This window comes from Acinetobacter sp. SK-43 (assembly GCF_015351505.1).
GTDB lineage: Bacteria > Pseudomonadota > Gammaproteobacteria > Pseudomonadales > Moraxellaceae > Acinetobacter > Acinetobacter junii.
On sequence record NZ_JADKPY010000071.1, the window covers coordinates 57,672 to 115,342 of the forward strand.

Genomic DNA, 57,671 nt, shown 5'->3' on the forward strand with positions numbered 1-57,671 from the left:
TGTTTTTGCTATGATTATTTACCCTAACGATCTTGAACATATTTTTATATATTCTTAGTAACGGATATTGAATTGTTTTGGTCGGTCAATTGAATCCAAAAAAGCACAATAAAGTGCATATTTTCAAAAGGTTATAATCATGCTTCTAATGATTGACAATTATGACAGTTTTACTTACAACATCGTTCAATACTTTGGCGAGTTGAATCAAGAAGTAAAAGTTGTTCGTAATGATCAAGTGACATTAGAGGACATCGAACGATGGCAGCCTAAATACCTAGTGATTGGCCCTGGTCCTTGTTCACCGACTGAAGCTGGGATTTCGATACCTGCGATCAATCATTTTGCTGGAAAAATTCCATTACTAGGCGTTTGTTTAGGGCATCAAGCGATTGGACAAGCTTTTGGTGGCAATATTATCCGTGCTAAAACAGTCATGCATGGTCGTTTATCTGATATGCACCATAGTGATAAAGGTATTTTTAGTAATTTACCCTCTCCTTTTGCTGCTACTCGCTACCATTCTCTTGTGATTGAACAAGAAACACTGCCTGATTGCTTAGAAGTTACCTGCTGGACTAATCAACCAGATGGCACGATTGAAGAAATTATGGGTGTGAAGCATAAAACCTTACCTGTTGAAGGCGTCCAATTCCATCCTGAGTCAATTTTAAGCGAACATGGGCATCAGATTTTTAAAAACTTCTTGGATATTTATGCATAATCGCAAGAATTAACAAATTCTCATTCTTTAAACAGCCTATTTTATGAATAGGCTGTTTTTATTTTGAACATATAAAATCAATATATAACTTATACAAACTGGTTAAATTTTCAGCATTAAAATCAAACAAGAAACATTTATTTAGAACAATTCATTCTTTTTCAATAATTAATCAACTTTTCATGCATTTTCAAAAGAAAATTAAAACATAGGTTTCTGACAATTTAGACTCCTTTTTAATTTTTTAGATTAACTATAGTCATAGGAATGATTAAGCTTCAGGGTAACTGGATGATAGAATCTGAATATTATTTTTTATTTATCTCCCCCCTGAAATACCAATCAGGATAGCCTTATTGTGAATACCTTGGTTTTATTGAATATTATTGTATTTTTCTTGCTCATGGCAGGATTGTTTTTTACTTATCGACCAGATTGGAGCCTTGCAAAAAAAGTGCTCATCGGTATGGGTGTCGGTATCGTTTATGGTCTAGGATTAAAAACGATTTATGCTGACAATCAAATTATTGCAGAGTCAGTGACGTGGTTTAATTTAGTTGGTAATGGTTATGTTCAACTGTTACAAATGGTGATCATGCCACTTATTTTCATCTCAATTTTAAGTGCAGTTGTTAAACTTCATCAAACGACTTCGCTCGGTAAAATAAGTAGTTTCGTTATCGGTATTTTATTGTTTACCACGGCGATTGCTGCTTTTGTCGGAATTAGTGTGACCAATTTATTTGGTTTAACCGCCGAGGGCTTAGTTCAAGGCACTCAAGAAACCGCCCGCCTTGCTGCAATTCAAACTGATTATATCGGTCAAGTCACCAACCTTGATATTCCCAAGTTATTACTTTCGCTACTTCCTCAAAATCCTTTTGCTGATCTGACTGGAGTTCGTCCAACCGCAATTATTAGTGTTGTAATTTTCTCTGCTTTTTTAGGGGTTGCAGCACTTAAGCTGATGGATAAAGATTCACTCAATGGTGAGAGAATTCGAAATGGAATTGAAGCTCTACAAGCATTAATCATTAGCTTAGTTCGTTTAGTCATGCAATTTACACCGTATGGTGTATTCGCATTAATGGCAAAAATGGTTGCTACGGCAAATGTTGCTGATATCGTGAAACTAGGTGAATTTCTTGTCGCGTCCTATTTGGGTCTTGCGATTATGTTCATCGTCCATACGTTGATTTTGCTATTTGTCCGTGTAAATCCCATCGAGTTTTTCAAAAAGGTTTTTCCTGTTTTAACGTTTGCTTTTACCAGCAGATCCAGTGCTGCAAGTATTCCTCTGAATATTGAAGCTCAAACAAAACAACTGGGCGTTCCAGAAGGTATTGCTAGTTTTTCAGCTTCTTTCGGCGCGACCATTGGTCAAAATGGATGTGCGGGACTATATCCTGCAATGCTTGCAGTCATGGTGGCACCAACAGTTGGTATCAACCCTTTAGACCCCTTATGGATTGCTCAACTTATCGTAATTGTGACTTTAAGCTCGATTGGAGTTGCAGGTGTCGGTGGTGGTGCAACCTTCGCAGCTTTAATCGTATTGCCAGCTATGGGTTTACCCGTAACATTAGTCGCTTTACTTATCTCAATTGAACCATTAATTGATATGGGACGCACTGCGCTAAACGTAAATGGATCTATGACAGCTGGTATAGCAACAAGTCAACTACTAGGTGTTAGAGATACCGTTACTAAGGATTAAGATTTGTCAGGTCATAAAAGCCAATCATGCTATTTGTGATTGGTTTTTTTATTACAAATTATTTTTTAATTTAATCATTTGTATCAGAGAATTTTAACCTCTTCTCCAACTCGGATATTACCTGCTCCACGATGTAATGCATTTTGCCCCATCATTACCTTATTACCTTGTTTTCGATAAGCCAACATCGCCTGCATGACTTCAGGTTGCTTTTGACTAGTATTAAGATCAATCGTTGGAATGACACAGCGTGAACATGGTTTAACTAGATCAAATACAATTTCACCAATTTGTATTTGCTGCCATGTGTCTTCTGTAAAAGCCTCACAACCAGAGATGACAATATTGGGTCTAAAACGTCGTACATCCAATGGATATCCAACTTTTTCGGAAAGAAATTGGACAGATGCCTCACTTAAAATCAAAAAGGGAAAACCATCTGCAAAACCTACACGATCTCCAAATTGTGCGTATTCAAGATCGACTTGGCGAATCGTTTCCTGTGGCATATAAACCAACTGTACTTTTTTGCCTAATTTATCACTGATCCAATCGTTCACAGGATGATCAATACGATTTCCTTTTACCTGATCTTGCCACACAGTTACAAGGCATTCGTCTTTATACCCCTGAGCCTCAATTAAACTGAGTTCCATATGTTCAGAGTGATAATCAAAGCGGATAACTTCTGATGAAACAGTTACTCCTATTTGCCCCATTTCAGCAATTTTTCGCTGAGTTACAAAACGACCATCGCCATCAACTAGCATCCATCGACGATCCCATTTTGGTCCAAAACTATCAATCTCCATTTCAGATAGTTGATTTCCTTTACAAGATTTCACTGGATAATTTAAAAGTTGACTGACGTACATATCGACATTCTCATCAAAATATTAATTAATTCAATTTTTATTAACCAAGTATAATAGTGGAAAATTATAGCAATATGTCTAAATTTAGAGCATATCAGCTTTTTATTCAAAGCATATAAAATCCACTTTATTTTCTGATAACATAACTCTCTAGCTTTTAGCTCAAGTATTACTCTTTCGTCATACCGAACCAATTGCGACCAAATCAGGTTATTTTCAAATTTTAATCAATCCTAATGCTGTAACTCATGACTATGAATATCCAACAGGCACTGAATCACATTACTAAAAATATTCATCTTACCCAACCTCAAATGGAAGATGTAATGCGCAGTATCATGCAAGGTGAAGCAACTGATGCACAAATTGGCGCATTGATGATGGGCTTGCGTATGAAGGGTGAAAGTATTGATGAAATAACTGCGGCTGCGCGTATCATGCGTGAGTTTGCGATTAAAATTGATGTCAGTGATATTCCACATTTGGTTGATATTGTTGGTACAGGTGGCGATGGTCAAAATTTATTTAACGTCTCTACAGCATCTAGTTTTGTAATTGCTGCCGCTGGTGCAACCATTGCGAAACATGGCAATCGTGGTGTATCGAGTAAATCTGGTTCCTCTGATGTACTTGAACAGATGGGTATCCAACTTGATTTGGATATGCAGCAAACTGAACGTTGCATCCGTGAAATTGGTGTAGGTTTTCTATTTGCGCCGAATCATCACAAAGCAATGCGTTATGCGGTTGCTCCACGTCGTGAGCTAGGTATTCGCAGTATTTTTAATTTACTCGGCCCTCTTACCAATCCAGCTGGTGTCAATCGTTTCGTCATAGGTGTGTTCTCAGATGAACTTTGCCGACCAATCGCAGAAGTTTTAAAACAACTCGGCGCAGTACATGTAATGGTTGTACATTCTAAAGATGGTTTAGATGAAATCAGTCTTGCTGCGCCAACTACTGTGGCTGAACTTAAAGATGGTGAAATCACTGAATGGACACTTACACCTGATGAAGTAGGTATCCCATCGCAAACCCTTACAGGTTTGGTGGTGAATAGCTCAGAAGAAAGTTTAAAGTTGATCAAGGATGCTTTGAGTCGAGATAAATCTGAAATTGGCGAAAAAGCAGCAAATATGATTGCTTTGAACGCTGGTGCTGGTATTTACGTGGCTGGCATGACTAAAACATATAAACAAGCAGTTGAACTCGCTCAAGATATTCTTTATGGCGGTCAAGCCTTGGAAAAAATGAGTATCTTGGCTGAATTTACTAAAACATTGAAACAATATCAGGCTGACTAAGGACTTCTCATGATCGATATTCAAAATACCATTTTAGGTAAAATTGTTGACCGCAAACATGAGGAGCTTACTGAACGTTTAAAACAACGTAGTTTGCATGATGTAGAACAGTGGGCAAAAGAAGCAACACCTGTTCGTGGTTTTGCGAATGCTTTACAACACAAACGTCCCGCTGTTATCGCTGAAATCAAGAAGGCATCACCTTCCAAGGGCGTGATTCGTGCAGACTTTAATCCTGCGGAAATTGCACAGCAATATGAACAAGCAGGTGCAGCATGTCTCTCTGTTTTAACAGATGTAGACTTTTTCCAAGGTGCTGATGAGAATATTACAATTGCGCGTCAGCATTGTTCCCTACCAGCGCTACGTAAAGATTTCTTGATTGATCCTTATAATGTTGTTGAAGCACGTGCCTTACATGCAGATTGTATTTTGTTAATCGTGGCATGTTTATCTGATCAACAACTTGAAGAAATGTCGAAGACCGCATTTGAACATCAGCTTGATGTACTGGTCGAAGTACATGATGAACATGAGTTAGAGCGTGCATTAAAACTCTCTGAACAATGCATTTTAGGTGTGAACAATCGCAACCTTAAAACCTTTGATGTAGATTTGAATACATCTATCCGTTTGAAGAAGTTGTTACCTGCTTCTCGTGTTTTAGTCACTGAAAGTGGTATCGCCACTCCTGCTGATGTCCAAATGATGCAGGAAAATGATATTCATACTTTCCTAGTTGGTGAGAGCTTTATGAAACAGCCTAAACCAGATGTAGCGTTTGGTGAATTGTTTGGGCAACCAAAAATATTTAATTAAACACTTGATTCAACCAAGCAAATAATATGATTTGCTTGGTTATTTTCTTATTATTTATTTTTTCCCGTGACTACATAAAACTCTGTTAAACCTTTTCGATCAAATAAATCGCTTTGTTTTGTAGATGAACTTAATAAACTATCTATTTCTCCTTTCGGCTCATCCCAAAATGGGTGATCAAATAATCTTTTTAGACAGACTTCGATTCGTTCTTTTTGTTCATTGCTCATTAACTCTCGATAAAGCAACTTTTGGCGATCTTCTTCTGTGAGATGATTAAATGCAATATTAAATATACTCTTTAAATAAGTCGACCATGTTGCAACTGAACCTTTATGCCAAATACGGCGAGCTTTTAGCTCTAAATCATTGAGATCTTTTCCACGAACATTTTGTACCCAATCATTTAAATAACCACATTCGACCAATAAAGTTGCAAACATTTTGAAATTTTCAAGTTCATTATCTCGATGATCACCAATAGACTGAAAGTTTGCCGCAGAAGGTTCTAAATATAAACAATTGGGAAAAATATTTTTTTTCAATAAATCAATCGAGAGTGCAAATGCCGCATCTTTTGATGCTTCCGCTGTAAATGGCTTTAATGCTGATAGTTCAATTGCATTTGTAATAATCGCACTTTTTAGCATATTTTTTGCGTCAGCTTTATTTTGCTGTTTATTTACCACCAAGAATTTTATTAAATTCTCTTCAGAATGTTTCGCTATTGGTTCTTTCTCTTTAAACTCATCCACCATTTCTTTATAAATTACCGATAAGCGATCTAATAAAGTCGAAGTATAAAATGGGATTTGTTTATGCTTTGAATGTGCTTCAAGATTAGTGATCATTAAATCATCAAAGAGTTGTTTAGTTTTTTGAGGATCGTCAGGGGAGATATAAACTTTAATATCAACTTCTTTGATATCATTCAAGACTTGTCCAGCAAGTTTATGTTGCCCATCGAATAATTTAAATTTATTATGCACCAACCGTGCTATAGAAGGTGCAAGTTGTGGATGATCTTTTAAATGATCTCTTAATGCAACTAGCCTTTTATAATCAATTACTCTCGGCTGTAATCCTTCTTGATCATCATTTTCTAGCCATTTAATCGGAATACGCCCATAGAAATAATAAACTTTTAAAATATCATCAAACAATAAAAAATAACCTTTTTTATCAACACCATCATCAATCAAAATTTGATTATTTTCAATCACACAATGCATTGTACTATTAACAATATTTTTTAATGCAAAAATATCTTGTAGCTTAATCTGATTCTTCTTTTTTATAAAAAGCTGATTAAGTTTTAAATTATCTCGAACTTCATACAGTGTTTGATCTGATTTTCTACGATTATATTCTTTTTTTACAATCCGAATATTCGATAAATCAGTTTCACCTTGTTTTGCATAAGGTAATATATGATCATATTCAACCTCATCTTGCCCCAATACAATCACTTCACCTGAAATAAAACATCTCAATGAACCATCTTGCTCCTGCTGCTGCTTTTGAACTTCTAATTTTTCAGATTCTGATAATTGTCTTTTCATCATCAACCTATATAAACTTATATTTCACACGTATGTTACTATAGTAACAAGTAAAATCATATTTCATGAAATACAGTCACCTATCTATACTTAAGTTTTAAACCTTATGAGTAAAAACGATTCTTCGCTTTCTAAAGATCAGTTTAATTTACTGAAAGCTTTTAAAAAGCAAATCTCAAATCCTCAATCCAGCAATCTTGTTAAACAAGCAGAGATGAAAAAATCTCAAGCTGTTGAAGAAGAAATGGAAGATACTGAGCTTTTTAAAAAAGCCTTAACAGGCGTAAAGCCAATTGATAATGGTAACATTGCACAAATCAAACCAAAACGCGTAAAAAAAATTGATGCGCAAACCCTTGCAAAACGTGCAGCAGCTGAAGGTAGCGCTGAACAGGAACTCACTGAGATTTCAGATACTCAAGCGATTTTAAATCCTGTGGCAAGCCAAGCTGCATTAAGCTATCGAATTGCAACTTTACAGCACAAAGTATTTGAAGACTTAAAAGCAGGTAAAATTCGCTGGTTTGAAGCTGTAGATTTACATGGTTGTACTGTCGAGCAAGCACGCGCCGCAGTTTTACAAATCATTCAGATGGCTAAAGACGAAAATCAAAATGTCATCAAAATTGTTCATGGTAAAGGTCCTGAAGCGATTTTAAAAACCTATGTAAATGGCTGGCTTAGACAACATCGTGATGTACTTGCCTTTGTCAGTGCACCTGAAAATCAAGGTGGTACGGGTGCTGTTCTCGTGCTACTAAAACGTGCAGAAAAGAATCCAAAGTACAAACAATAATCGGCATTTGACTCAAAATTAAGTTTTTGAATCGTTTTCTGATACAATTCCCGTTTTGTTCAACCTACCTAAGTGAACATTGTTATGTCTATGCAGCAATCGTACGCAAATATCTTAACTGCCGTTGGCGAAGATTTGAATCGTCCTGGCCTCAAAGATACGCCTATGCGTGCGGCTAAAGCTTTTTCTTTTTTAACTTCTGGTTATAGTAAAACACTTGAAGAAGTTACAAATAGTGCGGTTTTTCCATCCGATAACCATGAAATGGTATTGGTTAAAAATATTGAGTTTTATTCACTTTGTGAACATCATCTACTCCCTTTTTACGGTCGTGTCCACATTGCATATTTGCCTGAAGGTCAGGTTTTAGGTTTATCTAAGTTTGCACGTATTACAGAAATGTTTGCGCGCCGTTTGCAAATTCAAGAAAACTTAACACAACAAATTGCTGAAGCTGTTGCCGAGGTGACACAAGCACGTGGTGTGGCTGTAGTGATCGATTCTGCACATATGTGTATGATGATGCGCGGTGTTGGTAAGCAAGAATCTACCACTCGTACTGTTTCTTTTGTGGGTGATTTTAAAACGGACAAAGATGCACGTCGTGAGTTTTTAAGCGCTGTCCCTGAAAGTTATTAATCAGAGCATTGTCATGTCTTCAATCCAATTAGCAGGCTTTGGTGAGTTAATTCAATCTGAAGCCAGCATTGATTATCCTCGGCCTGATCGTTTGGTTAAGGGCAATCCACAACGTCTTACCTATGACTTATATACACACCCACATATGGGATGTGGAATTTGGCAATGTGAAGTGGGTGCTTGGAACATTCAGTTTGCAGACAATAAACAAGAGTTCTTTCAAGTCATTGAAGGTGTTGTTCGTATTCATGATCCCAAAACAGATTCATATATTGAAGTTTCTGCGGGCCATGCAGGTATTATCCCACCTGCATTTGTGGGTACATTTGAAGTAATTGAAGCTGTAAAAAAATACTTTGTTATTGTTGAAGTTTGATAGATTTTTATCTATCAAACTCTTTAAAATTTAATCCTAGAAGAACCAAACATAACCCAAACCGACTTTACTCCAGTCTTTATGATCTTGCTGTTCGAAGTCCCAATTCAACCTTAAAGCATTATTTGAATTTAAACTATATTGGAGTTGAGAACCGACTCTTAGATTCCAGTGACTTTGATCTTCCCAGTAAGGCAATTCAATTTGCACAACACTATTAATATTGTCCGTCCATTTGTTCATACAACCAACCGTTGGCCCTAAACCAACTCGCCAACCTTTATCAAGAGAACGACCACCTTGAAAATGACTTTGCATTTGGGCATAACACAAATGTCGACGATCATAATCAGCTAAGCTGTAGCCGACCTGCATATTTAGGTTCATAACACCATGCTGCTGATCATCACTAAAATTCCCTTGATCTAGAGCTTCTTGTTTCCAACCTAAATTAAATCCCCAAGTAATGGGTGATTTAAAAGGCTGAATAGGGTTATACGAATTTACAGTCAATAAATCTAAATGTTCGAGCTTGAGTTGATCATCACGATATTGAATATTACCGTCTAAAAACAATAATTGAGTACCTAAACGATAACCACCTTGAGGATCAATCAGATCATGGTAAGCCTGACGATGTCCTAACTCGATAAACTTCTGTCCTTGTAGTTCACCGACATTTACAGATAGATTTCGCGCATGGTGTCCTTCAACAGGTTGCTTTTTAGGACGCTCAGGCTCTTGACGTTGCTTTTCAACATCAATTTGGCTTCTCTCGGCAAGAAGTTGTCTTAGCTGCGGCTGTGCAAAGTCTGCATCAACTTGACGACTGATATATTGCAGATACAAATCGTCATATGCCATTTCTAAGATTTTTGCTTGATCGTGTTGGTTATATTTTTCTAATAATGGTTGAGCTTTTTCCACATCTTGAAATGCAACTTGATGGGCAACTTTAGCCAGTGGTGTACCGTGCTGTTTTGCTTGTGATAACAATTGAGTTTCCAAGGCTGGACGATAGACCACCTCTTTGACTAAGTCTTGTTGATCAACTGCTTTTAACGTTTCAATCGGAATTGCAGCATAATTAAATTGTTTTTTTAAGTCTAAGTTCGGACGAACTAAATCAATTAATCCAAGCAAACGATATGCACAATTATCACTTACGAAATAATAAGGAAAACTCACATGTTGCATTTCCCAAATATGTTCGACTAAGAAACGAGTCTCTTCAGGAGTTAAATTTAACTCGTACTCCCACAAATCACGACTTTCAAAGTCACCATACTCTTTTACTTTACGATAGTAAGGCATTAAAGAATATTCACCAGGATACTGCCCTGTTAGACCTTTCCAAGCATATGACCAATTATCTTCACCACTGACTGTCGCTGCATAGTTTACTGCGTATGAAACTAAGTTCAGTTGTTTCTGATCTTTAGGGTCTAAACGCAGTAAGGTATGTCCAAACATCGAACTTGGATTACCCATAAAGTCAGTTGCGTAAATCAACGTAGCTTTATGTGGTTTAATTTGATTAATCCATTGATCAAACTCAGGACACTTCACGATTGGAAGCTTTTCGGTATCAATATTAAGTTGTTGGATCAACCAACGACTACGAGCTGGAAATTTGCAACGAATCGATTGATTCTCAGCAGTATTAATAAATAGAGCTTTTACATCAGCTTGTAATTCATTTTTTAAATTATTTTTTCCATCTTTTGCATAAAAATATCCATCATAAGCAACCTCACTTTTTTGCGATTGGTCAGCATACATTAGGCGTTGCCATGTGATGTCTTGATGCAGTTGTTTCTGCTCAGCAATCTTCAAATAATTTTGTATATCGGTTTCAACTGAAGCATGTGCAAAATGGCACATTAAAGTAGCAATGGTACAAGTTATTAATTTCATTCAGTCGCAAATTTTAAGATTATTAAGAATAAATTATCTATAAGAAAACCCTGCCATTAAGACAGGGTTTTATGTTCAAACGTATTAAACATAAGCTTTGAGTACAGCGTCTTTCGCCATTACACTTTGTAAAGAATCTAAAACTTGAAGCGTATTCTTATTTTTGCTTGAGTAAATTTCAGCAAAATTTGCTTTAGAAACAGCAAAGAAACGCGCTTTATCCGTTGCTTTGATCTGCATAAGTTCAGCAAGTACGTTTAAGCTTTCACCTTGACCTACTGCCATATCACGCGCTAAAGATTCAGCATTTTCATTTGTAAATGTAACGACTTGAGCCGTAACAGTTCCACCTTGACGGCATCCTAAAGTACCGAAAGTAATACCTAATAACTGGTTAGTAAAAATACCATTTGTAGTTGCAGCAAGGATTTTAGGTGCAATACCTTTTTGTCCTGCCCAAATTTGTGTACCAGCACCACAACCAACATCATTGTCTGCCATAGCTACACTTGAACCAGCTGCTAACAAAGCTGCTAATGCAATTTTTTTTAACATAGGAAAGATCTCCAGTATCAATTATTTATTGGTATTTGTTATCACTATCGTGCTTAGCATTAAATCTATACGCACGTAAATTAAAATAACGAGGATAGCTTTTTTTAGCAAATAAAATTTGAAATAAAGTTGAAATATTTATATAGAAGTTAATAATCACTTCATTTTAAACTTAACTCTTGAGCTAGTTTAACTGCCAAGTTCCCTTTTTATCTCGTTGTCCTAAAATTTTTAATACCAAAACCAAACTTAAGAGTAATAATAAATACCAAGACCCCAATTTCCCCCATCCGACCATATGCCAAGCATCAACTTGGCTTGGATACAGCCAAATTTTATAAAATGTACTAATGTTTTCAGCAATCCAAATCAAAAATGCAAGTAAAAGTAAGATTGGAAGCATCGGCACTTTGAACCGTGAATCACTTAACTGAAAATATAATTTTGTTTTCCAGAAAATAATGATACTCCATGCAAATAGAACCAACCGATAATCTGGAATAAAAAACTTAGTCATAAAGTTTAAATAGGATAAAACTGCCAAACACAACATATTTGCAAATCTTGGCAAGTTCTCAAAAGAAACTTTATATAATCTCAATGAACGAGCAAAAAAACTACCAACAGCTGAATACATAAAACCCGCAAATAGAGGCACAGTTAATAGTTTGAATACTGCAGGTTGTGGATATTGCCAAGAAGCAATTGCTGGATGGGTTAGGAAAATTTCCATCCCCATCGCCATGATATGAAACAAAGCAATCACTTTTGCCTCTGCCCAAGATTCTAACTTTAAATAGATTAGGCAGACTTGAATGCTCAATGCATAAAACAATAGATAATCATAACGGAAGAAACCATAATATTCTTGGCTTCCCATCGGTGCTGTTACTGCAAAAGCGATTAAAAGTAACAATCCAAATAAGGCAGCCGAAGCTGCCTTAGTTCCAAAATTTAAAGCTAATCCAATCAAATGCACGAAATGATCCTAATCAATTTAATCATGAAAAATTCGAAGGGATTAACCTAAATATTTCTGGCTGTATGCATGGACAGTATCTACAAAGATCTTCGGCTGAGCTGGATCAACCCATTGAGTAATACCATGACCAAGATTTGCAATATATCCTGTTTTTTCACCATTTTTATAAGCGTCATCGAGCATCGCTTTTACAGATTTTTCAATTAATGCTGCTGATCCATAAAGTACCGCTGGATCTAGATTTCCTTGTAATGCTGCACGACCATTTACAACTTCGCGTGCAGTATAAAGAGGTGTCGTCCAATCTAAGCCAAATGCATCTGCACCTGTAGTTAGCATCGTCTCTAACCATTGCCCACCACCTTTGGTAAAGACAATAATCGGAATTCGGCGACCATCTTTTTCTCGTTGAAGCCCTGCAATAATCTTTGTCATATAGTTCAATGAGAATTCCACATATTCTCGATGTGCAAGTGCTCCGCCCCAACTATCAAAGATTTGAATCGCTTGCGCACCTGCATCGATCTGTGCGTTCAAATAATCAATTACTGAATCTGCAAGATGATCAAGTAATGCATGTAACACTTCTGGTTGCGCGTACATCATATTTTTAGTGAAACGAAACTCTTTACTTGAGCCACCTTCAACCATATAAGTTGCTAAAGTCCAAGGACTTCCAGAGAACCCAATTAAAGGGACCTGACCACCTAATGCAGAACGAATCGTGGACACAGCATTCATCACATAGGCTAAATCAGACTTTGAATTTAATTTCGGCAAGTTAGCAACATCTTGCTCTGTCCGTACTGTTTTATGAAACTTTGGGCCTTCACCTGTTTCAAAATACAGCCCTAATCCAAGCGCATCTGGAACCGTCAAAATATCAGAAAATAAAATCGCAGCATCCAACTCATAGCGGCGCAACGGTTGCAAAGTAACTTCACAAGCAAATTCAGTGTTTTTACAAAGAGATAAGAAATCACCCGCTTGTGAACGAGTTGCTCTATATTCTGGTAAATAACGCCCTGCTTGACGCATCATCCACACTGGTGTGGTGTCTACAGGCTCACGTAGCAAAGCTCGTAAAAAACGATCATTTTTCAACGTTGTCATTACCAATCTCTAAATTTTTTCATGTGAAACGCATGATAACAAAGTTAATCCAATTTTTATAATTCCAAATCCATACAAAAATTCAGACTTCCTACATTATTTTTTTACTTAGACACAAAACTGCTACTGCAAGCTCACTGATTTTCTGTAATACTTGCAACATCTTATATCTCAATATGAATAATTCTTAAGGTTGAATTACATGTTCGTTCGCTCATTACTCGCTATGAGTTTAAGTTGTATTATTGCCAATGTTGCTTTTGCTGCCCCAACAACTGAGCAACCTTTAAATCCAAAAAAAATCTCGGCACCTGTTCAAGATCCTATTGATCCTTTAGCAGTAGAAAGTTCAGCTGCTTCAAGCGTTGTTGCTCAACCAGCATCTAGTGTCGCTGATAATGCAGTTTCTGATCCTCAAGTAAACACAGGTGTTGCTTCAGCAGTTTCTTCAAAACTAGAAAATACTCCTGATACAACCAATACAACTCCAGCACCAAAAGTTACTTGGACTTTAGACAGTCTGAACAATTCAGAATGGTATGAAAATATTGGTAAGGGTCAATTTCCAGTATATGCGCGTGCTCATGTAATGCTAAACAATGCACATGCTTCTCCTGGTGCAATTGATGGCTCAAATGGTAAAAATACCTTAAAAGCAATTGCATCTTTCCAACAGATGAATGGTTTAACACCAACAGGTGAACTTACCAAAGAAACTTGGGATGCATTAGTTGCGAAACAAACTAAACCAGCATATGTAGAATACACCATCACAGAAGCAGATTTGAAAGGTCCATATGCCGAATCAATTCCTTCTGATTATGCTTTACAAGCAAAAATGAAAGGTTTGTATTACACACGTGTAACAGAAATGTTGGGTGAGAAGTTTCATATGGATGAAAACTTCTTGAAAAAGATCAACCCAACAGCAACTTTCAAAAAAGCTGGTGAAAAAATTATTGTTGCCAATGTGCGTAATGATTTACCAGAAGATATTCACTTGATCGTTGCACATAAAGGTGCTCGTCAGCTTTATCTTTTCAACAGTCGCAACCAAATGATTGCTTCATTTCCTGCAACAATTGGTAGTACTGACACGCCTTCTCCGACTGGTACGTATAAAGTAGTCGGCGTTGCAAAAAATCCTTGGTATAGCTATTCACCGTCTAACTTTGTTCAAGGTAATAACCTTAAACCTCTTTCTTTACCACCAGGTCCTAACGCGCCAGTGGGTAATATTTGGATTGGTTTAAGTAAAAAATCATTTGGTATTCACGGTACTCCAAGTCCTTCATTAATCTCTAAAACAGCTTCACATGGCTGTATTCGTTTAACGAACTGGGATGCAAATGATTTGGGTAACAAAGTTCGCTCAGGTGTGACTGTAAAATTCCTTGAATAATTCCAATCATTTCATAATTGAAAAAGCCGAATTTTATGATTCGGCTTTTTTTAATTCTATAATTATTCAACAACAGGCAGTGGCTGATAATAGATTTGATTACGACCTAATTGTTTGGCTCTATAAAGTGCTTTATCAGCAGTATGAATCAATAATTCTTGGCTAATTTTAGGATTACCATTAAATACCGTAATTCCTAAGCTGATCGTGACATGATTTGAAACCAATGATTTTTCATGAGGAATCATTTGCCGATCAATTGCTTTATAAATATTCGTTGCGACGGCATAAGCACCTTGAGCCGATGTTTCAGGAAGTAATACAACAAATTCCTCCCCCCCATAGCGCGCAATAAAGTCCATGTGCCGAATTGAACTTTTAATGGTCTTGGCTATAGATGAAATAACCTGATCTCCCATTTGGTGACCATAAAAGTCATTATAATTTTTAAAATAATCAATATCGATAAACAGAACTGACATCGACTTATTTTCTTTACAAGCCATGTCATAGTAATAACTAAACATTTCCTCAAAAGTTCGTCGATTGGAAACCTTTGTTAATTCATCATGCTGGCTTAAATGTAAAAGTTCTGATGCTTGTAAACGGAGAATTCTCTCATTTATTTCCGAAATTTTAGTTTTTAAAAATAGTTTTCTTTCTTTTGAGGTCAACATGATGCTGATAGAAAAACCTAAGAGCAAGCTTCCTATAAACGTGCGCCCAAGCATCAAAAAATCACACGGTATATTAAAATAATAGAGGGATAATAAAATACATACTGCAGCCAGTGTTCCAATCCACAGCATATGATTGGGTTTTATTCCACTCAGAATGAAGCCTAACATATACAAAAATGCAATCAGTACCATTGCCTGATTCTGTAATACAACGTTAGACACACTCATCATCAATAAAGATGGAAAGAAAATTGTGCAAAAGCCAATAACGCAAGCAACTGGATAAAAAAGTCGGCTCAATTTTCTAAATCTAGAAAAAGTCCAAAATAAAAATAATGCTGCACCAACGATGAGTAAACTTAAAATGCTATAAACAAAATCAACAATAAAATGAGGACTGGAACGAATAACCAAATAGTTAGAAGGTAAGATTAATAAGACAAAAATCGTGTAAGTAATGACACCTTGTCCAAAAAACTGAATCGCATTAATACGTGTGCGATCAATGTTAAATTTCCAGAAATCTTCTTCTAGTTTTGCTGGTAAAGTTTTTTGTTTTTTTTGACCTTTATAGTGTCGAGCAACAAGCTGCTCTAGATCCTCTTTAGACCTCTGTAATTCATCAAGATCATATTGATTTTCCATCCTTTTTACTCTTCTTATGGTGATGTATTTTTGTGCTGGATAAAAATAACACAATTTCTCATTTTGTCATGCACTTTGCTTAACCACTTATCCGTAAATGTAGTTACCATTTTCACACTTTATGCATTATTATTTGTATTATTTTTAAGTTTGAAGTTCACCTTGAATACTATTACGCTTTTACAACCCGATGATTGGCATGCTCATTTACGTGATGGCTTAGCATTAAAACGCACAGTACCCGATTTGGCTAAACAATTCGCACGTGCGATTTGTATGCCGAACCTTGTTCCACCCGTCAAAACTGTAGAAGAAGCTGTAGCGTATCGTGAACGTATTCTTACTCATGTACCTGAAGGCTTAAATTTTGATCCTCGCATGGTGCTTTATTTTACTGACTTTACATCGCCTGATGAAGTTAGAAAAATCAAAGAATCAGAATTTGTAAATGCAATCAAGCTTTACCCTGCTGGTGCAACGACAAACTCTGATAATGGCGTTAGTGATATTCGCAAAGTTTATGCTGTCATTGAACAACTTGAAGAACACCAAGTCCCTTTATTACTTCACGGTGAAGTAACTCATAACCATGTAGATATTTTCGATCGTGAAAAACGTTTCTTGGATGAAATTCTTTCTCCTTTATTGAAACAATTCCCTAAGCTCAAAGTCGTACTTGAACATATCACGACCAGTGATGCAGCAAATTTTGTTCTTGAACAAGATCGTAATGTAGCTGCAACAATTACACCTCAACATTTACTTTTTAATCGAAATGATATGTTGGTTGGTGGTGTGAAGCCTCATTTCTATTGCTTGCCGATTTTAAAACGTCAAACACACCAAACAACTTTATTAGAAGTGGCAACAAGCGGTAGTCCAAAATTCTTCTTAGGTACTGATAGTGCGCCACACGCTCAAAATGCCAAGGAAAATGCTTGTGGTTGTGCAGGCTGCTATAGTGCACCAAATGCGATTGAGCTTTACGCACAAGCATTTGATCAAGTTGGCAAGTTAGAACGCTTGGAAGGTTTTGCAAGTATGTTCGGTGCTGATTTCTATGGCTTGCCAAGAAATACATCAACCATTACGTTGGTGAAAGAAGAAAATACCGTTGCAGAATCATTTGATTATCTTGATGGTCAAAAAATTATCCCACTTCATGCAGGTAAGACACTGCAGTGGAGAAAAGTGTGACACACGAAGAAAACCAAGCTCCTGTCATTGGTCAACGTTTCCGTGGATTCTTACCTGTTGTAGTCGATGTTGAGACAGCAGGTTTTAACTCACAAACGGATGCTTTGCTTGAAATAGCATGTATCCCAATTGTCTATGATCAACAGGGACAATTTATACCTGGTCCTGCTTTTCATGCACACATTAATCCATTTGAAGGTGCTAATCTCGATCGTCGTTCTTTAGACTTTATTGGAATTGATCCTTTCAATCCTATGCGTGTTGCAATGGCTGAAGATGAACGCGGTGCTTTACGCCGTATTTTTAAATCATTGAATGAAGTCCGAAAAGCACAGCATTGCACACATGCTGTACTGGTTGGACACAATGCACACTTTGATTTAGGTTTTTTACAAGCTGCTATCGCACGTTCAGGAACTAAAAACCAAAATCCTTTTCATAGTTTTTCAGTTTTTGACACGGTCACGCTTAGCGCGGTGATGTTTGGACAAACTGTATTGGCAAGAGCATGTATTCAAGCTGGAATTGAGTTTGATGGTAAAGAAGCTCACTCTGCTTTATACGATACGCAAAAGACAGCAGAACTGTTTTGCTATATTTTGAACAAACTATCACCCCACCTTCTTGACAGTTTGGTGACAGAGCCCTAATATACACCCACCTCAAGAAGTCCCTATCGTCTAGAGGCCTAGGACATCGCCCTTTCACGGCGGTAACCGGGGTTCGAATCCCCGTAGGGACGCCAAATTCAAAAAGCCACTGCATCATTCAGACAGTGGCTTTTTTATTAGTTTTTTATACGTAGAGCTGCTAAAAAATAATTATTTTGAAAAATCTATTTTATTATCCTTAGAATATTTTCTACCCTATACTGAAAACTGATCAAAACTATAAATTTAAACCTAATATGCAAATCCGTTTATTCCACTTACAAAATTCACGTTCTCAACGCATCGTTTGGTTTTTAGAAGAATTAGGACTTCCCTACGAATTAGTCATCAACCATCATTCAGACTTAGATGAAAAGAAAAATTCACCGCATCAATTATCGAAATTTCCTGCCGTTGAAATAATAAATCAAGAACAAATTTTTATCTTAGCCGAAACTTCAGCGATTATTGATTACTTATCTTATCTATACCCTCAATTAGGGCAAAGTAAATTATTAGGATCGCAACTTCAAAGTTTTTATTATTGGAAAAATTATTGTGAAGCCACATTTATTCCAGATCTATTACTCAAACAAATTTTTCACCAGATTGTACAACGTACACCATTTCCTGTTCGCTTCGTTTCAAAGTTTTTAAAATATAGATTTGATCAAGGCTATTTAAATCCATCGTTACAGCAACAAATGACCATGATTGATAAGCATTTAAAAGATCATTTATGGTTTGCTGGGGATCAATTTACGGTTGCAGATATTTTGATGTGGTTTCCATTATTGGCTTGCTCGGCAAATGACCATCAATTTAAACATATACAGCGTTATTTAGCCCAAATAGAAAACAGACCCGCCTTTAAAAAATCTTTAATCAAAGGACAATGGTCTGCTTCTACGTTTCAGTCCTATTGGACGATTGCGTGGTAATTCAGTTATGCCGATTTACGCGAATTCACTCGACCTTTAACAACCGCTTTAATATTGCCTTTGGCATAATTCAAGAAAACAAGTAATGGTGATAATTTAGGATTTGGTTTTTTACCCTGACCAATTGCTTTGAATTGTGCCGCATACCAAATGATTTCCATAATTGCCATTTTATCAACAAAAGGAATGCCTGTTTTAATTTGGTTTACAGCATAACGCACATCATTACCTGCAATTAGGCTATCTGTTAAATCTGTTTCAACCGCTAATGGTCGTGCAATCCCGATAAAATCACATGCACCACTTTCCAGTGCAGCATTCATACCTGCGACTGTACGGAAACCACCTGTCACCATTAACTTACATGTGACATGCTGACGAATCTTTTCAGCGAACTCTAAGAAATATGCTTCACGTGCAATAGTGCTTGCTTTGCGTGATTCTGCTTTTGCACCAGCCATTGCAGGTGCTTCATAAGTACCACCAGAAATCTCGATGATATCAATTCCTGCAGCATCAATTGCTTTAAATACTGCAATCACATCTTCTTCAGTAATACCACCACGTTGGAAATCAGCTGAATTGAGTTTTACCGAAATAATAAAGTTTTCTGAAGTCGCAGCACGAACGGCTTTATAAATTTCAATTAAGAAACGCATACGGTTCTCAATTGAACCACCCCATTCATCAGTACGCTTATTGGTTAGTGGTGATAAAAATTGGCTAATCAAATAACCATGAGCACCATGTAACTGTACACCTTCAAATCCAGCCTTCTCACAGACTGCTGCAGCTGTAGCGAAACGTTGGATGATATCTAGAATTTCTTCATGTCGTAACTCACGTGGAGTACCAAACATCCTTGCTAACATCGGGCTAAAAGGTACAGCAGACGGTGCTACTGTTTCTTTGTTTAATCCTTTTGGACATTGACGACCCGGATGTGACAACTGAATTAATTGTACCATACCGTATTTTTTGCCTACCGCAGCCCATTGTTGCAACTTCGCCAAATCACGTTCAGTTTCGATCGCAACGACACCTGGCTCATTTTTAGCCGCAATGTTAACCATTACATTTCCTGTAATTGCACACCCCAAGCCACCTTTAGCCCAAGCTTCATACAATCCAATATGTAAATCATTCGGCTGACCTTCGTGATTAGCTAAAGCTTCACTCATAGCACCTTTGATAATACGATTTTTGAATGTTGTGTTGCGAATTTGGATACTGTCTGCAATCTGACTCATGGTCATCCTCTGCTACAAATTAGAGTAATTACTCTAATTTAATCTGATTATTGTTGATGTCAAGATATCTTCCGATAAGTTGACAATAACATATGTCAGTTTAATTACAATGCTATATACAACTCGCCTCAATCAATAATTTTGTGTATTCATTTTGAGGATCACGAAATAAATCTTGTGAAGCTTGATATTCCAAAGCTTTACCTTCATGCATCACCAAAACATTTTGGCAGAGGGATTTTATGACTTGTAAGTCATGACTGATCACTAAATAGCTGATCTGCTCTTGGTGTTGCAACCGTCGCAGAAGCAAAATAATTGCTTGTTGTGTAATGCGGTCAAGAGCTGATGTCGGTTCATCTAAGATCAACAACTTTGGTTTCAAAACCAAGGCTCTCGCTAGGGCGACTCGTTGCCTTTGCCCACCAGAAAGCTCATGTGGGTATTTAAATTTTTCAGAAGGAGTTAATTCAACTTTCATTAACACCTCATCGATCATATTTTCGATCAGGTTTGATTTTACTGCACTCAGTTCAAGCCCTTCTGCGATAATTTGAAAAACTGATAATCGAGGATTCAAACTGCTTAGAGGATCTTGAAAGACAATTTGAAATTGCTGACGCAAAGGTCTTAACTGTTTTTGATTTAGTTGATTTAAATTATGTGTCTCAAAATTTATTTCTCCCTCACTAAGAATAAGTCGAGCAATTGCTAGTGCTAGCGATGTTTTACCTGAGGCACTTTGCCCCACAATACCTAAAGCCTCACCTGACATTAATGAGAAACTAATATTACTAACAGCTGTTTTATATTGTTTTATTTGATTAAATAATCCTTTTCTAATCGGATAACGTACTGACAGATTTTGAATTTCAAGCAATGTTTTTCCACTATTTTGTTCTAGTGCAATCCCAAAATCATGGTACAACAGGCTTTTGGTATATTCGTTTTGGGGATGTCGAAAAATTTCATTTATATCACCCTGCTGTTCAATTCGTCCTTGATTAACAACTAACACTTCATCTGCATACTGTTTAACAACACTTAAATCATGACTAATTAAGAGAATTGCCATTTTATGATGGTGTTGTAATTGTTTGAGCAAATCAAGAATTTGTCTTTGTAAAACAACATCCAAAGCTGTAGTCGGTTCATCAGCGATTAAAATTTCAGGTTCCAATGCCAATGCCATAGCAATCATGACTCTCTGCCGTTGACCACCAGAAAGTTCGTGTGGAAATCGTTTCAAGAGATGAGTTGCATCTTCTAAACCGACTTCATTTAATAAGTCGAGAGTCTTTTCTTTGACTTCAGATTTAGACAATCCTTGCAACAACAAATTCTCTCCAACGATTTTTTCTACACAATGCAATGGATTAAGTGCTGTCATCGGCTCCTGAAAAATCATCCCTATTTTTTTGCCACGAATTTGCTGCCATTGATGCTGATTTATTTTGAGCAAATCCACAGTATCAAACAGGATTTCACCTTTTACTTTAAGGCTATCAGATAACAATCCTAATATTGCAAGGCAAGTTATTGATTTTCCTGAACCACTTTCACCAACGATTGCCAAAGTCTGTGAATGATGAAGTTCAAAGTTGAAGTTATCAACTAGCTTAGTGCCTAATTGGTTTTCAATACTTAATTTCTGAACTTTCAACAAGGCAGTATTATTGTTTTGGGTCAAATGCTTCACGAGCAGCCTCCCCAATAAAAATCAAAAGTGATAGCACAATTGCCAAAGTAAAAAAGCCAGACAATACTAGCCATGGTGCATCTAAATTATTTTTCCCTTGCAACAGCAGTTCGCCTAACGATGCTGCATCCGCAGGTAATCCGTAACCAAGAAAATCTAGTGCCGTTAAAGCAATAATATTTGCTGTAAGCATAAATGGTATTTGCGACAAACTTGAACTGATTGCATTTGGTAAAATATGTTTAAAAATAATATTATGGTCTTTGACACCTAAAGCCTGAGCAGCGCGTACATAATCAAAATTTCGTGCTCTCAAAAACTCAGCTCTTACTAATCCTACTAATTCAGTCCATCCAAATAACAACATAATTAAAAAGAGCCAATATACATTTGGGCTAAACATACTGACCAATATCATCACAATAAACAGCATGGGTAAGCCCCCCCATACCTCAAAAAGTCGCTGTCCAATTAGATCAATCCAACCACCATAATACCCTTGTACTGCACCTACAACTATTCCGATGCAAGCTGCCGCTATAGTTAGCCCGATTCCAAATAAAAGTGAAACCCTTAGACCATACAAGATGCGAGCAAATACGTCACGACCTTGATCATCTGTCCCTAACCAATTTTGTAATGTCGGCTGAGATGGTACTGGAACAGTGAGAGATAAATTTGGAGTTTGATATGAAAAAGCTACAGTTGGTGAAATCATCCAGCCATGCTGTTGGATCAATTGTTTTACAGCAGGATCCTGATAATCAGTCGATGTTTCAAATATGCCACCAAATGTTGTTTCAGGATAATCTTTGAATAATGGAAAATAGAGTGACTGCTTATAACTAACAAGCAGAGGTTTATCATTTGCTATAAACTCAGCGCAGATAGAAAGACTAAAAATAATCAAAAATAAGATTAAACTGAAAAATCCCAATTTATTTTGCTTAAAACGATATAGTCGATTTCTCATTAAAGGTGACATCAACGCCCACCTCGTGATTCAAAATCAATGCGTGGGTCTATCCAGTGATAAAGTACGTCCCCTATAAGGCGAAGAATTAAACCGAAGAATGTAAATAGAAATAACGTACCAAAAATCACAGGATAATCACGTTGCGTAATCGCTTCAAAACCTAATAATCCTACGCCATCCAAATTAAAAATGATTTCGATAAATAAATTACCAACAAAGAAAATACCAACCAAGGTTTCAGGTAAAGCAGCAACAACAATCAATATCGCATTGCGGAATACATGTCGAAAAAGTACCTGACTTTCATTTAATCCCTTTGATCTTGCTGTCAGCACATAAGGTTTATTAAGTTCTTCAACAAAAGAATATTTCGTCAAATATGTCAAAGCAGCAAAACTTCCCAATACCATACTGATAATCGGCAAGCACATATGCCAAAGATAATCTTTAACTTTTCCTATAAAGCTCAAATGCTCGAAATTTTCCGACACTAATCCTTGTAAAGGAAACCACTGCCAATAACTTCCACCTGCAAAAAAAACCACAAGTACAATAGCAAATACAAATGATGGGACGGCGTAACTAATTGCCAATAACAATGAGGTCGCACGGTCAAAAAGCAAACCATTCTGTTTGGCTTTGCTGATCCCTAACGAAATTGCAATCATATAGATCAGGAAAGTACTCCATATACCTAAGGACAAGGTAACAGGAAGTTTTTCATACAGTAATTGTACAACTGTTTTATCCTTGAAAAAGCTTGTTCCAAAATCAAGGGTTAAATATCCTTTGAGCATGATCCAAAACCGTTCATAAGCAGGCTGATCAAACCCATACTGGGCTTTAATTTTTTCGATCATCTCAGGGCTTAAGCCGCGAGCGCCTTCATACTGAGCCAATTCACCCAGCGTATTTGAATTATTTGGGTTTACACCCAATCCTTGAGCATTTTGTATTTGTTGTATGGCTTGCTCAACTGGGCCGCCAGGTGCGATTTGTACGATGATAAAATTGATTAACAGAATTAAAAATAATGTCGGAATCATCAAAATCATTCTTTTCAGAATATAGTGAAGCATAAACTTAATCCTTCATTATTTGATTTAATGTTTAATCGAAGATTGATTGAGCATCTTGGCTTTCTTTGCATCAACCCACCAATATTCCCACCCGACAGAAAGTTTTGGTTTAGTTTTTGGTTGCTGATAAATATCCCAATAAGCAAACCAACGATCTGGTTTACCATATGTCAAAATATGGTAATAGCCCGCACGCAGTAAGCGATCTAGAATTCGAGTATAGAGTACAACTTCATCTCGACTTTTAGCTGCAATTATTTTTCCAATAATTTGATCAATTACAGGAGACTGTATTCCTGCATAGTTATAATTATTTGCTTCATTTGCAGCCTTACTTCCCCAAAACTGTGCCTGCTCTTTTCCAGGGGTCAAAGTCTGCGGCATTTTAAAAACCATCATATCGAAATCTTGACGACGTATCCGCTCCATATACTGCGGGACATCCACTTGACGCAAATTGACCTGTATTCCAAGTCGCTTTAAATTACGCACGAATGGCATCAGCTCACGTTGTGGATTCTCTTGTTGAAGTAATAATTCTATTTGAATCAATCGACCTTGCGGATCATGCAATTTACCATTAACGATCTTATATCCTGCTTGTTTAAGGATTGTTTGTGCTTGTAGTAAGTTATTACGATTAAATCCACTGGCATCGGACTTAGGATAACGCCAATCTGTGACTACACCTTGTTGGATGATCGGGTGAAGCTTTGCCAGATAAGGTTTTAAAATCTTCAGCTCAGCAGAACTCGGTTTAGAAACTGCGGCTAAGTCAGTATTATCAAAAAAACTCTGTAGTCGTCTATTTTGATTAAAAAAAAGTGCTTTATTTTGCCATTCAAAATCATAGGCGTAAGTTAATGCCTGTCTGAAATAAATATCTTGAAATGGTGATCGTCGTGTATTAAATACTAAACTTTGTATATCCAGTGGGGTGCTTAATTGAGCCTTATACTTTTTAACCCAACCTGATCGGTAAGATGGAAAGTTATACCCCATCACCCAATTACGGATATTTTTTTCTTCATAGAAATAAAATTGTTGAGATTTAAATCCCTCGAAACTCACTTCTAAGTTTCGATAATACACATATTTTAGTCGATCAAAGTTATAACGCCCTCGGTTAACAGCGAGGTCTTTGGCCCAGTAATTTGGACTGCGTTTATAAGTAATACTACGACCCGCATCAATACGATCAACTATATAAGGTCCTGAGCCAACAATAGGTTGCAGCGTAATACGAGTAAAATCTCTGTTTTTCCAATCTGCTTTGGAGTAAATTGGAAGACTCGCCACAATTAATGGCATTTCAACATTTTTATTGGATTTAAATATAAATTTGATTTGGTGCTTTGATAGAATTTCGGTTTTTGCCAAATCTGATAAATACATCTGCAAACCCAAATTTGCCTTGGTTTGATATGTATCAAAAGTAAATTTCACATCATCCGATGTTAATGCCTGCCCGTTATTAAATCGTGCTTTAGGATTCAGGTGAAAAATTACGGACTTCAGATTGTCAGGATCGTAAGTTACTTTTTCAGCCAGTAGTGGATACATCACTCGTGGCTCATCCAAAGAACGATCCATTAAACTATCAAAAAGATAGTTCACGCCCTCTGTTGCACTCCCTTTTCCATTCATACTATTTAAATTATCGAAAGTGCCTAATGTAGATTGGCTAAATAAACCACCTTTAGGTGCTTTAACATCCGCATATGGCATGACTGAAAAATTGGCATATTTAGGCTGCACATGCATCGCTAAGTATGGTGTCGTTTGAAGGGCTGCAAATGTGGTTTGAGCAAAAAAGCTTAGCCCGAACAGACTAAGCTTTTGAGTTGTAGATAATGAAAGCATCAGTACTTACAGGTTTGGCACTTTAATAACATCACCTATACGCAATTGTGTACTTGGCGTTAAATCATTCATCTCAGCCAAAGCGCTAGTTTCCATACCATATTTACTTGCTAAACCAATTAAGGTATCACCACGCTTCACCTTGTATTCAGTGACAACTTTAGGAACGGAAATCGTTTGACCACGCTGCAAGCCAGCATTTGCTTTCAAGTCATTAAGATCAGCTAATTCACGACTCGACATACCAAAACGATTTGCAATACTGTTGAGGGATTCACCAGCTTTTACAGTATATTTTTCCGTATTTTTACTAGAAGCAGATCTAGAGTTCGTTTTACTTGACTCAACTTTTGCTGTTTCTGTTTTTGGTACATCACCAGAAAGTTTGAGCTTCTGACCAATCCGAACTGTACTGTTACGTGACAAGCCGTTTAATGCAGCTACATAATCGAGCTGTAGATAATAACGACTAGCAATATTACTTAAAGTATCTCCTGATTTTACGGTGTAAATATCAGGTGCCGTTTCATCTTTATCTTTGACTTTTGTCGCTGTGACATTTGATGACTTGGAAGGTGCATCTCCAGCAAGTTTTAAACGTTGTCCTACACGTAATCCAGCAGTACGTTCCAATCCATTCAAATCAGCAATATAATTTACACTTAAATCATATTTGCCAGCGATTGCATTTAAACTATCACCTGATTGAACGACGTACTGCTCTGGAACAGATGAACCTGCTGGTATCTTCAAGGTTTGACCTAAACGCACACCACTGTTGGACTTCAAGTTATTTAGATCAGCCAGTTCACTCAATGTTATTTTCGATTTACTAGCAATACTGGATAAGGTATCACCACGTTGAACAGTATAATTTTCAGTTTTATAACTTGTTGAAGCTGTCACATTGCTATAATTAACCTTAGCATTTGATTCAGTAGGCTCATCTACTTTAGATACCTCATGTAGAGGTACATTGATTTTTTGACCAACCATCAAATCGCTCGTAGCCGTCAAACCTGAAGTTAGGTCAGCCAACTCTTGATTTGATAATGCATAACGATCAGCAATTAATTTGAGATATTCACCGCGTTTCACAGTATATGATTTTGTTGCCACTTTTTTATTAGTGGAAACTTTATCAATCTCACGACTATTTTGTTGAGAACTACGTATTGAATTTTTTGGCTCTTTTAAGCTCAGTTTTTGCCCTACAAATAATCCATCAGTAACTGATAAATTATTAAAATCGGCTAGTTGTTTGATACTCAAATCAAAACGAGCAGCAAGATTGGTAAGACTATCACCTGATTGTACGACATAGCTATCAGGCTTATTTTCTGTTGCTTTCACAACTTCAGCTTGTGGTTTTGCATCATAGAGATACAAGCTAGTACCTACAAACAAGGTTCCATTTGGATCAATTTGGTTCCACTGCGCGATATCACGCCAGTTCACTCCATTTTTCTGTGCAATCACAGCCAATGTGTCACCAGGTAATACGACATAAGTACTACGTTTGCCTTTTGGTGCTACAACAACAACATCGGTGTCCGTTTTAATATAAGGTTTACCTTGGTTTCGTTTAGCATCATCACTGTTCGCAGTCGTTTCGTCTTCAACCAAGTTTTTTGGATAAGCGAATCCTTTAGTGACTTCTTGACCTTTTTCATCAGCAACTGATTGGCTAGTTTGGATCGCAGTGAGCTTAATCTTGCCATCAAACGGATCAACAATTTCAGTTCCTTTCGGTGCAATTGCTTTAATTTCAGCAACAACTTGGTCTTTTTCAGCCTGCGTAGGTTGAGGCTCTAAAACTTGAGCAACAGTTTTCTTCTCACCTTCGTCTTTTACCGCTGCAACGATTTGCTCACGCTCTTTTAGTGAAATTGGTGGTTCAATATTCACAGGTTTGACATTAGGCGCAGGTGTAATCGCCACTGGAATACGAGGTGCACTTGGTACATCAGCAGCAGCAGCAAAAGATGCCAATGCATCAGCACCTTTAGGCGTACTCATCTTCGTCGTTGTGGTAGATGTTGGACGCGTTGTAGTGTTTGCCGTTAATGGCGGAGGTGTTTTTGTCGAAGGACTAATTGCCTGTCCAGTACTTGTGCGCGTTGTCGTTGAAGTACTCAATGTATTATTCATAGCAGGCGGAGTCTGATTGCTAGCCCAGAAGCCACCAGAACTTGATTTACCCGAACGAAGTTTTGCATCGATCGATGGACTCAAATCTGCAGGAATCAAAATACGCATCGGACTTGTTGGATCAACCGTTTCACCACGATATGCAGGGTTGAGCGCATATAACTCTGCACGGCTGAGACCTGTAATAGATGAAATTTGATTCAGATCTAAAGGTGCTGACAAACTGACTTCACGGAAGTGAGGACGATTGGCAATTGGAGGTAAAGCCACGCCATAAGCACTTGGATTTTTGATAATTTGAGCAACTGCCAAGAAACGAGGTACATAGTTCATCGTTTCTTGTGGCAATTTTAATGACCAATAATCAGTTGGTAAGCCAGCTGCCTTATTACGGTTAATCGCTTGTTGAATACGTCCAGGACCTGCGTTGTAAGCAGCTAATGCTAACTCCCATGATCCAAACTGGTTGTACAAGCTACCTAAAAACTCATATGCAGCACGCGTAGATTCAACTACGTCACGACGACCATCATAAAGACTGGTTTGCTGTAAACCATAAATACGTCCAGTACTTGGAATAAATTGCCATAATCCTGCTGCTGCTGCACTACTCGTTGCTGCTGGATCGTATGAACTTTCGATAACTGGTAGCAAAGCCAATTCCGTTGGCATACCACGGCGTTCAGCCTCTTTCACAGTGTGATAAAGATATCGACTGGCACGCGCACTCAAACGATCTAAATAAGGTTGACGAGAAATAAACCAACCACGCTGTGCTTCGATACGTGAATCCCAATGGTTTAAATCCATTTTGAATCCAACAGTCATACGTTTCCACACATCACCATGTTTTAAAACCAGTAATCGATCACCCTCTACTGCACGCATGTCGGTTGCTGATAGTAAATCCTCAAGCGAATCCAAACTACTAGCATCCAAATAGCCAGAACCTAATTGTTTTGATGATGAGACTTTAGAAGACTGAGGTGTAGTTGAACACCCTGTCGTGATTCCTAGCGCAGCTAAAGCAGAAGTCAGTACAGTAATTTTAAATAATGATGTTGCAGATTGTTGCCACACCAATGTGGTCGATTTATACATAAAAACTTCCAGTCAACTCACGCTAGTTTATTTCTTCGATTTGCCATTGTAGTAAAGCATGTCACTTAGACAAGGCAATAATTTAACGTGATTCGCATCGAAATGTTACAAGAAATTAAAAAAGATGAGTTTTGTAACGTTCATCAATGCAATTTAGCTTTACAATACCGCCCGTAATCAAGGGGTGATACACTGTTTTCGCATGTACTTTTTAAAAAAGTACTCTGCTTATTTTGATGATGATCCGCTCTACCATTCTCGTTTAAACTTTTAGGTTCAACTATGTCTCAAACAATCACACTTTATGTAGATGGCGCATGTAAAGGCAATCCAGGATTAGGTGGTTGGGGAGCTTATATCATTACAGAAACCGAAGAACATAAAATTTATGGTGGTGAGCTAGAAACAACCAATAATCGAATGGAATTAACTGCAGCGATAGAAGGTGTTTCTTTTTGCCCAGTCGATGCTCACCTCATTATCTGGACAGATTCAAACTATGTAAAACAAGGTATCACTGAATGGATACATGGTTGGAAAAAGAAAAATTGGAAAGATGTTAAAAACCCTGATTTGTGGAAAAAATTAGACGCCGTGTGCGCAAATAGAAATATCGAGTGGAACTGGATCAAAGGTCATGCGGGTCATCCAGGAAATGAAATGGCTGATCAACTAGCAAACATGGGTGCTGAACAAACTGCAAAACAAAGCTCAAAAATGACGCAGGCTAACGCTGATACAAAAAAGCCTGAATCTGATTGGCTGCTCGATGATCCCTTCGGTTTGGACCTTGATGCAGAAGCAGATGAGTTGATTGAAGAGATTGAAATTGATTTACAAGTTACAGAGCAAATCGAAGAAAATATAGAGGTTAAATCTGTAAATGAATCTTCAAACCCATACATTGTAATTACAGATGCAAAATTAAATCTACAAGGCCCTCGCCAATTGATTCTAGATACAGAAACGACAGGTTTCTATTATCAAGACAACGATCGAATCATTGAGGTGGGTGCAATCGAAATGATTAATCGTAAGCTTACTGGTAGTTCAATTCATATTTATATTAACCCAGAAAAACCAGTTGGCGACTCAGTCGATGTACACGGTATCACTGATGAATTCTTAGCGGACAAACCTAAATATGCTGAAATCGCAGATGTACTTTTCGAATTTTTAAAAGGTGCTGAAATTATTGCACATAATGCGACCTTCGATATGAACTTCTTAGATATGGAGTTTAAACGCGCGGGGCTTCCAGCATTATCAGAAGTTTGTGAAGTTACGGATACACTCGCCCTTGCTAAAAACAAGCATCCTGGTCAAAAAAATTCACTTGATGCCTTAGTCCGTCGTTATGAAATTCCTGCTCGCGATCGTACCTTCCACGGTGCATTACTCGATGCTGAAATTTTGGCTGATGTTTACTTGGCGATGACAGGTGGTCAAGTCTCATTTGATATGGATGCCCTATCCCAAACCGAACAACAACAGAATAAAACCACTCGCCAACGCGTACAAATTGATTTGCCAATTATTTACCCGACTAATGATGAACTTCAGCAACATGAGACTTGGGTCAAACAATTCGAAGAAAAACATGGAAAACCATGCTTTTTTGCAAAATAAATTTGCTTATAAGTTCAGGTTTTTTTGTTTCAAGCTTTCAAAGTTAAGTTATATTAACTCTTAAAGATTTAAACCCTCTCCATAGAGGGTTCATGGATATAACAACTTAGGAAAGGTGTAGGTCATATGTCTTACCAAACCTCGATTCATTTCGACCCAACGGCATTATTAATAATAAAAAATGAGATCGATAATTCGATTAAATTGGTAGAGACTGCAGTCAATACTCTTGCCGAAGAACAAGCCTTGCCATTTGGGATTGATGATGCTCTCAATCAGTTTGAACAATGCACGAATGTTCTAGCGTTGATTGATATCCCACACCTATCGCAGATTACGCAATACTCTGCTGAGCTTATGCGTAAAATCATGGCTCAACCTGAACAAATTAAAACCAGTGATGTTGTGGCTTTGAGCGAAGGCACAACCATGCTGAAACGTTATATCGAATTCATTTGTTTACGTGAAGTTAAAGTTCCACAGTTCCTATTAGATACACTCAATCGTTTAGAAAAAGCATTAGGCAAGCCAATCACTAAAGAAGGTCAAACGATTCAACCTTTATTGGATTGCTTTACGCCAAATTTTGATTTGCCAAAAGCCCCTGATTTAGAAAAATCACAGTATGTCCATCAGTTATATAAATTGTGCTTAAACAAACTGATTAAACAAGCAGAAACACCTTTGGATTTACAAGGCTTAAAACTTGTTGCAGTTTATATGGCTGGTTTAGCATCGGGTTTGCCAAGTCAACAATATTGGCAACTTGTGAATGTAGGTTTAGGACATATTGAAGATCTACTGATTACTGAAGCACGCTTACGTACATTTATTAAGATTGAAACCAATATTGGTCAATTTCTTGCTAATCCCAATGCATTTCAAACTGACTTAAATGATTTAGCGGATATCTTGAGTATTTGTATCAGTCAAGAAGATGATCTTTCTCATCATATTCGTGAACAGCTTAATATTGGTGATGAGTTACTCAGTGATACTCAGCTACAAGTTTTGAGTCGCCATTTGTACGGACCAGACTACGAAACAATTCATACCATTAGCCAACTAATGACGGATGAGATGGCTCAAATCCGCAACGAGATTGAATATAACCATGAAAATATGTCTGCTGAAAAAACTCAAGAACTTCAGCAAAAACTTCATCAGCTCTCAAATGTATTTAAAATTCTCAATCTAAATGAAGCGGCAAAAGAACTGACGCAGCAAGCAGAAAAACTCAGCCAAACAAATACATTGACTGATGCAGCATCAGTACAACATTTAATGAATAGTATCTTGGCTTCGATGAATTCTATCGGGATTCTTGAGCGTAACTATACTTCAAGTCGTTTACAATTACGTGTGAATAACATGCAAATCTCTTTGGATCGTTTAGATGAAGCGCACAAAGCTTTATTAAGCGAAACCAAAACTCTGATTGAAACACTGACTCAAACACTTAGTCTTTACGCTCAAGACTCTACAGCACACAATTTAGAGTCTCTGCCTATTTATCTCAAAGAACTATCAGGTGCTGCCCTATTCTTGGGAAGTACTGCACAACAAACCGCTTTGTTAGGTGCAGTTCAATTTGCAGAACATCGACTTGCTCAAAATGAAACTTTTGAGGCTGAACACATTAACTGTATTTTAAATGTTGTCGCAGGACTTGATCTATTAGTTGATAACTTAAAGAACAAACAACCTGTGTTGCAATCTATGTTTGATGTGGCATTATCAAACAGTCAACAGTTACAAAGCGCAGCGGCATAATGACCCAACTATCACTTGCTTATATTTTTCAACATCAAAAGCTCTTAGTAGATGAAAATTTACAGTTACCTCAAGTTGAAAAGTTAGCAAGTGATTTGCCTATTCATCACGATGACCAAGTAATTGCACGTGATCTTCTTGATAACGAGCCAATTCCAGAGGGCTATCAATTAGTTCCGATCAGAGAACTCATACAATCATGGGATACTTCGGATTTCTTACAAGCAAGCCGTGCTGTCCAATTACTTGAGTGGCGTCGTAACCATAAATTCTGTAGTCATTGTGGTCATATGACCGAGGTGCATTCGAGAGAATATGCGATGGTTTGCCCTGCTTGTGGGTATCACCAATATCCTCGAGTTCAACCTTGTATTATCACAGTGATCACAAAAGGGACTGACGAGATTCTTCTAGCAAAATCCGCTCATAACAAATCAAATATGTATGGTTTGATTGCAGGCTTTGTTGAAGTTGGCGAAACTCTTGAAGAGGCTGTACAACGTGAAACACTTGAAGAAGTTGGTTTAAAGCTCAAAAATATTCGTTACATGTCTAGCCAACCTTGGCCATTCCCTAGTAACTTAATGATAGCGTTTCATGCTGAATACGAATCGGGTGACATTGAATTGCAAGTAGAAGAAATTAGTGACGCTCAGTTCTTCAAGTTTAATGAATTACCTGAAATCCCATTCAAAGGCAGTATTGCCCACAGTATGATTACTCAAATCATAGGTCAAAAAAAAGCATCTTAATTAAGATGCTTTTTTATTTAGTCTTCTAAAGCCTCTTCCAAGAAATGCATAATGGTGCGTTTCGTTTTGAAGTAGTGACTGACAAAACTTGCAAGTGTTGCCACGATGGTAATATGTCCTGTTTTTGGAATCACCATCACATGACTATGATTGCCTTTTTCTCTTAGTGCTTTATCCAGATCAAATGTATTATGACTACCTACTAACTGATCGTTTTCCGCCATCAACAAATAGTGCTTAATCTTGTTCGGATTGACAAAATAATATGGCATAACTTGCTTATACGGTACATGCTGATCAAAGGCATGTTCAGAAAGAGGATCATCTTTATAATCAAAATGATATGGACCAGCCATTCCCACGATTGCTTTGATCTTATCAGTATATTTGAAGTTCTGAGCGTACGGAGAATAAACCACTGACATTACATTAAAAGCACCCGCGGAATGCCCCATTAAGATAATGTTTTCAGTAGAAATATTAAGTTTTGCATGGTTTTGATTTAGATAATGAATTGCTTGAGCAAGATCATCAACAAATGCAGGAAAAATTTGTTCTGGGGCAAGTTGATAATTAATAACAGCAACATCAAAACCTTCTCGAGCAAAACTTTCACCTACGAAAAGATAATCACGTTTATTACCATGTTGCCATGAACCACCATGCACGAACACAATCAATGGTCGCTGCTTTTTAGGATTTTTAGTTCGATAAAGGTCTAAACGATGTCTTGCCTTTAAACCATAGGCAAGATGCTCTTCCTTTTCAAAGGTATCCTTTGGTGTCAGATAATTGATTGAGTAACTGGCTAGATCATACAGACGAAACTCTTGATAAAAGCTTTTCGCCCGTGTCACATTTTCTTGAACTTGTTGAATAAGTTGCTTCATAAATTAGGGTACAGTCGGTGTAGAAGTCGCAGGTTCTGCCTGATCGGGATCAATTGCTACTGGAGTTTCAACGAGAGGTTGTGTCGTCACTGTACCCACCATAGGAGTTGCTGTGGTTGAACTCGCCATCGTTCCAGATGATTGGTCAATATTATCAATCAGAGTAACAATTTTACTCACATTACCAACTTTTTGTAAGACGTCATCCAAATCTCTTATTTCCGCAGTATTTAGACGTCCCATGACATAAAGAACACCATTTTCAGTGTGTACCAATACTTTACTATCTGAAACTACAGGTGCTTTCATCAGTAAACCACGAGTATTTGCGGTTACTGTTGCATCTTGCATAATCGTGTTGTAGCCAACTTTATCACCAACAGTAATGTAGTTATGTACAGCTTTGACATCACTCATTGCTCGAAGATTATCTTCAGCTAATTGCTTCAAGTATGGATCAGGTACCTGCCCCGTTAACAAGACATTACTATGAAAACTTTCAATATTGATGCGGGACTGTTTAAAACGGTGATCTAATTTATACAAATTAATATTGGCTGTACGCTTGATAGACGAATCAATAAATACTTGTCCGAGACTACGTTCCCCACTATCTGTGCCGACAGGTGAAGTTCCTGTTCCACCCGAAATAAAACTCGCACATCCTGATAAACTTGCAGCGCAAAGTAACGTAATCGTTAAACGTTTTAACACTTGGCAAGACTCCCTATCTACAAACTTGTTCAATCTTAGGTATTTATCTCAAAATGACCAAATTAATGCTCAATCTAAAGTAAATGCATGTTCAATCCACTGCTGATCATACTGCAATTTTGAAAAGTCTGGTTGTACTGTTTTTGCAATTTTCTGTGGAAAATCAAAACAAATCACATCAAAACGACAATCAAAATCCTCATAATCAGGATTATTCTGTAAAAACTGCTGCGCTGTCTTTATTATTTTCCGTTGTTGCGAGCGTGTAATCACTTCACATGACTCCGCATAGCTCCCTGCCGATCGTGCCTTTATCTCTACAAAGATCAACTCATTCTGTCGTTTTACAATTAAATCGATTTCTCCATAACGTGAATGGTAATTTTGAGCGACACATTCATATTGAAATTGTTGAAGAAAGATTAATGCTTGTTGCTCAGCCCAATGTCCGAGTTCATTTGCGTTTTCTGTCATGACATTTATTTCTTATTTTAAGATTTGGATTCCGTGCTCTTGTTGCTGGTAGCAAGTTGGTTGTCTGAAAATTTTATTGTCTTTAAAACTTATTGCACCAGTTCGCCCCACAAATGAAGTTTCTTGCTGATTCTGATTACTCAATAAATATTGAGTGATTGTCCATGCATCACCACCAAAAGCAAGTAAGCGTTGAAATGCCATATTTTCAGGCTGCTCTTTATACGCTTCAATAAGATCTACCCATTGTCCATTATACAATGCAGGCGTATCACAAAAGCTAAGTCCTAAAGGAATAGTCTGTCCCTGCTCGATACTTAATGGTGTTGCATAGACTTTCTTTTCAGGTAGCTCACCTAGTTGTTGAATCCATTGATGATGCCCCAGCAGTAACAACCCTTCCTTTCTCGAGATTTTTTTAGGCAGAGTGTCTATAACTTGTATTTCTGAACCAAATTCTACCGAAAGAGCCTGCATAAATAATTCTGTGGCTGCTTCAGTACCAGTCTCACGCAGAACCCATAATTTTTTTACGCGATCGTTTTTTAATAATTGAGTCAAGGCAGCTGCATCATGTTGTTTCGACAAACTAAATTGCCACACATTTTCAGCATCTTGATTCACATCATTTAGTGCCAGCACAGGAAGTTTAGGCTCCAGTTGCATGACAACATCAATATCAGTTCTAGCCAAAGGACCAACGACCAATTTAATTTTGTTATTCACCTTCTTCTTAAAGATGTAATCCATACTATTTTTAGTTGAATCGGCAAAAATTATTTTTTCTTGGCTGCCAGATGCTGCATAAGCACTCAAGAAACCACGTTTAATGTTTTCACTCGCTCGCGCCATAGCACCAGATTCAGGTAGAATCACCAAGATGTCCGCATAAGCTGGGCTCAAAAATGCTGCAAAAAAAAGCGGCAGCCAATATTTTTTTATATACATTAGGGAGTTACCTTTTATGAGTGCTCAATTATTTGTTGTAGCAACCCCGATTGGGCACTTAGATGACATGACCTATCGTGCAATTGATATTTTAAAGTCTGTATCGGTAGTTGCGGCAGAAGACACTCGTCAATCTGCACAGTTATTTAAACACTATAATATCTCAACTCAATTAACTGCGTGTCATGATCACAATGAAAGTAACAAAATTGATCAACTTCTCCAAAAAATGTTAAATGGTGAAGACGTCGCGCTAATCAGTGATGCTGGAACGCCATTAATTAGTGACCCTGGTTTCAAACTGGTTCGTGCTGCTCAAGAACATGGAATACGTGTTATTCCTGTGCCTGGTGCATGCGCAGCGATCGCAGCATTAAGTGCTGTTGGTTTGCCTAGCGATCGTTTTAGTTTCGAAGGATTTCTTCCATCCAAAGCTTCTCAACGCATTAGTCAACTTGAAAAGCTAAAAGATGAAACACAAACATTAATTTTCTACGAAGCACCTCATCGAATTTTGGCATGTATCCAAGACATGGTTCAGGTCTTTGGTGAAGATCGACCTGTAGGTTTTGCTCGCGAAATTACCAAAACTTTCGAAACGATCAAAAAAATGACGTTAAAAGAACTCGTAACGTTTATTCAAAATGATCACAACCAAGAAAAAGGTGAAATCGTTGTTGTCGTTGGTGGTGCTACGACTGAAAAAGATATGGAACAAGATAAGCTAGATGACTTATTAAAACGATTACTACAAGATCTCTCCGTCAAAGCAGCTTCACAATTGGCAGCTGATTTAACAGGCATCAAAAAGAAAGTTGCCTACCAACGTGCTTTAGAACTTACACAACAAGATTAAAATAGTATGGATGTAGATTACTGAAAATATCTACATCCATTTTTTAAAAAGATTATCAACTTAGCGTTTTAGTTAAATTCGACTTTGATCCATTTTTCGCTCTGATCTCGCCTGCTGAATTACGCTCAATCCTGAGCTCACACCGAGGTAAGCAATAATAAAAGCGACCAATAAATCTGGATAGACGGTTCCTGTTCCCCAAACACTTGCTGCAGCGAAAATTACCGCAATATTTGCGATCGCATCATTACGGCTACACAACCATACGGAACGCATATTGGCATCACCATCTCGAAATGTATAAAGCATGATGGCAACAAATACGTTAACCAGTAATGCCAATATCCCAATAGCTCCCATTAGCATAGGTTCAGGTATCACACCTATCCACCATGACCAAATCACTTTAATGATCACAAAGATACCAAAAGCAGCCATTGTGATTCCTTTCAGTAAAGCTGCCGTTGCTCGCCAATACAAACTCATAGAAAGCACAATTAATGAAATAGCATAGTTTGCAGCATCTCCTGCAAAATCTAGTGCATCAGCCCATAAAGACACAGATTGTGCATGCGCTCCTCCGATGATTTCTACAAAAAACATAAGTGCATTTAAAATTAATGCGATCCATAATGCCTTTCTAAACTTAGGACTCATTGTTTTTGCTGGGGAACACGCTGTATTACAACCACATCCTGCCATGACTTTTCTCTAAGAATCTTTTATAGTGATTAAAAACCCTTGAGTAGCTCTAGAGTCAAGCATAATGAATTTTACAATTGGGCAATTATCTAAAAAGTCAGGTGTTTCAATCGATACCATTCGTTATTATGAAAAGATTGGATTACTTGAAAAAGCAAAACGTACAGCAGGAAATTATCGACATTATTCTGAAGAGATACTTTCAGAACTTTTATTTTTAAAACATTGCCGCGAATTGGGCATAACCCTGCAAGATATTCAAAAGTTGAAAGAGTTATCAACTCATCCCAACCAAACCTGTATCGAAGTTGATCACTTGATTGATCAATACCTTAATGAAGTTTCTCAAAAGATTCAAAATTTAGAGCACCTCAAGCAAGACTTTATTCAACTGAAACAACAATGCTCTCAACACCGCACGATAGAACAATGCGGAATTTTAAAAGGATTACATCAGCCACTAGAATGCGATCTCACATTACATCAACATAAAAAAGCATCACAATCGTGATGCCTTTGAAATGCTTTAAATTCAGTCGTGATGTTCACCAGGAGGAACTTCAGTAATTCTGCCACCACGAGCGAGGAACGCAGCCACTTCATCTTCCAAAGCCTGACGCTGCTTCTGTTTAGCAGTCACTGTTAGCGTTTCAGCTTCAGCTAGATCAGCATCATCAATCGTTGCTTCTTCGCTATCTGCACCGCTTTCTGCTGCTTTCGCCTCTTCATCGTCTACAGCAGAGTCTTCAGTATTTTCATCGTAATCATTAATTTCCGTCATATTACTCTCCCCACAATGACTAAATCTTCATCATCGTTATTTGGTCATCAGAACTTTGTGAAATGTAACAAGCTCTTCTCATTTATCAAAGTAGAATGTTTAACAAATTGTACTTTTAACGACCAAATTCACTCTGATTTATAAATGATTGTATAAAAAATATCTACTATTTTTTAGCAAGCGTAGCGTGTGTGTTGCAATGCACCCAATCCATTCGCTTGTTGTATAAAGCGCTCCTTGAGTACTTCAAATTGTTCGACTTGCTTTAATCCAAAGTTCCTTGCCCAAACAAATGGAAATAGCTCTGAACTTTCTAACCACCCGATTGCTGACATACTGTGCATCATGGCGTCGTTTTGACCTTTACGTTGATGTTCATAGCGAAGCAAAGTTTGCTCATTTGCCCATACACCACGTTTTAAATCATGCAATAAAACATCACATAAAACTGCTGCGTCTAAGCAACCGATATTTACGCCCTGACCTGCCAAAGGATGGATGACATGTGCAGCATCTCCAATCAAAGCTAAACTAGATTTGATATAACGCTGAGCTGCTCTTGCTTTAAGTGGGAATTGTGCTCTTGATCTTACATCAACCACGTCACCCAACATTTGCAAACTTTCACGTGTCAGTAATTGCATAAACTCTTGATCTGATAACTTCGAATATTCATCCGCATAATCATCAGGTAGAGTCCATACAATTGATTGCCAGTAGCCATTTTCTTGTTGATCTAAGCTTGCCATAGGTAGAAATGCAAGTGGACCAGTAGGTAGAAAAATTTGGCGTGCGACATATTGATTCGGTTGTGTCGTTTTAATCGCACAACTGATTGCAGCTTGTTTGTAGTCTAAAATATCTAAATCAATATAAGCTTGCTCACGTACAAATGAGTTTGCACCATCAGCACCGATCAATAACTTAGTTTTGAGGATCGTGCCATCGGCGAGTTGAATCGACCAACCTTTTGCAATTTGCTCAATGCGAATAACTTTTACTTGGGTACGGTAATCTTTGAGCTGCTGTAACATTTTTTGCTGTATCGCAATATTCAAAACACTTGGCTCAACCATTGAACCTAAAGCTTGATCTGCACGAGGTTGCTCTTCGGAAGCATGTCCAAAATTTATTTCACCATAACCATTTTTATTCCAGACTTGCATACCTGAATATGGCATTTGTCGTGCTAAATCATTCCAAACATCAACTGTCTTTAGTAGATGAATCGTTGCTTGACTTAAAGCCAACACACGTGGATTCATCACGGCTAAAGTTTTGTCTTGATCAAGCACTGGTGCAGCATCCAATACAGTTGCTTGCACGCCACCTTGTGCTAGCAACAAAGCTGTTAAACCACCGACTAATCCACCACCAACAATGACGACATCTAACATTTCACTCATGCTTTTAGCCCCATCGCGTAGTTCGCAACCAAAGGCTTAATGCCAGGAATCACATCAAATGCAATCAATCCTGTATTTCTTATTAATTTAAGAAGCGGATTTTGATTACTAAAACCACGCACCACTGAATCACAGAACTTAATCACACGCTGCTGATCTGTTAAACGTGCTTGCTCATAAGCCAATAAATTATCAGGATGACCAATATCATCAGACTTCGCTAACTGCTCTAGTAAATAGCGAACCAATACATCGGCATCTCGCAAACAAAGGTTAAAGCCTTGCCCTGCAACAGGATGAATTGTGTGCGCTGCATTACCCATGAGAACTACACGACCAACCGCCTGCTTGTAAGCCAAAACTTGTGACAATGGATAACTAAAACGTTTACCCGTTTTTTCAAATTTACCCGCACGATCGCCATAAGTTTCTTGTAGGGCATCTAAGAAGTGTTGATCATTTTCTTCACCCAACCATTCAGCTTCAGTACCTTTTTTAACTGGCCAAACGACAGAACGACGATATTCACCAGGTAAAGGTAATAACGCCAATGGTCCTAATGCGCTAAAACGCTCAAAACCAACCTGTTGATGAGGTTTAGAGGTTTGAACCGTTGTGACAATCGCAACTTGGTCATAATCATGTTCATCCACACCCACACCAATTGCTTGACGACAGAAAGAATCACGACCATCTGCTGCGATCACTAACTTTGATTTGAGCGAGTGTATGTATTCACCATTACGCATGGCTTCAATGTGAACCTCATCTGCATCTTGTGTCAGTGACGTCACTTGTACCCCATCAATTAATTCAATCAGCGGCTGCTGACGAACTTGGGTGAGTAATACTCGACCTAACCACGCATTTTCAATTACTTGCCCAAAGCTTTCTACTTTCTCTTGTTCTGCGACTAGTCGTGCTTTACCAAAGCTACCCTGCTCTGTGATATGCACTTGTAAAATTGGGGTCGCATGCTGTTGTAATGCATCCCACAATCCTAACTTTTGATAAATTTGCACGCTACGGCGTGACAAAGCGGTGTTACGCGCATCAAAACTTGAGTGATATGGAGCTAGATTTTCGTCATCGTAATTTGGATATTTCACAGCTTCTAATAGCTTTACGGCAATATTAGATTTTGCCAACATTAAAGCAAGGCTGAGTCCAACCATACCCCCACCGACAATGATGACTTGTTGCTGCATAATATTATTCCTTATCAGTTTTTCATGACTTGATGTTAAGGGTCTGTTGATATTTCATCTATGGTTGCGTTATAGGCTAAAACAACTTAAACGAGGCATGAAACGTAGGCAATGGCAACTCCTTGTCAAGTTTCATAACAAAGTTTAAGGAAGTTTTAGCCATAACCCTGTGGGACAGGGATATTTTTTGTCGCTACTGCGTTATGGCTTATTTATGTAGAATGACTAAATTTCATAAGCCATGCCTTGTATCACCTAAAAAATATCCACTGTCGCAAGCATTTATGAAATATCTACATACTCTAGCCTATCTTACTCTAACTCAAATTGGGATTGGAATTTGTACTTTGTTTGGTCTGTGTTTTATTTTAATTCGACAAATAAAAAAGGCTTATCCTAGAATAAGCCTTTAGATCAATATTTCAGACTTAACTAGCCATTAATTGCTCAATTTCTTCAACAGTTTTCACTACATTCTTAGTCAAAACCAACGGTCCATTTTCAGTGACTACAATATCATCTTCGATACGAATACCAATACCACGCCATTTCGCCTCAACTGTTTCATCATCAGGTGCGACGTATAAACCAGGCTCAACGGTGACTACCATACCTGCTTCATAAGCACGCCAGTCTTCGCCATGCTTATAAGCACCAACATCATGCACATCCATACCTAGCCAGTGACCTGTACCATGCATGAAAAATTGACGGAATGCTTCATTTTCAACCAACTCAGCTACATTACCGCTAAGTAAGCCAAGATCAACCAAACCTTGAGTTAAAATTTTTACAGCGACTTCATGTGGATATTTGTAGTGATTGCCGATACGTGTTGCATCAATCGCAGCTAGTTGTGCATCTAATACAATATTGTAAAGTGCTTTTTGCTCAGGACTAAACTTACCATTGACTGGGAAAGTACGAGTGATATCAGATGCATAGAATTCATATTCACAAGCAGCATCTATTAAAACCAAATCACCATCTTTTAATGGTTTATTGTTTTCTACGTAATGCAAAATGCACGCATTCTCTCCACCACCGACAATACTATTGTAGGCTGGTACACAACCATTTTTACCAAAAATATAATTGAGTTCTGCTTCAAGTGCATACTCCATCATTTCTGGTTTCACTGATTGCATAGCACGTGTATGTGCATCAGCACTGATATTTGATGCGATCTGCATTAGCTCGATTTCTTGCGCTGATTTTTTCAGACGCATCTCATCTATAAGTCGATCAAGCTGAATGACCTCTGCTGGAGAGGTTGATCCACGACGTTGTTGAGCATCAGCTTTTTGAATCCATTGACTTACTCTGGCATCAAACTCAGCTTGATGACCAATTCGAAAATACAGACGATCTTTATTTAAAAGCTTTGCAATGATTTCCTGATCCAATAAATCTATTGCAAATGCTTCATCTGCACCATAGATTTCAACAGCCCCTTCCACACCAGCACGGTATCCATTCCAAATCTCCATTTCGCGATTACGCTCTCGGCAAAATAAGGAATAACGATACGTTTCACCTTCAGCGAAGGTTTCCAAAACCGCAACTGCTTCAGGTTCAGCAAAACCAGTTAAATAATAAAAACTACTGTCGGCTCGATATTTATAGTCTGCATCGCGATTGCGGTACATTTCTGCACGTGTCGCAATAATAGCAACACTATTTGCACCCATTTTCTGAGCTAAATGATCACGGCGTTGTTTAAAATCAGCTTGAGTTAGTTTCATATTATCCTACGGCTTGAAAGTCCCTCTAAAAAGTAAGAGGGATTTATTAGGGAGATTTAATACCGCATTAGCTCGGACGATGCGGTGTAAACATTTCTACGATAGTTTGTGGATCAGCTGTGCTTTCTTGATTTCTGCTTTTGGCATGAAAGTTTTTTAAGAGTGAGCTTTCACTAACAGAAATCTTTTTGCGACCAATCGATAAGCTCACTGGAATTAAACGAACAAACTCGTATAACTCTTCATAGCTTGCTTCACCTTCGTCATCATTATCTGAGTCTTCAAACTCAACTGCTGCAACATCTTGTAAGTGTTCAATGAGTTCTTGTTCATCAGCACGAATATGTCCTGATGCTAAACCGAAGCCTAGAACTACACCAGCACACCAATCTGCCAAAGCTTGAACTCGATCAACAAGTTGATGACTATCATCTGGCAACATCGGCAAATAATCTAATTCATCGTCAGACAAGGCATGAGAAACATCTTCGCTTTCGTCAGTTAAGCTTTCTAACGCCTCTTCCGATAATGCAGGAACATTTAACGTATTTAAAATTTGTGACCATTCGTCTTTGGTTGGTGATTGTGTGACACAAACTATACCTGTGAGTAATCCATGTAACTCACTTGGACTTGAAATCTCTTCAATCCCATCAAAATGGGCATTCCAATCCGTCCAACCTGAAATATCGTCTTGCATTCGTTTATCCAATCTCTATACTGCTGTATATATTACCTTTGATTGCAACTCTGTGCGACCTCGTTATGTTAGAACAATTACAGCGTCTACAAGCGCATATTGGTGTTTTAAAAACACGTTTACATCATTTAGAGCGCGAAAACACTTCGCTCACTGAAGCTAAAGCTTTAGCTGAAACAGACCATCATGCACAAATCGTGCAAAAAAATAGCATCATCACGCAAAAGCAGGACGAAGTTGATAACTTAACTGAACAATTAACTCAGTTACAAGATCAATTTAAGCAGCTCAATCAAGATGCGACAACACTAGCGGAACGCTATAGCCGCTTGGAAAAAAGTACCACTGACTTAAAAAATCGCTTTCAAGAGATTTTGGCAGAGCGTAATGATTTACGTGTGACTAAAGAGAAGCTCCAAGCGCAACAACGTCATAGCCAGCAAGAAATCCAAGATCTTCAGCAAGATCGTGATCGTTTATTGCAAAAAAATGAGCTTGCAAAATCAAAAGTTGAAGCAATTATTCAACGTCTTGCCATCCTAGGTACTGCGCAAGATCATCATGCACAAGAAATTCAGCAACTTGCTCACCCGAATGCTGAACTACAAGAGGAAAACTGATCATGAGTGAACAAGTGACAGTAGAACTTCGTTTAATTGAACAGACTTTTCGCTTAAATACCACTGAAGACAAACGTGAAGAATTAGAGCGTGCAGCTGAGCTACTGAATCAAAAGTTTCAGGATATGCGACGTAACGCTCCTCGTGTAGAACACAATAAGTTAGTCATTATGGTTGCCTTACAGATGGCACAAGATGTGTTTAGTTTGAATAAATCTTTGCAGGAATATGCTCACTGTGAACGCCTACTTCAAACCATCTTGGAAGATGTCGAACAAACTGTTGAGTAAAATTGCACAAAGCCCCATCAATTAGTAAGTATCTTTACAGATATGTGATCTGCAAGGATTGTCATCGTGTAAAGATCAGTTATACTAAAACTGTCTCTAGGGTGTTCGCCAGTACGTCTAGTCCCCTGCCGATACTTAAATTTATGGATGTGTCCTGTACATTTTGAGTGTATGCCTGCCTCGAGTAGGAAACCCAGTAAGTGTACGTCACCTCCACCTTGAACTCATCGGGTTCAGGGTAACGACCATGCAGCGGCACCTCTGGAGCATTACTTTTCTAATGGTTCTCACCAAAAGAAAAATCAATTTATAATCCCCCTCTCAATCAAAACGTTTTTTATTTTTATAACCTTCAAAACTCTTCTTATTTTTAGTACATTTCAAATTAAAAAAACCATAGCACATGTGATATGTACTATGGCGTTATCAGTTCAAAATTTTAAGATCTATTCATCGTTCAAGGCACATTCATAGTGACTTGGCGCTTGTGAACAACGAACCTGTTTCAGCAACTTCATCATATCTGGATCGTAATAGCCTTCTTTCGTCATTTGGATCCGTGCTTCACGCATAAGTCGAACATAACCAGGCTTATCACTTTCATTTAGTGTTAACCAATATTTACTTGGAATTTTAGCTTCCAATTTATCGACAAATTCAAATGCTGGATTGAGCTGTTTAGAAATGACCTCACGCGCAATTGATCCCATTCCTGCTGGGAATTTATTGCGATGCATGATCAATGTGCCTGTCACTTGAATGACAGGGAACTTGATAATCCCACCAACAACTTTGCCAGACTTATCACTCATCCCTTTATGTAACTCAAGTGGTTCAAACAATATCGCAGGTCCAGCCATAATATCGACTTCTTTATTGTTGAATTTACCACCGACACTCACTAAATCTACCGAAATAGGTTGAGCACCTACATTTTGAACTAATTTCTTTTGGGTTTCATCGAATTGGAATACAGCAATCTTTTTACCTGCAGCTTTAGCTAGAGTATTAATATTTCGATCGTTGACCATAATATAAGCAGCACCTAATGGCACTACCCCGACAACCTCATAGTCTTTGTTCACCATCTTTTCATCAAACTTTGGATTTGCTAAAACTTGGATCACTGCGCTCAATTGTTTGTATGTTTGTAGTGCACCAATTGCATCAATACTTCCAACAAATTTATTAAATTGTTTCGCTCGTAGATTACTAATACCTGCACCATCACAGCGTTTACTACGAAAATCTTCGGTTAAAACAGCTTCATTGGTATAAACCTTTAGGTTCACCAATGTAGATGCTGTTTTTTTAAGTTTAGGATAATCAAAATCCAGTTTAAATTGTAAATGCGAAGGACGAGCAACTTTCATATTGACACCAAACTGCTTAGCGACGTTTACCATTCTTGGAATTTCAGTGATATAGCTAGTTGCTTGTTCAAATGCTTCACTATGCTCACCATTCGGCGAATACACACATAAAGTGACCTGTTTAGGAATCTGCTGCCAAGTTTTAGGGTCATTGAGCAGTTTTTTAACTTTATTCTGCGAATGAGTTGAAAGTGTTAGATCTAACTTCCCTTCAGGTGCAGCATAGGTTGGACTCATCATGGCGAATGACGAGACCAACATTCCTGAGATAAGAATTGATTTAATTGACATCCTGCACTTATTTTTTTGGGTTAAACGGTCCATTTTTAGCTATTTCCCAATAGTTTTTATTCAAGTTAAGGTCATTAAATCAAAATAGAATTGACTGCTTTTACTTAGATGATGTCGATTAAGTCAAGAAAAGTATAAAAACTCTCGTTATTTGATAATAGTCTATTTTTTATCGAAGTTTATAGAATACGAGAGACGATAATTATCCGACTAAAACAATCTAAAACTAGCTTCTAAGCCTTAGTAAAACCCCAAATCTGCTTATCCAAACAACATAAAGTATGAAAAATCTAGAATTAATCCAACGAGTTTTCTTTAACTACAATCAAATATCAAACATATTACAAGTTTTGATTCAGTTGAATTGGTAACTCCACTTGCATTCGTAGAATTAAATCACAGAGATAAATAAGCCGTAAAATTGACTCAACATTGATTTTACACTCGGCTAAAGGTGATGTGATTTGCTTTGCAAGTATGTTCATTCCTGCGTCTAATGCCAACTGACGTTGTTGTTGCAATGTTTCGATCTGTGATGAACTCAGCATCAAACGTCCTGAGCAACTCAGACTAAGTAATACATCAAAAATTGGTTCACACACTTTTTGACTTAAACTCATTTGAATAGATGAAAATTTTGCTCTCTGTTGTTGTTTCATCATTAAGAGTTGTTCAATCCGTCCAACGATACTTTCTTTCAAGGTTTTTTTTGATTCAGTGAATTGATCAAAATCTAGGTTAAACAAGCGAGTTTTTTCATTTTGCGTGATCAATAAACTAATTGGCGATAACACCAAGGTATGCCCTTTAATCTGGCAATATACAAAAACAGAGTTAATTTGAGTTTTTTGATTACACAAGCGTTCGAGCTGACGAATTTTTTCTATTTCTGACGTTTTCCAATCTAAACGTAAATGTATCGCTGATTGATTCTGATCATAGACCGTCCACCACAAACATTGCTCAATTTCATCAACTTGAGGATTGTCATAGCTAGAAATATTAAGCATTACTGTTTGATCAATACCTTCAATACTTTGTAATTGTTGCTGCCAACGTTGCTGTAGTTTGTGCCAATTATCAAATCCGATGTGTTGATAAATACTAAAATCCTGAAGATCTTTTAAGTTATTAAGTGGTAAGGCTCGACTTTGTCCTGAAGCAGATAAACGATCATCCTCAGAAAATCTTGGCTGTTGTAATCGTACTTTTTTTTGCATGAGTTGTTGAGCTGTCATCATCCAAATGCTTTGCTGAGACCATGCATTGTGACGATTAAAGTTCAGATCATTATTTTCAGTACGCGCTAGTGTCACCTCAAAAATTTGAGGGTTTTCTTGCTCTGAGAAATATAAAGTGATTCCTCTAGCACCACCCAATGTTCGCCACCAACGTGCGCCTAAAGGTAAAAGCTCTAAATCTATTTGTTCCTGATCTACTTCATATTGACGACGTGATTTACCTCTTAAGCGAACTAAAGCCTCACCCTCAGCATGTTCTAACTGGTAAAGATACGCATTGATTTGAGCTAAATATAATAATGTTTCGTGTTCAGAACTATGTTCGTCACGATTTAAAAGTCGAGTAACCTGACCGCTCAGTTGCCTTAACATTGCAGCCAAACGAGGTAATGACTCACTTCTAGCAGACATATTCAGTAGATGTAGTTGTCGTGCAGTCATTTCATTTACATGCGATAAACCAAACTCAATCAACTGAGCAAGATCATCTTTTAATTCAATAATAAATTGACCTTCACTCTCACTCAGAATTGCGGGATTCTCTGTCTCATTGAGTTCCAACTCAGTCCAGAATTTTCCTTGCAGTCGCTGTACTTCACTTAAAGCAGCTAGATAATATGCTGACTGATCCTTTTCTAAATTTGACAGCATTCCAGCAAAACTAGCCCCTGCCACATAAATAATGTCTTCAGCCAGACTCTTGATACGAATTTTTAAACTGTATTCTTCTTCAAATAATTCTGTTTGTTGTTCTTTTTGCCAAAGACGAGCGAGTTTGATGGCTTTTTGAGTTTGAGCTTTACCTATTTTCTTTGCGATTTGGTTGAGGTCAACTCTCAATATTTCTTCGATCAGATTGGGTTGGAAATTATTTTCAAGTTGTTCAACCAATTCAACAGTCGTACTTTGAATATCCTCAGCTGAGTCTGTTGTTAGATTTTCGATTGGTTGCTGAACTGAATTTTGTAAATGTTGTTGCAGATATAAAACGGCTGCGACAATGTGCTTACAAGCACCTGTTGCAGGGCAACTACATGATGCATTGACTAAACCTGCCGATGATAAACCAACCTGTTGACCATCACTCTCAATGGTGATGTGTTCAGATTGCTCCGTTTGTAAAATAACCTTTCCTGCCTCAATATCTTTTAAGGCACGGCGAACCAAACCAGTATTTGCATAAGTAGCAAGACTGTCTTGATCATAAGCCAAATATTGGTGTTGCCAGCTCATTGCATCACCTCCGCCATCCATTCAGCAAAATGTTCAGGGGTTAGCGCTGCAACAGACATGCCCCTCTCATTCAGCTTCTGTGCCATTTGAATATCATAGACCGGGTTAGCTTGTTCATCTAAAGCAGCTAAACCCAATAACTTTACGTGTTGACTTTGCAAGCGACTCATTGCATTGAGTAAATGTGCTACAGAACCACCTTCTTCAAAATCGCTTATTAAGGTAAAAATCGTGCGATTTGGTTGTGTGATAAAACGTTCGCAATAATTCACCGCTTTGGCAATGTCTGTGCCACCACCAAGCTGAACAGTCAATAGCACTTCAACGGGGTCATGTGCCATATGAGATAAATCAACAATATTGGTATCAAATAATACGAGATGTACTTTTACAGCAGGTAAACTTGCGAGAATGCTGGCACAAATCGCACTGTACATGACAGAATTCATCATTGAACCACTTTGGTCCACGCACAACACGACAGTCCAAGGTAAATGACGTTGTACCCTCGCATTGAAGAATGGTTGTTGAATAATGAGCTTATTTAAATCAGCGTTATAGTGTTTTAGATTTTCCCGAATCGTGCGTCGCCAGTCAAAGTTCTGACTATTTGCGATCAAAGAACGGCGAAAACGATTGCGTCGACCATGAATCGCATTGATAAAGTTGGGTTTTAATCGTGCAACGATTTGCTCTACTACAGTTTGAATAATCTCTCGGACAGCATCTCGAGTTTGCGCATTCATTCGCCCACGCATCGTCAATAATGCTTTAGCAAGCTGAGGTGTAGGCTCTAAACTTTTTAAGCTTTGCGGATCTTTGAGTAATGCATCTAATTGGTAGCGTTCAACTGCTTGAGTTTGAATACGTTCAAAGGTACTTTGCGGAAATAATCTTCGCGCTTGATTGAGCCAATTAATTGCAGTGAGCTGTGAGTCATCTAATGAGCCATGACGAGACCCCCCTGCAACATGACCTCGTTGTTCATACTCACGGTTGTATAAATAATCGAGAGTACGTTCCAAACGTAATTGTTCTGCATCAAGCTGTACCTGATCCAAAGCTCGATCACTATAGCGACCCAGAATCAACCGCCAACGTGCTGCAAGGTTATTAGAGTTTGAATCATTCATTATACTAACCAACCTTGTAAATTTCGCTCGATCAAAAATTCTTGTAGTTGTTGATTTAATTGAACACCTTGTAGCATTTCAGCTTGCGAAACCTCACTGATATATTGAGAGATATCCAAACTTGAAACATCATTCAACTGCGCAATCTGCTCAGCAAAAGCTGCCGTTTCCTTCGGTTTAAAATGAGTAAATGCTTGGCGTAAATCAGGTAGAATCGCCACAAAGGCAGCCTCGTCCCATTTTAATAACAGTTGATTCAGTAGTTGTGCCATTGCAGAATAACGCAATAATAATTCAGGTGCGCTTTGCATCATTCCAGATAGATAAGCAACTGCATGTTCAGGGTTAGCACCTAAACCAAAATGTCGCTGAACTGATTGTTTTAAATCCTGTTCAGTCAAATCACCATCAATAAAACGTAAGGCATCAACCGCACCCGCCAACACATCTAGCTTTTGCCAGTCCGTATTTAATCGTGCTAAAGCATTATAAAATTGCGCTAGAAAATTTAGCTCACCACTTACTACACGATTTATCTGCTTAGACAAATTGCGTAATTGCAAAACTTGATTCAGAATTTGCTGTTGTTGATCTGCTGGTGGCGTTGCCAACTGAGACAGTAAAAATAATGCTGTGGGAATGATTTGCTGCATCAGTGCTTTAAGTTCAGGTTGTTGCTGAAAAGCTAAGAAATCTTTGCCTGTCCATAAATTTAATAATTTTTGTCCACATTGAATCACCGAATCCAAATCAGGATCAGTGGGTAAGAATTGTTGAACTTCAGCAAACAGAATTGGAATTTGTTTGTGCAATCCCATCAATGCTGCTCGAATTAAAAGCTGTACTGCAAGATGTGATGACCTTCCTTGTCCTGTTTGAGAAAAAGTCTGTTTGATATGCAAGAGTTTTTGTACTGCAACAGTATTTAACTCACTTCCTAACTCGGATAATTCAATCAACTGGGCTTCAACATGGGGTGTCCATGCATAATCCCATTCTTCAAATAATAAATGTAAGCGCCCACCACCTAAGAAATCTGGGCCACTCACTGACTTGGCAAATCCCACTTGCAAGAAATCAAGTAAATGTAGAAAACGACTGCGCAAACGATGTTTTTGATTACGAAAGACATCCAGTTTTGCGCGTTTGGTCGTCGTTTCATCCAATTTAAAACGATGAACTTTTGCTAGATCATAGACTTGAGCTAACAATGGTGGGGTCTGTGTGGATTGCACCACTTGTCCTAGACGCGCACCACCCAGAATTTGCTTCAATAGGCTTTGAAATGCTTGTTGTCCCTCATCTAAACTGCCTTTGACAAAACTACTTTGACAGGCATCAATCAAATCAAAACGACTAATTAAATGATGTCCTCTTAAAGTCGCTAATCTAATCGCCTGTTCAGTTGCATTTTTAACCGTAATAAAACTGCTTTCTAAAATCTGCTGTTCGCGTAATTGCGTAGAAAAATCAGACAGTGACTCAACGATTAAGGCTTGTCGCTGTTGAGCATCATCAAAGGGTTTCTCCATCATATGTTGCCAGCAACGTTGATAAAATGCAGGTGATGGCATACCAGAAGCATAACCATTTAAAGCATCAAGACGATCAAAACTATAACGAATCAACCACGCTTGGTCATCCTGATCGGCTGACTTCATTTTTTTAATTTTCTTAGGTTTCTCAACCAGTAAATATGCTGCCAATTGCTCAATTAAGGCTAAGGTATGAAAACCACCTGTGAGGATACAGATTGTACCCTTTTTATTTGCATAACATTCTAAGATGGTTTGCAGCATGCATTGTTCTCGGATTAAAGAAGCATCAGCTTCTAAAACGCTATCCTCATAATCTAAACGAGACATAGCACACCAAACGAGCACCTCATGGAAAAAGCTTTGCCAATCATGCATCTCCAGCTTTGGCTTTAACTCAAATAAGTGATCCCAAAGTTCATCATGATTTCGACAGTGCAACTTCTGTGCTAGGGTTTGTAAATACTGACTATGAGCCAAATAGCGCTCTTGCTGTAAGCTTCGACTTTGCCAAGTTTGTTTGGTGATCGTCTTTAATTCATGATCAATCTGACTTGTCCATGCTAAATCAATAAACTCAACCTCAGCATTAATTTCTGGCGCATATCGCAGCGCAACCCATTCAGGTGAATAATCGCAAAATGGATAATAAGCAGTACGCGTTTGTTTCTGTTCCGTCTTTTCATCATCAGCAGCATTATTATTTGCTTCCATGATTTCGGTTTGACACAGTACAGCTAGTGGTGGCTGACTATCTGGATGCTGTAAATCTGCAATTAAACGATTAAATGAACGTGGTGCTTCAATCAATATGTGTTTAGGCTGTAATTGCTGCAACGATTGTAAAGCAGCATAAGCACACGCTGGGCTATGATGGCGAATAGGTAAAAAATGAATACCCTTATCTGCCAAAGCCTTTTGCTGTTTTAATGCTTGTTGTAAGCGTTGTGGTATCGTCATATTCTTTATTTCAATAAATTTTCACTTTTTATATAAACTACATACAACATCTGATACTCGGAACGTCATTCACAGCCTGCGTGGTATCTGTCAAATGTTGTTTCTGCGACTCGATTAACTAAATGTAAGAAGTCAACAGGTTCTGTGAATGACAAATGGTTTTACCTACTTTTGTCGAAACAAAAGTAGGTCGAGCCGAAGGCTTATCCTCAAATAAGATGAGAACTCGGCACGACTCAGTTAAGACTCAAAAAATCTACTGCCAAAACGTTTTTCCAGCATCAAAAAAAGCCTTCCAAGTTACATCCAGTTTGGCACGTTCACGGGCAACATTATCCATATAAAAACGCATCCGCTTGGCATCATCAGCATTATCTTTTAACACCACGCCAATCAACTGACGCGCAATCGCAGCACCACTCAAAGATTGATCACCTAAATAATAGCCTTCTAAAGCAGCTGCATAAGCGATATTGACCGCTTCAGCAGTCGACATCACAGCATCAGGTGTTTTAATTGATGTACCGTCTTTGGTTGTGCCTTGACGCAACTCTTGAAAAACTGTAACCAGTAGATCAACCACAGATTCAGACATTTGAATCTGATTAGATAAATCACCTAACTCGCGTTTCAACTGAGTCAGTACAAGCTCACGTTCAAAAACAGGATCAGCAATCGGTCGTACAGTTTCAAAATTAAAACGACGTTTCAATGCCGAAGACATCTCATGCACACCGCGATCTCTTAAGTTGGCGGTAGCAATAATATTAAATCCTGCTTTGGCATAAACACGACCTTGATCCCCAAGCTCAGGAATCATCATGGTCTTTTCAGACATTAATGAAACTAAGACATCCTGAATTTCAGGTGGACAACGCGTGATTTCCTCGAAACGAATGATCTTGCCATGCTGCATCGCTTGATAAACAGGTGATGCAACTAAAGACTTCTCATTGGGACCTTCAGCAAGCAATAAAGCATAGTTCCATGAATATTTGAGATGATCTTCAGTCGTGCCTGCTGTTCCTTGAATGGTAAGTCCTGAGTCACCACTAATCGCTGCTGCTAATAATTCAGACAGCATAGATTTTGCTGTACCTGGTTCACCTACTAACATGAGACCTTGTTTGCCCAGTAAAGTCACAATCGCTCTGTCGACTAAAGCATCATCACCATAAAATTTACGGCTAATCGCTAATTTCTCATCACCGAGAATAAATTGGCGTACAGCACGTGGCGAACGTAACCAACCTTGTGGTTTAGGCGCATGGTCATGCTCACTAATTATTGCAAGTTCTTCTGCAAAACGTTGTTCAGCACTTAATTTAATAATATCTTGTGGATTCATATATTTACCATTTTACCAAGGTGTTTTCTTCTGCCATTCGGGATCAAAACCAGAACATGCCTCGGCAACTTTTAAATAATCAGCATAAGTTTCAGCTAATAACACTGGCGGTACATCTGCTAAATTCATTCCACTGTCACGCCAAGAACGCACATTCTTTTTCTCAAAACTGAGGTCGTACAATACAGCTGCAAGATTTTCCTCAGGCACATAACTGCCACTAAAACGAATCACCGCAGATAAACCAATTTGGCTAAATGGTTTAAAGTAACTATCAAAAGAGCCACCATCTTCAATTGAAGCACGTTGATAACCAAGCTTGGTAATCACTCCACGTAAAGTAAATGTATCGGTTAACCAGCCTTTACGATCCTCAATAATTTCCGCATGTGCTTCAAAAACTGGAAGCTGGTGTGTCATCTGCTCAAATAGGAACTTTACTTTATAATCTTTAAAATGTGCTTGCCATGCTTCTGCATCTTCAGCGCTGATCAAAACACCATGTGCAACTTTGATTTGGCTATCTTGTGCTAATTCAATTTCATCATCTTCAAGATTTAATAAGCTGCCGTCATCACTAGGACGGAAACTTTGTAAAACTTCACCTTCTGAAGAAAGCTCCAACCAAACTAAACGTTGAATTAAACGTTTCATAATTGGGTGAGCAAATAGGTATTCTTGCCAATCCGTACTGCTCCAAGTTCGCTCACTACACATCGCTTCATATAAGCGTTGTGTTTGTAGATCAATCACTTGTTTAAATTCTTTCTTACTACTACTGAATAATGATTTAGCTTCTTTAATTAAGCTTTCGTCATCACCTTGTCGTGCAGCAGGCAAGGCTTTAATCATTTTTCCATCTTCGTTTTTAAGTACGAACTTATCTTTATCATCTACATAGGCAGTTAAGACTCGAGAACCATACTCTAGACTCAGTACACCTGCATCATCTAAGCCTGCGGTCGGAATTGTGCGATCTGCCAATTCATCACTACTCCATTGATTGCGCTCTGCGATTTGTTCAACCAATTGTTTCGCTAGATTCTGAACAGATGCAGTGCGGTAACGACGTGACAAACTCAGAAGTAATTGAATGATCAATGGATCATCACTAATTGAAAAACTACTCAACATCGCTTCGATTTGTGCACGACGTTGGTAATGTTGCTTCATATAATCTTGCAACAATTTCACCGCAACACTACCTTGCGTTTTAAAAGTCAGTGCCAACATTCCTTTACTTTTAATTGCAGAACCTAAATAAATTGCTAAACGCTCACGTTTAATTTCTTCAACCACTTCTTCCAGTGTGATGTGTTCATAACGTCCATAATATTCAGGGTACTTTTGTCCCCAGCGTTTAAATGAATCTTGATAAGATGCTAAACGACTCGGTGCTTCTTTCGTTGCAACCTCCATCGCCTCTTCTAAAGTTGGATTACGAGTATCTTGATATATAAAACTTTGCAGTAAATACAATGCAAGCGTTTGTTGGCTTTTATCATTTAACAGTCCCATATAACGCTGTAACAATGCATTGGGTACAGGGTCTTTCAATTTGTCTGCTAAAACGACCCACCATTGAATAATTTGAGGCTCAACTGTTGTACCATCTTGCCACTGCGCTTGAGGTAAATGCTGTAAATCAAACCAAGTAAAACTACTAGCAATCTTAGCTTTCAGACCCTTTTCAGCATCTTTGAGCAATGCTTTTGGCGAAAGATAAATATTAATATCCTCACCTAACTGCTCTAAAGCCGTAAGAATTGCAGCAATAACAACTTCTTTTTTCTCTTTTTTTAATAAATCATAAAGCGCTGTGACCGCAGAAGGATGTTGTAAACGCGCTAACCATTCGACTGCTGTAATACGAATTTCTTGTTTACCATTTTCTAAAGCTTCAATCGCTCTTAAATGAATATCAGGGAGTTTTTTTAATACTTCCTGAGCGTCAAAACGTAAACGTTTTCCATCCCCCAAAGCGAACTCAAGTAATCGAGGAATAAACTGTTTAGGTACTTGTGGGAAACGTTGTAATAGAGCTAATGCCTTGATTGGATCATAATAGCGCCATGAATTTTGATTTTTACTTGGTAGTAGCCCTAAAGCTTCAGCAATTAAATCAATGTTCTCAACAAAAAAGGGAATGACTTTTTCATCATCAGCAATTCGAGTGTTTAGTTCATCACCGCTATAGTTTTCTAGGTATTCATTTGCAATACAACGTTTACTACTCTCTTCTGAAATACCGACTTGTTGCAAAACTTGGGCTAACTGACGTAACTCAATTGTTTCCCAGTTCTTAGCATCTAAAAATTGGAAAAACTGATACCAGTTGATCCAATCATTGTTTCGATGCCCTAGCACCAAACGCGCTGCATGAATCAAACTAAACTCAGGTAACTGCTGTAACTTTTTTTGATAATTGGCAATTTCTTCAATATAGGAACGATAGTTTTTTTGCCCATTCAAATGACCAAGAATTAATTTTCCAACATTTTCAACTTTGTCATATGATTTGCAGAAGTCTCGGTAGTTATTCTGTCTCCAATGGCTTTTGTATCCACCTTTCTCAACAGCTTTATTATCTTCAACTTCCTGTTCTGCAGCTTGACGATATTTTTCTTTTACTGCCAAATAATTATCCTGTAGAACCTGAACAAAACTTTCAGGAATGTCTTGAGCCTCAATCACTTCAATATCAGGTAAGGTATATTCAAGCTCGACCACTTGACCCAAAGATTCGAGTCGTTGCAAAGCAGAAAGGATATTTGCCTGAACTGATTTTAATTTTTCATTTTCTGCTGCTTGCTGCAAGATTTCCCGATTTTGCTCTCCTAAACGTGCTAGCAAATCCGCGGCAAAACTACGTTGTTTGCTTTCGCCATTGATCAAGAAATTTTGCAAATGTTGCTGGCTTTGAGCATCGTCAAGATGTGTGAGTAAAACAGTCGCTTGCTCGCGAACACCTTTGCTCGAACTTAATGCGAGCATGATGATAAGTTCAGTTTGCTGTTGTAATAAGTCGTGATGCTGAGCAATAAACACTAGGAAAATCCCCTGCGCTGCGGCAGAAAGTTTAGGTAAAGTCTCACGAATTTCTTGTGCATAATCAGTGAAGAACTGGGCACTATCCGAAAGCTTAAACAAGAAATTTAATTGATCGTAGTGATAACTATTTACGCCATTACGCTCAAATAAAGTCGTAATAAACCCTTCAATATTATTTTCAGGTTCAAATAAATAAAGTTGCTTTAATGCTGTAAGTGACCAAAGATCGCGATGTGATTTTTTCTGACGATCATCAAAACTTTGATGATTAAAACTTGTTAATAATCCATCTACCAGTACATAGCTAAACCAAACTGGAGTTTGTTTAGAAAGTTGAGAATAATTACGTTGCTGAGTTGCGGCTTCTAAGAATTTTCCATAGCGAATAATCTGATCACTACTCAGTTTTGAAAAGATATTGATATATAGTTTATAGCGCGCATTTTGTGAGGCTTTACATAGTTTTTCTTGTGCTTTAGTAAGCTCAGTTGATGGCCAATACCATCCATAAGTTCCAGGGCTACCTAGTAAGGCGCATACTTTATCTGTCGCTTGCTGCTGTAATGTCAATAAAACCTCTGGTTTTTGACCATTCACGATAAAGTTTAAAACTTGATTTGGTAACGTTGCCTCTACTTCAGATAAAGGTTCAACAATGCTAGTGAGTAACGCCAAACTTTCAGAATCTAGTGAGTTTTGACTCTGCGGATTGATGAATTCAGCGACTTTATTCTTAATACTTTCAAACATAAAATAACCTCTTATTTTCCCCAATTTTTTAATTACTTTTGATTTTTTGGTTTAAAAATCAATATAAGATTTCTTTTAATTCCAAGATTCTATAACAATTCATCTTCATCCAACGACTATTTTCTGATGTTTTGATTATAAAAAAATATTACTGAGAGTTAATCGCAGGATGAGGCATAAACGACATTTATTGTCGCACCAGTTTTTTGATAAAAAAATGGCTACTTCAAAGTAGCCATTCTGCATTTAAACTCA

At 37.8% G+C, this 57,671-nt stretch carries 47 protein-coding genes, 1 tRNA gene and 1 other RNA gene; 20 read left to right on the forward strand and 29 right to left on the reverse strand.

Annotation, left to right across the window (positions count from 1 at the left end):
- Window positions 1-139: 139 nt before the first annotated feature.
- The gene (locus IRT38_RS13355) at window positions 140-724 is read left to right on the forward strand and encodes an anthranilate synthase component II (RefSeq protein WP_004912335.1); all 585 of its coding nucleotides are present in this window, start codon (window positions 140-142) and stop codon (window positions 722-724) included.
- A 358-nt stretch (window positions 725-1,082) separates the two neighbouring features.
- Window positions 1,083-2,441 carry an L-cystine transporter gene (locus IRT38_RS13360; protein ID WP_194597967.1) on the forward strand — a complete coding sequence of 453 codons (1,359 nt, stop codon included), beginning with the start codon at window positions 1,083-1,085 and terminating at the stop codon, window positions 2,439-2,441.
- 83 nt (window positions 2,442-2,524) lie between these two features.
- On the opposite strand, the gene IRT38_RS13365 is transcribed toward IRT38_RS13360, so the two are convergent.
- On the reverse strand, window positions 2,525-3,316 hold the full coding sequence (locus tag IRT38_RS13365; protein WP_194597968.1) for an MOSC domain-containing protein: 792 nt from the start codon (window positions 3,314-3,316) through the stop codon (window positions 2,525-2,527).
- A gap of 254 nt (window positions 3,317-3,570) precedes the next feature.
- Here IRT38_RS13365 and trpD point away from each other — a divergent pair, with 254 nt between their 5' ends.
- Both trpD and trpC read left to right on the forward strand, forming a co-directional pair.
- Window positions 3,571-4,620: an anthranilate phosphoribosyltransferase gene (gene trpD / locus IRT38_RS13370; protein ID WP_035338689.1), complete on the forward strand. Its 1,050-nt coding sequence runs from the start codon at window positions 3,571-3,573 to the stop codon at window positions 4,618-4,620.
- Window positions 4,621-4,629: 9 nt separating this feature from the next.
- Window positions 4,630-5,439, forward strand: a complete 810-nt coding sequence (gene trpC / locus IRT38_RS13375; RefSeq protein WP_194597969.1) for an indole-3-glycerol phosphate synthase TrpC — start codon at window positions 4,630-4,632, stop codon at window positions 5,437-5,439.
- Between the two features lie 50 nt (window positions 5,440-5,489).
- Here the strand turns inward: trpC and IRT38_RS13380 are convergent, their stop codons facing one another.
- Window positions 5,490-7,001, reverse strand: a complete 1,512-nt coding sequence (locus tag IRT38_RS13380; protein WP_194597970.1) for an HNH endonuclease domain-containing protein — start codon at window positions 6,999-7,001, stop codon at window positions 5,490-5,492.
- A gap of 106 nt (window positions 7,002-7,107) precedes the next feature.
- Between IRT38_RS13380 and IRT38_RS13385 the strand changes: the two genes are divergently transcribed.
- The 3 genes from IRT38_RS13385 to IRT38_RS13395 all read left to right on the forward strand — a co-directional run bounded on the left by IRT38_RS13385 (window position 7,108) and on the right by IRT38_RS13395 (window position 8,812).
- Window positions 7,108-7,797, forward strand: coding sequence for a Smr/MutS family protein (locus IRT38_RS13385; protein WP_004955223.1), 690 nt, complete (start codon window positions 7,108-7,110; stop codon window positions 7,795-7,797).
- A gap of 90 nt (window positions 7,798-7,887) precedes the next feature.
- Window positions 7,888-8,436 carry a GTP cyclohydrolase I FolE gene (gene folE, locus IRT38_RS13390; RefSeq protein WP_017397502.1) on the forward strand — a complete coding sequence of 183 codons (549 nt, stop codon included), beginning with the start codon at window positions 7,888-7,890 and terminating at the stop codon, window positions 8,434-8,436.
- A 13-nt stretch (window positions 8,437-8,449) separates the two neighbouring features.
- Window positions 8,450-8,812 (forward strand): cupin domain-containing protein, encoded by a 363-nt coding sequence (locus tag IRT38_RS13395; protein ID WP_087540557.1) that lies wholly within the window; start codon window positions 8,450-8,452, stop codon window positions 8,810-8,812.
- Window positions 8,813-8,848: 36 nt separating this feature from the next.
- Here IRT38_RS13395 and IRT38_RS13400 read toward each other — a convergent pair whose 3' ends face one another.
- From IRT38_RS13400 to hemE, 4 genes are all read right to left on the reverse strand, one after another.
- On the reverse strand, window positions 8,849-10,729 hold the full coding sequence (locus tag IRT38_RS13400) for a DUF4105 domain-containing protein (protein ID WP_194597971.1): 1,881 nt from the start codon (window positions 10,727-10,729) through the stop codon (window positions 8,849-8,851).
- Window positions 10,730-10,813: 84 nt separating this feature from the next.
- The gene (locus IRT38_RS13405) at window positions 10,814-11,284 is read right to left on the reverse strand and encodes a DUF3015 family protein (protein WP_004912357.1); all 471 of its coding nucleotides are present in this window, start codon (window positions 11,282-11,284) and stop codon (window positions 10,814-10,816) included.
- A 184-nt stretch (window positions 11,285-11,468) separates the two neighbouring features.
- Window positions 11,469-12,263, reverse strand: coding sequence for a DUF817 family protein (locus IRT38_RS13410; protein ID WP_194597972.1), 795 nt, complete (start codon window positions 12,261-12,263; stop codon window positions 11,469-11,471).
- Between the two features lie 42 nt (window positions 12,264-12,305).
- Complete coding sequence (gene hemE, locus IRT38_RS13415; protein WP_194597973.1) at window positions 12,306-13,379, reverse strand: uroporphyrinogen decarboxylase; 1,074 nt, start codon at window positions 13,377-13,379, stop codon at window positions 12,306-12,308.
- 202 nt (window positions 13,380-13,581) lie between these two features.
- Between hemE and IRT38_RS13420 the strand changes: the two genes are divergently transcribed.
- Window positions 13,582-14,781, forward strand: coding sequence for a L,D-transpeptidase (locus IRT38_RS13420; protein ID WP_194597974.1), 1,200 nt, complete (start codon window positions 13,582-13,584; stop codon window positions 14,779-14,781).
- Between the two features lie 62 nt (window positions 14,782-14,843).
- On the opposite strand, the gene IRT38_RS13425 is transcribed toward IRT38_RS13420, so the two are convergent.
- Window positions 14,844-16,106: a GGDEF domain-containing protein gene (locus tag IRT38_RS13425; protein WP_194597975.1), complete on the reverse strand. Its 1,263-nt coding sequence runs from the start codon at window positions 16,104-16,106 to the stop codon at window positions 14,844-14,846.
- Window positions 16,107-16,268: 162 nt separating this feature from the next.
- Between IRT38_RS13425 and pyrC the strand changes: the two genes are divergently transcribed.
- From pyrC to IRT38_RS13445, 4 genes are all read left to right on the forward strand, one after another.
- Complete coding sequence (gene pyrC / locus IRT38_RS13430) at window positions 16,269-17,303, forward strand: dihydroorotase (RefSeq protein WP_194597976.1); 1,035 nt, start codon at window positions 16,269-16,271, stop codon at window positions 17,301-17,303.
- Window positions 17,288-17,953, forward strand: coding sequence for a ribonuclease T (rnt, locus tag IRT38_RS13435; protein ID WP_004912370.1), 666 nt, complete (start codon window positions 17,288-17,290; stop codon window positions 17,951-17,953). The genes pyrC and rnt overlap by 16 nt, the downstream gene beginning before the upstream one ends.
- Before the next feature lie 19 nt (window positions 17,954-17,972).
- A tRNA-Glu gene (locus tag IRT38_RS13440) sits at window positions 17,973-18,048 on the forward strand.
- A 162-nt stretch (window positions 18,049-18,210) separates the two neighbouring features.
- The gene (locus tag IRT38_RS13445; protein WP_125318443.1) at window positions 18,211-18,894 is read left to right on the forward strand and encodes a glutathione S-transferase; all 684 of its coding nucleotides are present in this window, start codon (window positions 18,211-18,213) and stop codon (window positions 18,892-18,894) included.
- Window positions 18,895-18,899: 5 nt separating this feature from the next.
- Here IRT38_RS13445 and IRT38_RS13450 read toward each other — a convergent pair whose 3' ends face one another.
- From IRT38_RS13450 to IRT38_RS13475, 6 genes are all read right to left on the reverse strand, one after another.
- Window positions 18,900-20,144: an NADH:flavin oxidoreductase/NADH oxidase family protein gene (locus tag IRT38_RS13450; protein WP_194597977.1), complete on the reverse strand. Its 1,245-nt coding sequence runs from the start codon at window positions 20,142-20,144 to the stop codon at window positions 18,900-18,902.
- Window positions 20,145-20,256: 112 nt separating this feature from the next.
- Window positions 20,257-21,843, reverse strand: coding sequence for a dipeptide ABC transporter ATP-binding protein (locus IRT38_RS13455; RefSeq protein WP_194597978.1), 1,587 nt, complete (start codon window positions 21,841-21,843; stop codon window positions 20,257-20,259).
- The gene (locus IRT38_RS13460) at window positions 21,818-22,828 is read right to left on the reverse strand and encodes an ABC transporter permease (protein WP_194597979.1); all 1,011 of its coding nucleotides are present in this window, start codon (window positions 22,826-22,828) and stop codon (window positions 21,818-21,820) included. Before IRT38_RS13460 ends, IRT38_RS13455 begins: the two co-directional genes overlap by 26 nt.
- Complete coding sequence (gene yejB / locus IRT38_RS13465; protein WP_194597980.1) at window positions 22,828-23,898, reverse strand: microcin C ABC transporter permease YejB; 1,071 nt, start codon at window positions 23,896-23,898, stop codon at window positions 22,828-22,830. The genes IRT38_RS13460 and yejB overlap by 1 nt, the downstream gene beginning before the upstream one ends.
- Window positions 23,899-23,922: 24 nt before the next feature.
- Window positions 23,923-25,761: an extracellular solute-binding protein gene (locus IRT38_RS13470; RefSeq protein ID WP_194597981.1), complete on the reverse strand. Its 1,839-nt coding sequence runs from the start codon at window positions 25,759-25,761 to the stop codon at window positions 23,923-23,925.
- Between the two features lie 6 nt (window positions 25,762-25,767).
- Window positions 25,768-29,013, reverse strand: coding sequence for a LysM peptidoglycan-binding domain-containing protein (locus IRT38_RS13475; RefSeq protein WP_194597982.1), 3,246 nt, complete (start codon window positions 29,011-29,013; stop codon window positions 25,768-25,770).
- Window positions 29,014-29,295: 282 nt separating this feature from the next.
- Here IRT38_RS13475 and dnaQ point away from each other — a divergent pair, with 282 nt between their 5' ends.
- The 3 genes from dnaQ to nudC all read left to right on the forward strand — a co-directional run bounded on the left by dnaQ (window position 29,296) and on the right by nudC (window position 33,167).
- Entirely contained in the window at window positions 29,296-30,642 is a 1,347-nt protein-coding gene (dnaQ, locus tag IRT38_RS13480) for a DNA polymerase III subunit epsilon (protein WP_194597983.1), read from the forward strand.
- Between the two features lie 126 nt (window positions 30,643-30,768).
- Window positions 30,769-32,415: a chemotaxis protein gene (locus tag IRT38_RS13485; protein WP_151690460.1), complete on the forward strand. Its 1,647-nt coding sequence runs from the start codon at window positions 30,769-30,771 to the stop codon at window positions 32,413-32,415.
- Window positions 32,415-33,167 carry an NAD(+) diphosphatase gene (gene nudC / locus IRT38_RS13490; RefSeq protein ID WP_194597984.1) on the forward strand — a complete coding sequence of 251 codons (753 nt, stop codon included), beginning with the start codon at window positions 32,415-32,417 and terminating at the stop codon, window positions 33,165-33,167. The genes IRT38_RS13485 and nudC overlap by 1 nt, the downstream gene beginning before the upstream one ends.
- 17 nt (window positions 33,168-33,184) lie before the next feature.
- Here nudC and IRT38_RS13495 read toward each other — a convergent pair whose 3' ends face one another.
- The 4 genes from IRT38_RS13495 to IRT38_RS13510 form a co-directional block, all read right to left on the reverse strand.
- Entirely contained in the window at window positions 33,185-34,057 is an 873-nt protein-coding gene (locus IRT38_RS13495; protein ID WP_194597985.1) for an alpha/beta hydrolase, read from the reverse strand.
- Between the two features lie 3 nt (window positions 34,058-34,060).
- Entirely contained in the window at window positions 34,061-34,771 is a 711-nt protein-coding gene (locus tag IRT38_RS13500; RefSeq protein ID WP_004955265.1) for a BON domain-containing protein, read from the reverse strand.
- Between the two features lie 69 nt (window positions 34,772-34,840).
- Entirely contained in the window at window positions 34,841-35,245 is a 405-nt protein-coding gene (locus tag IRT38_RS13505) for a YraN family protein (RefSeq protein ID WP_194597986.1), read from the reverse strand.
- A gap of 12 nt (window positions 35,246-35,257) precedes the next feature.
- Complete coding sequence (locus IRT38_RS13510; protein WP_194597987.1) at window positions 35,258-36,193, reverse strand: penicillin-binding protein activator; 936 nt, start codon at window positions 36,191-36,193, stop codon at window positions 35,258-35,260.
- Window positions 36,194-36,209: 16 nt separating this feature from the next.
- Here IRT38_RS13510 and rsmI point away from each other — a divergent pair, with 16 nt between their 5' ends.
- Window positions 36,210-37,049 (forward strand): 16S rRNA (cytidine(1402)-2'-O)-methyltransferase, encoded by an 840-nt coding sequence (gene rsmI, locus IRT38_RS13515; protein ID WP_004955272.1) that lies wholly within the window; start codon window positions 36,210-36,212, stop codon window positions 37,047-37,049.
- A 72-nt stretch (window positions 37,050-37,121) separates the two neighbouring features.
- Here the strand turns inward: rsmI and IRT38_RS13520 are convergent, their stop codons facing one another.
- Complete coding sequence (locus IRT38_RS13520) at window positions 37,122-37,751, reverse strand: cation transporter (protein WP_042890838.1); 630 nt, start codon at window positions 37,749-37,751, stop codon at window positions 37,122-37,124.
- 61 nt (window positions 37,752-37,812) lie between these two features.
- Between IRT38_RS13520 and IRT38_RS13525 the strand changes: the two genes are divergently transcribed.
- The gene (locus IRT38_RS13525) at window positions 37,813-38,262 is read left to right on the forward strand and encodes a MerR family transcriptional regulator (RefSeq protein WP_171053783.1); all 450 of its coding nucleotides are present in this window, start codon (window positions 37,813-37,815) and stop codon (window positions 38,260-38,262) included.
- 21 nt (window positions 38,263-38,283) lie between these two features.
- Here the strand turns inward: IRT38_RS13525 and IRT38_RS13530 are convergent, their stop codons facing one another.
- The 5 genes from IRT38_RS13530 to IRT38_RS13550 form a co-directional block, all read right to left on the reverse strand.
- On the reverse strand, window positions 38,284-38,532 hold the full coding sequence (locus IRT38_RS13530) for a hypothetical protein (protein ID WP_004912421.1): 249 nt from the start codon (window positions 38,530-38,532) through the stop codon (window positions 38,284-38,286).
- A 173-nt stretch (window positions 38,533-38,705) separates the two neighbouring features.
- Window positions 38,706-39,938: an FAD-dependent monooxygenase gene (locus IRT38_RS13535; protein ID WP_194597988.1), complete on the reverse strand. Its 1,233-nt coding sequence runs from the start codon at window positions 39,936-39,938 to the stop codon at window positions 38,706-38,708.
- Entirely contained in the window at window positions 39,935-41,146 is a 1,212-nt protein-coding gene (ubiH, locus tag IRT38_RS13540) for a 2-octaprenyl-6-methoxyphenyl hydroxylase (RefSeq protein WP_194597989.1), read from the reverse strand. Before ubiH ends, IRT38_RS13535 begins: the two co-directional genes overlap by 4 nt.
- A gap of 428 nt (window positions 41,147-41,574) precedes the next feature.
- Window positions 41,575-42,891 (reverse strand): Xaa-Pro aminopeptidase, encoded by a 1,317-nt coding sequence (gene pepP, locus IRT38_RS13545; protein WP_194597990.1) that lies wholly within the window; start codon window positions 42,889-42,891, stop codon window positions 41,575-41,577.
- A 67-nt stretch (window positions 42,892-42,958) separates the two neighbouring features.
- Entirely contained in the window at window positions 42,959-43,591 is a 633-nt protein-coding gene (locus IRT38_RS13550) for a UPF0149 family protein (protein ID WP_194597991.1), read from the reverse strand.
- A gap of 65 nt (window positions 43,592-43,656) precedes the next feature.
- Between IRT38_RS13550 and IRT38_RS13555 the strand changes: the two genes are divergently transcribed.
- The 3 genes from IRT38_RS13555 to ssrS all read left to right on the forward strand — a co-directional run bounded on the left by IRT38_RS13555 (window position 43,657) and on the right by ssrS (window position 44,773).
- Entirely contained in the window at window positions 43,657-44,211 is a 555-nt protein-coding gene (locus tag IRT38_RS13555) for a hypothetical protein (RefSeq protein WP_004912436.1), read from the forward strand.
- Window positions 44,212-44,213: 2 nt separating this feature from the next.
- Complete coding sequence (locus IRT38_RS13560; RefSeq protein ID WP_004912439.1) at window positions 44,214-44,501, forward strand: cell division protein ZapA; 288 nt, start codon at window positions 44,214-44,216, stop codon at window positions 44,499-44,501.
- A 90-nt stretch (window positions 44,502-44,591) separates the two neighbouring features.
- Window positions 44,592-44,773: non-coding RNA, 6S RNA (gene ssrS, locus IRT38_RS13565), on the forward strand.
- Window positions 44,774-44,947: 174 nt separating this feature from the next.
- Here the strand turns inward: ssrS and IRT38_RS13570 are convergent.
- The 6 genes from IRT38_RS13570 to IRT38_RS13595 form a co-directional block, all read right to left on the reverse strand.
- Window positions 44,948-46,198: a putative solute-binding protein gene (locus IRT38_RS13570; protein ID WP_194597992.1), complete on the reverse strand. Its 1,251-nt coding sequence runs from the start codon at window positions 46,196-46,198 to the stop codon at window positions 44,948-44,950.
- Window positions 46,199-46,506: 308 nt separating this feature from the next.
- Window positions 46,507-48,639: an SWIM zinc finger domain-containing protein gene (locus tag IRT38_RS13575; protein ID WP_194597993.1), complete on the reverse strand. Its 2,133-nt coding sequence runs from the start codon at window positions 48,637-48,639 to the stop codon at window positions 46,507-46,509.
- Window positions 48,636-49,772, reverse strand: a complete 1,137-nt coding sequence (locus IRT38_RS13580) for a VWA domain-containing protein (protein WP_194597994.1) — start codon at window positions 49,770-49,772, stop codon at window positions 48,636-48,638. The genes IRT38_RS13575 and IRT38_RS13580 overlap by 4 nt, the downstream gene beginning before the upstream one ends.
- On the reverse strand, window positions 49,772-52,267 hold the full coding sequence (locus tag IRT38_RS13585; protein ID WP_194597995.1) for a DUF5682 family protein: 2,496 nt from the start codon (window positions 52,265-52,267) through the stop codon (window positions 49,772-49,774). The genes IRT38_RS13580 and IRT38_RS13585 overlap by 1 nt, the downstream gene beginning before the upstream one ends.
- Before the next feature lie 256 nt (window positions 52,268-52,523).
- Entirely contained in the window at window positions 52,524-53,615 is a 1,092-nt protein-coding gene (locus tag IRT38_RS13590) for an ATP-binding protein (protein WP_194597996.1), read from the reverse strand.
- Between the two features lie 12 nt (window positions 53,616-53,627).
- Entirely contained in the window at window positions 53,628-57,416 is a 3,789-nt protein-coding gene (locus IRT38_RS13595; protein ID WP_194597997.1) for a DUF4132 domain-containing protein, read from the reverse strand.
- Between the last annotated feature and the right edge of the window lie 255 nt (window positions 57,417-57,671).

Coding starts and splice junctions, on each gene's coding strand:
- IRT38_RS13400 (WP_194597971.1), bottom strand. CDS start 10,729: ATGAAATTAATAACTTGTACCATTGCTACTTTAATGTGCCATTTTGCA.
- IRT38_RS13450 (WP_194597977.1), bottom strand. CDS start 20,144: ATGAGTCAGATTGCAGACAGTATCCAAATTCGCAACACAACATTCAAA.
- IRT38_RS13555 (WP_004912436.1), top strand. CDS start 43,657: ATGTTAGAACAATTACAGCGTCTACAAGCGCATATTGGTGTTTTAAAA.
- IRT38_RS13420 (WP_194597974.1), top strand. CDS start 13,582: ATGTTCGTTCGCTCATTACTCGCTATGAGTTTAAGTTGTATTATTGCC.
- IRT38_RS13585 (WP_194597995.1), bottom strand. CDS start 52,267: ATGACGATACCACAACGCTTACAACAAGCATTAAAACAGCAAAAGGCT.
- folE (WP_017397502.1), top strand. CDS start 7,888: ATGCAGCAATCGTACGCAAATATCTTAACTGCCGTTGGCGAAGATTTG.
- IRT38_RS13580 (WP_194597994.1), bottom strand. CDS start 49,772: ATGAATGATTCAAACTCTAATAACCTTGCAGCACGTTGGCGGTTGATT.
- IRT38_RS13560 (WP_004912439.1), top strand. CDS start 44,214: ATGAGTGAACAAGTGACAGTAGAACTTCGTTTAATTGAACAGACTTTT.
- IRT38_RS13365 (WP_194597968.1), bottom strand. CDS start 3,316: ATGTACGTCAGTCAACTTTTAAATTATCCAGTGAAATCTTGTAAAGGA.
- IRT38_RS13595 (WP_194597997.1), bottom strand. CDS start 57,416: ATGTTTGAAAGTATTAAGAATAAAGTCGCTGAATTCATCAATCCGCAG.
- yejB (WP_194597980.1), bottom strand. CDS start 23,898: ATGCTTCACTATATTCTGAAAAGAATGATTTTGATGATTCCGACATTA.
- IRT38_RS13385 (WP_004955223.1), top strand. CDS start 7,108: ATGAGTAAAAACGATTCTTCGCTTTCTAAAGATCAGTTTAATTTACTG.
- IRT38_RS13505 (WP_194597986.1), bottom strand. CDS start 35,245: ATGACAGAAAACGCAAATGAACTCGGACATTGGGCTGAGCAACAAGCA.
- IRT38_RS13520 (WP_042890838.1), bottom strand. CDS start 37,751: ATGGCAGGATGTGGTTGTAATACAGCGTGTTCCCCAGCAAAAACAATG.
- IRT38_RS13475 (WP_194597982.1), bottom strand. CDS start 29,013: ATGTATAAATCGACCACATTGGTGTGGCAACAATCTGCAACATCATTA.
- rsmI (WP_004955272.1), top strand. CDS start 36,210: ATGAGTGCTCAATTATTTGTTGTAGCAACCCCGATTGGGCACTTAGAT.
- IRT38_RS13535 (WP_194597988.1), bottom strand. CDS start 39,938: ATGAGTGAAATGTTAGATGTCGTCATTGTTGGTGGTGGATTAGTCGGT.
- IRT38_RS13460 (WP_194597979.1), bottom strand. CDS start 22,828: ATGTCACCTTTAATGAGAAATCGACTATATCGTTTTAAGCAAAATAAA.
- IRT38_RS13590 (WP_194597996.1), bottom strand. CDS start 53,615: ATGAATCCACAAGATATTATTAAATTAAGTGCTGAACAACGTTTTGCA.
- hemE (WP_194597973.1), bottom strand. CDS start 13,379: ATGACAACGTTGAAAAATGATCGTTTTTTACGAGCTTTGCTACGTGAG.
- IRT38_RS13425 (WP_194597975.1), bottom strand. CDS start 16,106: ATGGAAAATCAATATGATCTTGATGAATTACAGAGGTCTAAAGAGGAT.
- IRT38_RS13380 (WP_194597970.1), bottom strand. CDS start 7,001: ATGAAAAGACAATTATCAGAATCTGAAAAATTAGAAGTTCAAAAGCAG.
- pepP (WP_194597990.1), bottom strand. CDS start 42,891: ATGAAACTAACTCAAGCTGATTTTAAACAACGCCGTGATCATTTAGCT.
- IRT38_RS13405 (WP_004912357.1), bottom strand. CDS start 11,284: ATGTTAAAAAAAATTGCATTAGCAGCTTTGTTAGCAGCTGGTTCAAGT.
- ubiH (WP_194597989.1), bottom strand. CDS start 41,146: ATGCAGCAACAAGTCATCATTGTCGGTGGGGGTATGGTTGGACTCAGC.
- IRT38_RS13355 (WP_004912335.1), top strand. CDS start 140: ATGCTTCTAATGATTGACAATTATGACAGTTTTACTTACAACATCGTT.
- trpD (WP_035338689.1), top strand. CDS start 3,571: ATGAATATCCAACAGGCACTGAATCACATTACTAAAAATATTCATCTT.
- IRT38_RS13470 (WP_194597981.1), bottom strand. CDS start 25,761: ATGCTTTCATTATCTACAACTCAAAAGCTTAGTCTGTTCGGGCTAAGC.
- IRT38_RS13395 (WP_087540557.1), top strand. CDS start 8,450: ATGTCTTCAATCCAATTAGCAGGCTTTGGTGAGTTAATTCAATCTGAA.
- dnaQ (WP_194597983.1), top strand. CDS start 29,296: ATGTCTCAAACAATCACACTTTATGTAGATGGCGCATGTAAAGGCAAT.
- IRT38_RS13485 (WP_151690460.1), top strand. CDS start 30,769: ATGTCTTACCAAACCTCGATTCATTTCGACCCAACGGCATTATTAATA.
- IRT38_RS13530 (WP_004912421.1), bottom strand. CDS start 38,532: ATGACGGAAATTAATGATTACGATGAAAATACTGAAGACTCTGCTGTA.
- IRT38_RS13570 (WP_194597992.1), bottom strand. CDS start 46,198: ATGGACCGTTTAACCCAAAAAAATAAGTGCAGGATGTCAATTAAATCA.
- IRT38_RS13495 (WP_194597985.1), bottom strand. CDS start 34,057: ATGAAGCAACTTATTCAACAAGTTCAAGAAAATGTGACACGGGCGAAA.
- IRT38_RS13550 (WP_194597991.1), bottom strand. CDS start 43,591: ATGCAAGACGATATTTCAGGTTGGACGGATTGGAATGCCCATTTTGAT.
- IRT38_RS13445 (WP_125318443.1), top strand. CDS start 18,211: ATGCAAATCCGTTTATTCCACTTACAAAATTCACGTTCTCAACGCATC.
- IRT38_RS13575 (WP_194597993.1), bottom strand. CDS start 48,639: ATGAGCTGGCAACACCAATATTTGGCTTATGATCAAGACAGTCTTGCT.
- IRT38_RS13510 (WP_194597987.1), bottom strand. CDS start 36,193: ATGTATATAAAAAAATATTGGCTGCCGCTTTTTTTTGCAGCATTTTTG.
- trpC (WP_194597969.1), top strand. CDS start 4,630: ATGATCGATATTCAAAATACCATTTTAGGTAAAATTGTTGACCGCAAA.
- nudC (WP_194597984.1), top strand. CDS start 32,415: ATGACCCAACTATCACTTGCTTATATTTTTCAACATCAAAAGCTCTTA.